Source organism: Paenibacillus cymbidii (genome assembly GCF_004764705.1).
In the GTDB taxonomy this organism is placed as follows: Bacteria; Bacillota; Bacilli; order Paenibacillales; family NBRC-103111; genus Paenibacillus_AN; species Paenibacillus_AN cymbidii.
Genome location: NZ_SHLX01000027.1, coordinates 57,672 through 115,342, shown reverse-complemented (window position 1 = coordinate 115,342; position 57,671 = coordinate 57,672). Strand labels below are relative to the sequence as shown.

General features: G+C 60.9%; 51 protein-coding genes. 29 read left to right on the top strand and 22 right to left on the bottom strand.

Going from position 1 to position 57,671, the window contains the following annotated elements:
* Window positions 1–43: 43 nt before the first annotated feature.
* The 3 genes from EXY20_RS29080 to EXY20_RS29070 are packed head-to-tail and all read right to left on the bottom strand — an operon-like array spanning window position 44 to window position 2,031.
* Window positions 44–544, bottom strand: coding sequence for a methylated-DNA--[protein]-cysteine S-methyltransferase (locus EXY20_RS29080; protein WP_207671351.1), 501 nt, complete (start codon window positions 542–544; stop codon window positions 44–46).
* Window positions 545–572: 28 nt separating this feature from the next.
* Window positions 573–1,466: a DNA-3-methyladenine glycosylase family protein gene (locus EXY20_RS29075; RefSeq protein WP_235886243.1), complete on the bottom strand. Its 894-nt coding sequence runs from the start codon at window positions 1,464–1,466 to the stop codon at window positions 573–575.
* Window positions 1,444–2,031, bottom strand: coding sequence for a bifunctional transcriptional activator/DNA repair enzyme AdaA (locus EXY20_RS29070; protein ID WP_167859604.1), 588 nt, complete (start codon window positions 2,029–2,031; stop codon window positions 1,444–1,446). The genes EXY20_RS29075 and EXY20_RS29070 overlap by 23 nt, the downstream gene beginning before the upstream one ends.
* A 190-nt stretch (window positions 2,032–2,221) precedes the next feature.
* Here EXY20_RS29070 and EXY20_RS29065 point away from each other — a divergent pair, with 190 nt between their 5' ends.
* Entirely contained in the window at window positions 2,222–3,409 is a 1,188-nt protein-coding gene (locus tag EXY20_RS29065; RefSeq protein WP_135555793.1) for an MFS transporter, read from the top strand.
* A gap of 40 nt (window positions 3,410–3,449) precedes the next feature.
* Here EXY20_RS29065 and EXY20_RS29060 read toward each other — a convergent pair whose 3' ends face one another.
* Both EXY20_RS29060 and EXY20_RS29055 read right to left on the bottom strand, forming a co-directional pair.
* Window positions 3,450–4,283 carry a 1,4-dihydroxy-6-naphthoate synthase gene (locus EXY20_RS29060; RefSeq protein WP_135555820.1) on the bottom strand — a complete coding sequence of 278 codons (834 nt, stop codon included), beginning with the start codon at window positions 4,281–4,283 and terminating at the stop codon, window positions 3,450–3,452.
* A 23-nt stretch (window positions 4,284–4,306) separates the two neighbouring features.
* Window positions 4,307–4,966: a futalosine hydrolase gene (locus EXY20_RS29055; protein ID WP_135555791.1), complete on the bottom strand. Its 660-nt coding sequence runs from the start codon at window positions 4,964–4,966 to the stop codon at window positions 4,307–4,309.
* Between the two features lie 269 nt (window positions 4,967–5,235).
* Here EXY20_RS29055 and EXY20_RS40350 point away from each other — a divergent pair, with 269 nt between their 5' ends.
* Window positions 5,236–6,000, top strand: a complete 765-nt coding sequence (locus EXY20_RS40350) for a hypothetical protein (protein ID WP_268966435.1) — start codon at window positions 5,236–5,238, stop codon at window positions 5,998–6,000.
* A 136-nt stretch (window positions 6,001–6,136) separates the two neighbouring features.
* Here EXY20_RS40350 and sleB read toward each other — a convergent pair whose 3' ends face one another.
* Window positions 6,137–6,754, bottom strand: coding sequence for a spore cortex-lytic enzyme (gene sleB / locus EXY20_RS29045; RefSeq protein WP_135555818.1), 618 nt, complete (start codon window positions 6,752–6,754; stop codon window positions 6,137–6,139).
* Window positions 6,755–7,279: 525 nt separating this feature from the next.
* On the opposite strand from sleB, the gene EXY20_RS29040 reads away from it, so the two are divergent.
* Window positions 7,280–8,620, top strand: a complete 1,341-nt coding sequence (locus EXY20_RS29040) for an FGGY family carbohydrate kinase (RefSeq protein WP_167859602.1) — start codon at window positions 7,280–7,282, stop codon at window positions 8,618–8,620.
* A gap of 83 nt (window positions 8,621–8,703) precedes the next feature.
* On the opposite strand, the gene EXY20_RS29035 is transcribed toward EXY20_RS29040, so the two are convergent.
* Window positions 8,704–9,735 carry a LacI family DNA-binding transcriptional regulator gene (locus EXY20_RS29035; RefSeq protein ID WP_135555787.1) on the bottom strand — a complete coding sequence of 344 codons (1,032 nt, stop codon included), beginning with the start codon at window positions 9,733–9,735 and terminating at the stop codon, window positions 8,704–8,706.
* Window positions 9,736–9,871: 136 nt separating this feature from the next.
* Window positions 9,872–11,326 (bottom strand): CoA-acylating methylmalonate-semialdehyde dehydrogenase, encoded by a 1,455-nt coding sequence (locus EXY20_RS29030; protein WP_135555786.1) that lies wholly within the window; start codon window positions 11,324–11,326, stop codon window positions 9,872–9,874.
* Window positions 11,327–11,573: 247 nt separating this feature from the next.
* Here EXY20_RS29030 and EXY20_RS29025 point away from each other — a divergent pair, with 247 nt between their 5' ends.
* Complete coding sequence (locus tag EXY20_RS29025; protein WP_135555784.1) at window positions 11,574–12,254, top strand: MIP/aquaporin family protein; 681 nt, start codon at window positions 11,574–11,576, stop codon at window positions 12,252–12,254.
* Between the two features lie 57 nt (window positions 12,255–12,311).
* Here the strand turns inward: EXY20_RS29025 and EXY20_RS29020 are convergent, their stop codons facing one another.
* A complete protein-coding gene (locus tag EXY20_RS29020) occupies window positions 12,312–13,334 on the bottom strand; it encodes a GDSL-type esterase/lipase family protein (RefSeq protein WP_135555782.1) in 1,023 nt (340 codons plus the stop codon).
* Window positions 13,335–14,235: 901 nt separating this feature from the next.
* Here EXY20_RS29020 and EXY20_RS29015 point away from each other — a divergent pair.
* The 11 genes from EXY20_RS29015 (at window position 14,236) to EXY20_RS28965 (ending at window position 28,853) form a co-directional block, all read left to right on the top strand.
* Window positions 14,236–14,946 carry a response regulator transcription factor gene (locus EXY20_RS29015; RefSeq protein ID WP_135555781.1) on the top strand — a complete coding sequence of 237 codons (711 nt, stop codon included), beginning with the start codon at window positions 14,236–14,238 and terminating at the stop codon, window positions 14,944–14,946.
* A 1-nt stretch (window position 14,947) separates the two neighbouring features.
* Window positions 14,948–15,880 (top strand): sensor histidine kinase, encoded by a 933-nt coding sequence (locus EXY20_RS29010; protein WP_135555779.1) that lies wholly within the window; start codon window positions 14,948–14,950, stop codon window positions 15,878–15,880.
* Window positions 15,881–16,000: 120 nt separating this feature from the next.
* Entirely contained in the window at window positions 16,001–17,002 is a 1,002-nt protein-coding gene (locus EXY20_RS29005) for an ABC transporter ATP-binding protein (RefSeq protein ID WP_135555777.1), read from the top strand.
* Entirely contained in the window at window positions 16,962–17,969 is a 1,008-nt protein-coding gene (locus EXY20_RS29000) for an ABC transporter permease (RefSeq protein WP_135555775.1), read from the top strand. The genes EXY20_RS29005 and EXY20_RS29000 overlap by 41 nt, the downstream gene beginning before the upstream one ends.
* 30 nt (window positions 17,970–17,999) lie before the next feature.
* Window positions 18,000–18,923, top strand: a complete 924-nt coding sequence (locus tag EXY20_RS28995) for an ABC transporter ATP-binding protein (protein ID WP_135555773.1) — start codon at window positions 18,000–18,002, stop codon at window positions 18,921–18,923.
* Window positions 18,916–19,611, top strand: a complete 696-nt coding sequence (locus EXY20_RS28990) for an ABC transporter permease (RefSeq protein WP_135555771.1) — start codon at window positions 18,916–18,918, stop codon at window positions 19,609–19,611. Before EXY20_RS28995 ends, EXY20_RS28990 begins: the two co-directional genes overlap by 8 nt.
* Window positions 19,612–19,666: 55 nt before the next feature.
* On the top strand, window positions 19,667–20,146 hold the full coding sequence (locus EXY20_RS28985) for a nucleoside deaminase (RefSeq protein WP_135555770.1): 480 nt from the start codon (window positions 19,667–19,669) through the stop codon (window positions 20,144–20,146).
* 425 nt (window positions 20,147–20,571) lie between these two features.
* On the top strand, window positions 20,572–23,016 hold the full coding sequence (gene helD / locus EXY20_RS28980; RefSeq protein WP_135555768.1) for an RNA polymerase recycling motor HelD: 2,445 nt from the start codon (window positions 20,572–20,574) through the stop codon (window positions 23,014–23,016).
* A gap of 671 nt (window positions 23,017–23,687) precedes the next feature.
* Window positions 23,688–24,536 (top strand): nucleotidyltransferase domain-containing protein, encoded by an 849-nt coding sequence (locus tag EXY20_RS28975; protein WP_135555766.1) that lies wholly within the window; start codon window positions 23,688–23,690, stop codon window positions 24,534–24,536.
* Between the two features lie 128 nt (window positions 24,537–24,664).
* Complete coding sequence (locus EXY20_RS28970) at window positions 24,665–27,799, top strand: ATP-binding protein (protein ID WP_135555764.1); 3,135 nt, start codon at window positions 24,665–24,667, stop codon at window positions 27,797–27,799.
* The gene (locus EXY20_RS28965; RefSeq protein WP_135555762.1) at window positions 27,777–28,853 is read left to right on the top strand and encodes a response regulator; all 1,077 of its coding nucleotides are present in this window, start codon (window positions 27,777–27,779) and stop codon (window positions 28,851–28,853) included. Before EXY20_RS28970 ends, EXY20_RS28965 begins: the two co-directional genes overlap by 23 nt.
* Before the next feature lie 4 nt (window positions 28,854–28,857).
* Here EXY20_RS28965 and EXY20_RS28960 read toward each other — a convergent pair whose 3' ends face one another.
* Window positions 28,858–30,066 (bottom strand): MFS transporter, encoded by a 1,209-nt coding sequence (locus tag EXY20_RS28960; protein WP_135555760.1) that lies wholly within the window; start codon window positions 30,064–30,066, stop codon window positions 28,858–28,860.
* A 117-nt stretch (window positions 30,067–30,183) separates the two neighbouring features.
* Between EXY20_RS28960 and EXY20_RS28955 the strand changes: the two genes are divergently transcribed.
* From EXY20_RS28955 to EXY20_RS28945, 3 genes are all read left to right on the top strand, one after another.
* Complete coding sequence (locus tag EXY20_RS28955) at window positions 30,184–31,128, top strand: helix-turn-helix transcriptional regulator (protein ID WP_135555759.1); 945 nt, start codon at window positions 30,184–30,186, stop codon at window positions 31,126–31,128.
* A 227-nt stretch (window positions 31,129–31,355) separates the two neighbouring features.
* Complete coding sequence (locus EXY20_RS28950) at window positions 31,356–32,567, top strand: MFS transporter (protein ID WP_135555757.1); 1,212 nt, start codon at window positions 31,356–31,358, stop codon at window positions 32,565–32,567.
* Between the two features lie 52 nt (window positions 32,568–32,619).
* Window positions 32,620–33,501 carry a TolB family protein gene (locus EXY20_RS28945; protein ID WP_135555755.1) on the top strand — a complete coding sequence of 294 codons (882 nt, stop codon included), beginning with the start codon at window positions 32,620–32,622 and terminating at the stop codon, window positions 33,499–33,501.
* Between the two features lie 58 nt (window positions 33,502–33,559).
* On the opposite strand, the gene EXY20_RS28940 is transcribed toward EXY20_RS28945, so the two are convergent.
* From EXY20_RS28940 to EXY20_RS28920, 5 genes are all read right to left on the bottom strand, one after another.
* Complete coding sequence (locus tag EXY20_RS28940) at window positions 33,560–34,060, bottom strand: hypothetical protein (protein WP_135555754.1); 501 nt, start codon at window positions 34,058–34,060, stop codon at window positions 33,560–33,562.
* Between the two features lie 356 nt (window positions 34,061–34,416).
* On the bottom strand, window positions 34,417–35,226 hold the full coding sequence (thiM, locus tag EXY20_RS28935) for a hydroxyethylthiazole kinase (protein ID WP_135555752.1): 810 nt from the start codon (window positions 35,224–35,226) through the stop codon (window positions 34,417–34,419).
* A 261-nt stretch (window positions 35,227–35,487) separates the two neighbouring features.
* Window positions 35,488–36,213, bottom strand: a complete 726-nt coding sequence (locus EXY20_RS28930) for a glycosyltransferase family 2 protein (protein WP_135555751.1) — start codon at window positions 36,211–36,213, stop codon at window positions 35,488–35,490.
* Window positions 36,210–36,917, bottom strand: a complete 708-nt coding sequence (locus EXY20_RS28925) for a glycosyltransferase (RefSeq protein ID WP_235886241.1) — start codon at window positions 36,915–36,917, stop codon at window positions 36,210–36,212. Before EXY20_RS28925 ends, EXY20_RS28930 begins: the two co-directional genes overlap by 4 nt.
* A 78-nt stretch (window positions 36,918–36,995) precedes the next feature.
* Window positions 36,996–37,136, bottom strand: coding sequence for a multicopper oxidase domain-containing protein (locus tag EXY20_RS28920; protein WP_135555749.1), 141 nt, complete (start codon window positions 37,134–37,136; stop codon window positions 36,996–36,998).
* A 223-nt stretch (window positions 37,137–37,359) separates the two neighbouring features.
* Here EXY20_RS28920 and EXY20_RS28915 point away from each other — a divergent pair, with 223 nt between their 5' ends.
* Complete coding sequence (locus tag EXY20_RS28915; RefSeq protein ID WP_135555747.1) at window positions 37,360–38,754, top strand: MDR family MFS transporter; 1,395 nt, start codon at window positions 37,360–37,362, stop codon at window positions 38,752–38,754.
* A gap of 119 nt (window positions 38,755–38,873) precedes the next feature.
* On the opposite strand, the gene EXY20_RS28910 is transcribed toward EXY20_RS28915, so the two are convergent.
* Window positions 38,874–39,947, bottom strand: coding sequence for an amidohydrolase family protein (locus tag EXY20_RS28910; protein ID WP_135555746.1), 1,074 nt, complete (start codon window positions 39,945–39,947; stop codon window positions 38,874–38,876).
* Window positions 39,944–40,324, bottom strand: a complete 381-nt coding sequence (locus tag EXY20_RS28905) for a Rieske (2Fe-2S) protein (protein WP_135555744.1) — start codon at window positions 40,322–40,324, stop codon at window positions 39,944–39,946. The genes EXY20_RS28910 and EXY20_RS28905 overlap by 4 nt, the downstream gene beginning before the upstream one ends.
* Window positions 40,325–40,456: 132 nt before the next feature.
* Between EXY20_RS28905 and EXY20_RS28900 the strand changes: the two genes are divergently transcribed.
* From EXY20_RS28900 to EXY20_RS39245, 7 genes are all read left to right on the top strand, one after another.
* A complete protein-coding gene (locus EXY20_RS28900) occupies window positions 40,457–41,239 on the top strand; it encodes an AraC family transcriptional regulator (protein ID WP_167859601.1) in 783 nt (260 codons plus the stop codon).
* A 39-nt stretch (window positions 41,240–41,278) separates the two neighbouring features.
* Window positions 41,279–43,021, top strand: a complete 1,743-nt coding sequence (locus EXY20_RS28895; RefSeq protein ID WP_135555741.1) for a sensor histidine kinase — start codon at window positions 41,279–41,281, stop codon at window positions 43,019–43,021.
* Window positions 43,018–44,628, top strand: coding sequence for a response regulator (locus EXY20_RS28890; protein WP_135555739.1), 1,611 nt, complete (start codon window positions 43,018–43,020; stop codon window positions 44,626–44,628). The genes EXY20_RS28895 and EXY20_RS28890 overlap by 4 nt, the downstream gene beginning before the upstream one ends.
* 162 nt (window positions 44,629–44,790) lie before the next feature.
* Window positions 44,791–45,741: an ABC transporter permease gene (locus tag EXY20_RS28885; protein WP_135555738.1), complete on the top strand. Its 951-nt coding sequence runs from the start codon at window positions 44,791–44,793 to the stop codon at window positions 45,739–45,741.
* Window positions 45,742–45,778: 37 nt separating this feature from the next.
* Complete coding sequence (locus EXY20_RS28880) at window positions 45,779–46,645, top strand: carbohydrate ABC transporter permease (protein WP_135555736.1); 867 nt, start codon at window positions 45,779–45,781, stop codon at window positions 46,643–46,645.
* A 68-nt stretch (window positions 46,646–46,713) separates the two neighbouring features.
* On the top strand, window positions 46,714–48,249 hold the full coding sequence (locus tag EXY20_RS28875) for an extracellular solute-binding protein (protein ID WP_135555734.1): 1,536 nt from the start codon (window positions 46,714–46,716) through the stop codon (window positions 48,247–48,249).
* A 775-nt stretch (window positions 48,250–49,024) separates the two neighbouring features.
* Entirely contained in the window at window positions 49,025–49,420 is a 396-nt protein-coding gene (locus EXY20_RS39245; RefSeq protein ID WP_167859600.1) for a hypothetical protein, read from the top strand.
* Window positions 49,421–50,136: 716 nt separating this feature from the next.
* On the opposite strand, the gene trpB is transcribed toward EXY20_RS39245, so the two are convergent.
* Window positions 50,137–51,300: a tryptophan synthase subunit beta gene (gene trpB / locus EXY20_RS28865; RefSeq protein ID WP_135555733.1), complete on the bottom strand. Its 1,164-nt coding sequence runs from the start codon at window positions 51,298–51,300 to the stop codon at window positions 50,137–50,139.
* 229 nt (window positions 51,301–51,529) lie between these two features.
* Between trpB and EXY20_RS28860 the strand changes: the two genes are divergently transcribed.
* Both EXY20_RS28860 and EXY20_RS28855 read left to right on the top strand, forming a co-directional pair.
* Entirely contained in the window at window positions 51,530–52,063 is a 534-nt protein-coding gene (locus tag EXY20_RS28860) for a YceI family protein (protein ID WP_135555731.1), read from the top strand.
* 133 nt (window positions 52,064–52,196) lie between these two features.
* Complete coding sequence (locus EXY20_RS28855; protein WP_167859599.1) at window positions 52,197–52,859, top strand: Crp/Fnr family transcriptional regulator; 663 nt, start codon at window positions 52,197–52,199, stop codon at window positions 52,857–52,859.
* Between the two features lie 132 nt (window positions 52,860–52,991).
* Here the strand turns inward: EXY20_RS28855 and EXY20_RS28850 are convergent, their stop codons facing one another.
* Together EXY20_RS28850 and EXY20_RS28845 are read right to left on the bottom strand one after the other, a co-directional pair.
* Complete coding sequence (locus tag EXY20_RS28850) at window positions 52,992–53,147, bottom strand: DUF1540 domain-containing protein (protein ID WP_135555728.1); 156 nt, start codon at window positions 53,145–53,147, stop codon at window positions 52,992–52,994.
* Between the two features lie 93 nt (window positions 53,148–53,240).
* On the bottom strand, window positions 53,241–54,611 hold the full coding sequence (locus EXY20_RS28845; RefSeq protein ID WP_407944942.1) for a TrkH family potassium uptake protein: 1,371 nt from the start codon (window positions 54,609–54,611) through the stop codon (window positions 53,241–53,243).
* 160 nt (window positions 54,612–54,771) lie between these two features.
* Here EXY20_RS28845 and EXY20_RS28840 point away from each other — a divergent pair, with 160 nt between their 5' ends.
* Complete coding sequence (locus EXY20_RS28840) at window positions 54,772–55,362, top strand: hypothetical protein (RefSeq protein WP_135555726.1); 591 nt, start codon at window positions 54,772–54,774, stop codon at window positions 55,360–55,362.
* A gap of 10 nt (window positions 55,363–55,372) precedes the next feature.
* Here EXY20_RS28840 and EXY20_RS28835 read toward each other — a convergent pair whose 3' ends face one another.
* Entirely contained in the window at window positions 55,373–56,260 is an 888-nt protein-coding gene (locus EXY20_RS28835; RefSeq protein WP_135555724.1) for an RNA polymerase sigma-70 factor, read from the bottom strand.
* Between the two features lie 20 nt (window positions 56,261–56,280).
* A complete protein-coding gene (locus EXY20_RS28830) occupies window positions 56,281–57,558 on the bottom strand; it encodes a phytoene desaturase family protein (protein ID WP_135555723.1) in 1,278 nt (425 codons plus the stop codon).
* Window positions 57,559–57,671 lie beyond the last annotated feature (113 nt).

The window sequence follows — 57,671 nt, the reverse complement described above, 5'->3', positions numbered from 1 at the left end:
CAATCAAACATGGCTTATTTCAGGCGTAAGCAGTGAGCCGCGCTCAGGCGTGCTGCCCGCCCGCCGTCACTTGCGCCTCGTGGCGCAGCAGCCACTCCTTGCGCCACAAACCGCCGGCGTAGCCGGTCAGGCTGCCGTCCGCGCCGACGATGCGGTGGCACGGCACAACGATCATCAGCCGGTTGCTCCCGTTGGCCCCTCCGACGGCGCGCACGGCGTGGCTGTTGCCGCAAGCGACGGCGATGTCGCGATAGCTCCGCGTTTCGCCGAACGGCACCTGCCGCACCCGCCGCAGCACGTCGGCCCGGAACGCGGTGCGCGCCTCCGCCAACGGCAGATCGAACTCTCGCCGCTCGCCGGCGAAGTACTCGTCCAACTGCCGCGCCGCCGCGACCAGCACGGGATGCTCCGACGTAGTTTCCGTCGGCGCCGGCTCATAATCGTCTGCCAGCTCGGTCAGTACAATGGCGGTCAGCGCTCCATTCTCCGACGCAAGCTCGATCCAGCCGATAGGTGACTTGTAGTAGTTTTTTTGCAACGTCATTGTCCAGAACTCCCTTCCCCATAATGCCTTATGAGGGCGTCAACGCCCGCCACAAGTAAAATGTCGCATACGCCCGCCAACCGGCCCAGCTTTCCGCCCAGCGTTCGATTTCCGCCAGGCTTGGTTTGCTGTCCAGGCCGAGCACCAGCTTCAGCGCGTTGTGCAGCCCTACATCGGCCAGCGGGAACGCGTCCGGATGCCGCAAGCAGCGCATCACCGCGTAATTCGCCGTCCACTTGCCGACGCCGCGAATCGCCGTCAGCCGCCGCTCCATTGCGGCCAAATCGCCTTCGGCGAGCAAGCTCGACTTCGACAACTCGCCTGCGTCCATCAGCTTCGCCACGCCGAGCAAGTAAGCGGCTTTGCTTCGCGTAAATTTAAGCGCCTGCAGCTCCTCTTCGGCCAATCCGGCGATGCGCGCCGCCTCCGGGAACAGCCAATAATCCCGGCCCTCGAACGCAACGGGATCGCCGTATGCTTCCACAAGTCGCTTCTTCAGCCCGTACGCCACATGCAAACTGATCTGCTGGCCGGCGATCGCCCAGGCCAGCGCCTCGAACAAGTCGCCGACGCCGACGATTCGCATACCCCGATATCGCGGCACCACCTTGCGCAAGATCGGATCGTTCTCCGCCAGCCGGTAGAACGGCGCCAGATCGCGGCCCAAATCCAGCCATTCGGCGATGTAATGCGCCGCGGCAGCGCGTTCCGTTTCATCCGGCTCCGCCAACGGAAAGGCAACGTCCAGTTCGCCATCCGCGGCCATCGCGATCCGAACCAACAACGGCCCCCGCTGCCCGCGGAACGCCTTGGTCACCGTCCGCCGCTCCGCGTCGACGGCATGCAGCGGCTCCTGGGCATTGCGGTTCAAGTACAACAATACCTCGTCATAGCGAAAATCAGCGGGCAGTGAAATCCGCACGGTCATCCGCCTCCTTCCGGCGTGCCGCCCGGTAGGCGACAGGAGAGCAGCCGACCTGCCGCCCGAACGCCACGGAAAAATGCGACGCGCTCTTGAAGCCCACCTCGTGCGCGATTTCCGTCACGGACAACGCGGTGCCGCGCAGCAGTTCCTTCGCGTTGGCGACGCGCAGCTTGGCGATCGACGCCGCAGGCGATTCGCCGGCCTCGCGCTTGTACGTGCGCTGCAGGTGGAAGCGGCTCATGCCAACCTCGCGCGCCAGCCCGTCCAGCGTCAGCCCGGTCGTGTAGCGCCGTGCGATCACCGCCTGCGCATCGCGGACGACGTCGCGGTCGCCGGGCGGTTCGAGCAGGTCGGGGCGGCATCTTTTGCACGGGCGGTAGCCTTCGCCGAGCGCATCCGCCAGCCGCGCGAAGAAGCAAACATTGTCGCGAACCGGCGTGCGCGACCGGCAGGAAGGGCGGCAGCAAATGCCGGTCGTGCGAACCGCATAATAAAACTTCCCGTCATAATCGCCGTCGCAACGGACAACGGCGTCCCACATCGTATGTTCCGGCCATTCCATCCGCATCACCTCATGCTTCTAGTTTACCCCAGACCGCCGCACGTCCGCATTCGAAATGTTGCGGTGTCATTGCCAGACCGCCGGATGCCGGCTTTTTTTGACACGTGGGGAGCGCTCTCCTATAATCAAGGGCATCGGTTCGGATGCCTGCCGAAGAAGACGGGAATTTGTGGCGGGGGGAAAGGCGCGCATGGCGGAGGACAAGCTGTGGAACCGCAACTATGTGGCGGTTTGTTTGAGCAGTTTTTTTCTGTTTCTGGTGTTTTATATGCTGGCGGTTACGCTGCCGGTTTATGTAGAGGAATCGCTTCAGGTCGGCAAGGAGCGGATCGGGCTGGTGATGACGGCGTTCATTCTGGCCAATGTCGTGTTCCGGCCGATTGCCGGCCGATGGCTGGACGAGTGGAACCGCAAGAAGATCGTACTCTTTTCGCTGGTGCTGTTCCTCGTCTGCAGCGTCGCCTACAGCTTCGTGCACGATTATTACGTGCTGCTTCTGCTGCGCGTGGCCCACGGCATCGGCTTCGGCATTGCGGCGACGGCGACGGGGGCGATTGCGGTCGATTTTGTGCCGGAGCATCGCAAGGGCGAAGGGATCGGCTACTTCGGTTTGTTCATGAGTCTGGCGATGGTAATCGGCCCGTTCATCGGGTTGTCGATTGTCGAGCAATACGAGATGAACGCGATGTTCCTGACTTGTTTGCTGTTTGCGCTGCTGGCGCTCGCTTCCGGCGCGGTGCTGCGCATTCCGGCGCGGCCGGCCGGGGCGGCAAAGGCGGGGCAGGCAGTCGGCTGGCGGCGTTACGTGGTCGAGGAAGCGATTCCGATTTCGCTGACGGGAACGCTGCTGGCATTCGCCTACGGCACGATATCGACTTTCCTGTCCGTATATGCCAAAGAAATCGGCTTCGGCGCGATCGCCAGCTACTTCTTTATGGTGTTCGCGGCGACGATCGTCGTATCGCGGCCGTTCACCGGGCGCCGGTATGACCGCTCCGGTCCGAACGGGCTCGTGTACGGCGGCCTGCTGCTGTTCGCCGGCGGCATGATCTGGCTTGGGCTGGCCTATGCGCCGGTTGCGTTCCTTGCCGCGGGGGCGGTGCTTGGCCTTGGTTATGGAGCGCTGCTGCCGAGCTACCAGACGATTGCGATCCAGCAGTCGCCCGCGCACCGGCGCGGCTTGGCGACGGGGACGTTTTTCCTGTTTTTCGACTCCGGTTACGGCATCGGTTCGTCCGTGCTGGGCGTCGTTGCCGCGCATACGAGCTACCGCGACATGTATGTGCTGGCGGCGCTGATCGTTTTTGCATCTTCCGGCGTTTACTACTTGCTGCACCATCGCCGCGCCAACGCCAAAACGCAACCCCAACTCCGTTAAAAACGGAGCCGGCGGTTGCGTTTTTTTACCTCATCCTCGCTCAGCGCAGCAAGATCAGGTCGAAGGCGGGAACGAGCCCATCCTTCGCTGCGCGGCCAAGCAGCGCTTCGACAGCGGCGTAGCCGTCCTCGCCAAGCTCGGCGGTGAAGGAATTGACGTACAGGTCAATGTGCGCCTGCACCACTTCCGGCGCCAGCTCCTGCGAATGCTCGAGCACGTAGCCGCGCGACGCTTCCGGATGCGCCCACGCGTATTCGACCGAGGCGCGGATCCAGCCGGCGAGCTTGTCGCGTTCGGGCAGCAGCGAGCGGCGAATGACGATCGCGCCGAGCGGAATCGGCAGCCCGGTGTCGGTCTCCCACCAGCTGCCGAGGTCGGTCAGCATCGTCAGCCCGTAGTTCGGGTACGTGAAACGCGCTTCGTGGATCACGAGTCCGGCGTCGATCGCGCCGTCGCGCACGGCGGGCATGATTTCGTGGAACGGCATCACGACGATCTCGCCGACGCCGCCGGGAATCGTCTGCGCCGCCCAGAGCCGGAACAGCAAGTACGCCGTCGAGCGATCGCTCGGCACGGCGACGCGTTTGCCGGCAAGATCCGCAGGCGTTGCGGCGCCCGCCGTCAGCACGAGCGGGCCGCAGCCGCGGCCGAGCGCGCCGCCGCACGGCAGCAGCGCATAGTCGCCCAGCACCCAGGGGAGCGCGGCGTAAGAAATCTTCATCACGTCGAGCCCGTCCGGCCCGGCGGCAAGCCGGTTCGTAATGTCGATGTCGGCGTAGGTCACGTCAAGCTGCGGTGCGCCCGGCACGAGCCCATGGACAAGCGCGTGAAACACGAACGTGTCGTTCGGACACGGAGAGAAAGCGATCGGCAGCGCGTCGCTGCCCTTCTTTGTTGTCATCGTAGCACCTCCGGTAAATGAACGCTTGCCGCTTCCAGCGCGGCAAGCGCGTCGCCGATGCGCCAGGCGCTCCGGTCGCGCGGTCCGACCGCGTTCGATATCGCGCGCAGCTCCAGCGCCGGCACGCCGTTATCGGCTGCGGCCGCGGCGACGCCGAAGCCTTCCATCGCTTCGGCGACGGCGCCCGGCACGCGCGCTTGCAGTTCGGCCGCGGTGGCGGCGGTGCCGGTCGCGGTCGACACCGTCAGCACGGGGCCGCAGCAGGCGGCCAGCCCGGCTTCGCGCAGCGCCGCGGTCAGCCGCTCGGCCAGCGCGGCGTCTACGGGCACGCGCGTGCTGCCGAAGCCGAGCGCGTCCACGCCGCGGAAGCCGTCCGGCGTTTCGGCGCCAAGGTCGGCGGCGACAATGGCGCTGGCGACGGCCAGCGTGCCGACGGCTGCGCGCCCGGCGAAGCCGCCGCCGATGCCGGCGCTGATTGCGAGCCGGTACGCCCCGCCGGCCAGCGCCGCGGCGGTGCGCGCGGCTGCCAGCGCCGGGCCGACGCCGGCGAGCCGGACGTCGAAGCCGTCCGCGCCGCGCAGGCCGCGCAGCACGGCGTCGCGCTCCGCGTCGACGGCGGTCATGATCAGGATGCGTCCTGCAGGTATGGCGGTCATCGCGGCAAGTCTCCTTTTTCCCAACTCCACTCCTGCTACCAGCTAATCATATGACGCGGCGCGGCCAATCTCAAGCCGAAGCGGGCGGATTCCCGTTATTGCCGAACAATCGGGACATCGCGGCATTAGCGAGATGAAGATCATACGAGTCAAACATCTATTTTTGTTTTTTTAGATTCTTATCCAAGCTTTTACTAGATATTAGTCCAACCCAATGGATGTTTGTCCCCCATAGGATAAACCATTCCAACCGGGAGGTGCTTATTTTCATGGGAGCTTTGGTTCATCACAAAAAGAAATGCCGTAAGCCGATCGTTTGTTGCCCCAAAAAAAGAAAGATCGTTAACAAGGTGGTAAGGGTAAAATGCCAAGGAGCTGCGGGACCTCAAGGGCCGCAGGGACTGACAGGTCCCCAGGGACAAACGGGCATCCAGGGCCCGGCAGGACCGCAAGGACCGCAGGGACTGACAGGCTCGCAAGGTCCGGTAGGACCGCAAGGGCCGCAAGGGCTTCAAGGTCCGCAAGGGCCGGCAGGCCCGCCGGCTTCGTCCGAATGCGACTGTTGCGTGAATCCGATGCAAAATGTTTTGTCGCAATTAGTGAACGTGCCTGGCGTTACGCTGGGTACGACCAGCAACCCGCCTGGAACTTTTGTTAATTCGACCATCAATAGCGTGAGTAATTTCCTGGTCACGATTACCCAGGGAGCCAACGTATCGGTAGTTCCCATTTGCGAAGTGATTGGCGTTGCCGCTCCGCAAGTGCAGAACGTTACGCTGCTTCAACCGCCTATGACACCCAGAACCGGAGATTGTGCATGTTGCGAGGCGCCATTACGCGAATTCTTGAATCAGAATATTGGGTCAACTACCGATGTAACGACAGCCGGCTTTGGTTTTTTTAACAACATTCAGAATGCAACGATTGTTAGAACGGGAGAAGGCATTGTCATTCTTGACGTCACTCCGGCGGTTGATTTCGCCGCTATTTCGATATGTAAAATCACCTCGCTCACTAATGTAACAGCACCGTAAGAACGCAGGACGGTGCATCGGCGAGAGAAACCCGTGCCATTTTCGGATTGTTCGCCAAGCGGAGCTGTTCCGCAACATGACTCGAAAACGAGCCGCCCGTTGACCGGGCCGCTCGTTATTTGCGGGAACGTAATTCCTATTGGGCAAAAATATGATTGCCGATCTGCACCGTCTGCGGCCGCGACCAGATCCATGCGCTGGTGGCGGTCTTCGGATTGAAGTAATACAGCGCGTCGCCCGTCGGGTCCCAGCCCCGCACGGCGTCTTCGGCAGCCTGATAAGCCGTCTCGTCCGGCGTCAGGTTGTACTGGCCGTCGCTGACCGCGGTGAAGGCGCCGCGTTGAAACACGACATCCTCGATGTCGTCGCCGAAGCTGCCGGACTCGATCCGGTTCATGACGACCGCTCCGACCGCCACCTGTCCTTCGTACGACTCGCCCCGCGCTTCGCTGTAAATGACTTTGGCCAATATATCCAGCTCGCTCCGATTCAGCGAAAAAGTTTGCAGCGCTTGCGTCGTGGCCGGACCGGTAACGCCGTCGGCGCTCAGGCCGTAGTCGCTTTGGAAGTTTTGCACGGCGGTTGCCGTGCCGGGCCCGTACATGCCGTCGAGCTTCAACTCGTAATAGCCGAGCAATTTGAGCCGGAATTGCACGTCCCAAACATCGCCGTTTGCGCTGCCTTGTTTCAATATCGAAGCGGGAGCCGCTTGAGCATATTGAGGTTGTCCGCTGCCGATCCCGAGAAACAACATACTCGCGAGAAGGGCGATAGCAACGTTCCATTTTTTCACAGATGATTCACTCCTTTCGGTTACATGCGATTATGAAGGAGTGAGATAGAAGGATCAACACCTAATATGTGGAAAAAGCCGAAATGCCCAATGAGGAGTAGAGGCCGCGGAGGGGCTGGTAATGTTTTACACGGGGCGAATCGGGGTGGGGTTGGCGAAATAGACCCTGTTTTATGGCCTATTCCGCTTAAAGTGAGCAGGCGCAACAAAATAGCCAGTGATTTCACTGGCTATTCGTGCAAATTTGCCCGGATTGGGGCTGTTTGGCTCAAATAACCCGTGTTTTCACTGGCAATTTTCGATCGGCACCCCAAAATGAGTCCGATAAGCAACTTTTTATGGCTTATTCGCCCGGAGCCATATGGCGCAGCCGCCGCTGGCGGCAAGCACGAGCGGCAGCGTATCCGCGCAAGTTACGACGCGGCGGTCCACTTTTCGAGAGCAAGTGACGCAACTGCGTTTCAAGCGAATGTTGGAGGAATGGCCATGGACAACGGCCTGCTGCTTGCTATCGATCAAGGAACGACCGGAACCAAAGTGCTCCTTCTGGATCGCAGGCAAGCCGTCGTTTCGCAATCGTACCGCAAGCATGCGCAATATTATCCGCAGCCCGGCTGGGTGGAGCACGACCCGCTGGACATTTGGGAGCAAGTGAAGCGCGCGGTTGCAGAAGCTCTTGACGGCGCGGCAATCGATCCCGCATCGATCGCCGCGGAGGGGCTGGCCGGCCAAGGGGAAACGGCGCTGTTCTGGGATCGGCGAACAGGCGAGCCGTTATGCAGGGCCGTCGTATGGTCGTGCAAACGATCCGCAACGCTTGCCGACAGCTGGCGGCACGATGCCGACTTGCCGGAACGCGTGATCGCGAAGACCGGGCTGCCGATCGATTCGTATTATTCCGCGACCAAAATACGTTGGATGGCCAATGAGGTGCCCGCCGTCCGGCGTGGCATCGAGGAGGGCACCGCGGTGTGCGGAACGCTCGATTCGTGGCTCATCTGGCAGATGACGGGCGGCCGCTCGTTCGTCACGGACGTTTCGACCGCCGCGCGCACGCAGCTGTTTCATATCGGCAGCTTGCAGTGGGACGAAGACATATTGGCCTATTGGCGGATCGACCGGCAGTGGCTGCCCGGGGTGCTCGATTCCACCGGCGATTTCGGCATGACCGATGCGCAAGCGTTGTGCGGCATCCGGTCGCCGATCAAGGTCAGCCTCGTCGATCAGCCGGCCGCGTTGTACGGCCAAAACTGCATCCGCCCGGGGACGGCAAGCTGCACTTACGGCACCGGCTGCTTCGTGTACGCCAACATCGGCGGCGAATTGCCGGCAACCCGGGATGCGGCGATATCCACCATGGTGGCGTGGACGGGCAACGGGCGCATCGCGTATGCGATGGACGGCGCGGTGCTCGCCGCCGGCTCCGCTATCGAGTGGGCCTGCCAGGCGGCCGGCCTGTTCGCGGACTTGGCGCAACTGCAGACATGGTCGGAGCGCTGGGTCGACGAATGGACCGAAAGCGCGACGGACAGGGAAACCCCGTGGTTCATCCCGTCCTTGAACGGACTTGGAGCTCCTTATTGGAACGGAGAAACGCGCGGGGTATTTGTCGGCCTGAGCTTCCGGACGGATCGCGAGCAAATGGCGAAAGCCGTGCTCGAAGGCATCGCGCACCGCGTTGCGGATGTGCCCGCTCCGGGTTGGCGGGCATCTCGATATCCCCAACTTCTTCCTGATGCTGGACCGCATGCGGGAAATCGGAGCGGTCGGAACGGGGACCGCCATCTACGCTTCCCACGTCAACACGGCGCATACGTTGCTGCATGAAGAGATGCAGGACGTCTTCGACCAATCCGAGTATGCCGTCTCGGTCGCGTACGACGGAATGACGATCGAATCGTGAGTGAGTTCTATTGATTCGCTCGCGTGCGCAAATGAGTGCCGCAAGTGTTGCGCACGATCATTTCCACCGGGAGAACCGTCTCTTGCCGCTCGGTATCGGCAGACGCAGTCATGCGCTCGAACAGTCGTTCGGCGGCCAGCTTGCCAAGCTCATACCTTGGGATGCGAACCGTTGTCAGTTGAATCTGGCGCGCCGATGCGAAGAACAGATCGTCGAACCCGATCACGGCCAAATCCTCCGGCACGCGCACGTTGGCGTCGGCCGCTGCGTCAAGTACGCTGAGCGCGCCGATATCGCTCAAGTTGATCATCGCCGTAGGGCGCACCTCGCCCGGAAGCCGCAGCAACGCAGCGGCCGCATCGTAGCTCGGCCGGTATTTGGCTTCTCCGGAAACCAGCCATTCGGGGAACACCCGGATGCCCGCTTCGGTCATGGCTCTCCGGTAGCCGGCCATGCGGGAAATATTGACGGATGAGCCGTTCACTCCCGTGACGAAGGCAATCCGTCGATGGCCGAGCTCGATCAGATGCCTGGCGGCCATATAACCGCCCGCCTCGTTATCCGATACGATCGTATCGATCGGGAGGCCGTCCAGACGGCGGTGCACCAGGACGACCGGGAAGCCCATCTTCACCAGGTCGAGCAGCGCCTCGCGGTCAAACTCCAACGCCGTGGACACGATCATGCCATCCACCTTGCCCTCCCGCAGCTGCTTGGCGGCGAGCCCGACCGCGCCGGGTTGATCGTTGGTATTGATCATGTTCAAGGCATATCCCTTGCTTCGCGCCACTTCTTCGCAAGCTCTCGCCAGGTCGGGGTAGAACGGATTCGTAATATCCGACAGCACCAGACTGATCGTTTGACTCCTCCGGACACGCAATCCTCTGGCCACCGCATTCGGGACATAACTCAGCTCGCGAATCGCCCGCAGCACATTTTCCTTCTTGTCAGGGGATACATAACGAGTATCGTTCAGCACGTAAGATACCGTAGCCACAGAAACTCCCGCATGACGGGCAATGTCTTTGATCGTTGCCATGAAAATTCCTCACCTGTCGAATCGTTTGGATTTTCATCAGCATACCACATCTTTTCGCAAAGGAGGTATTCCGCGCACGGGCCGGCGGAGCCTCCGCCTTCGCGAAAGCTCTTCCGACGAATGAATGATGCGCTGCTTAGTAGCGGGCCACGACCATCTTTTTGCGGGTATAAAATTCGACGCCATCGCGGCCGTTCGCATGCAGATCGCCGTAAAAGGACATTTTGTATCCGGAAAACGGGAAAAAGGCCATCGGCGCCGGCACCCCCACATTGACCCCGAGCATCCCGGCGTCGATCGTTTCGCGGAAGCGGCGGATCGTTTTGGCGCTGTCCGTATAAATGCACGCTCCATTGGCAAAATCGGAACGATTGGCGAGCTCCACCGCTTCCTCCAACGTGCTCACCCGGGCAATCGAAAGCACCGGAGCGAAAATTTCATCGCGCCAGACGGCCATGTCGCTGCGCACGTGATCGAATATTGTCGGCCCGATGAAATAACCGTCCGCCTCCGCTTGCGGCGCAAGGCGGCCGTCCAGCACAAGCCGCGCTCCTTCGTCTTCGCCTTTGCGAATGTAAGCGACGGTGCGTTCCTTGTGCGCTTGCCGGATGACCGGGCCAAGAAACACATTCTGCTCCAGCCCGTTGCCGATCACGATGCGCTGCCCCGCTGCGGTCAGTTCGGCGACCAGCGCATCGGCGATATCGCCGACGGCAACGACGACTGACGCCGCCATGCAGCGTTCTCCCGCCGAGCCGAAGGCGGCGCCGATAATCTCTTTGACGGCCAGCTTCAAATCCGCGTCCGGCATGACGATGGAATGGTTCTTCGCGCCGCCGAGCGCCTGCACCCGCTTCCCGTGCGCGGCCGCTGTCTTGTAAACATGCGCGGCTACCGGCTGGGACCCGACGAAGGAGATGGCGCGCACCGTTTCATTTTCCAACAGTTCCGTCACCACTTCCCTGGCGCCGTGGACAACATTGAATACGCCGTCCGGCAACCCGGCTTCGGCAAACAATTCCGCGAGACGGTTCGCAAGAAGCGGCGTGCGCTCGGACGGCTTCAGGACGAAGGTGTTTCCGCATGCGATGGCCAGCGGGAACATCCAGCACGGCACCATCATCGGAAAATTGAAAGGGGCGATGCCGCCGACCACGCCGATCGGGTAGCGATACATGCCCGATTCGATTCCCGTTGCGATGTCGGGCAGCATGTTGCCCATCATCAGCGTAGGCGCGCCTGCCGCGAACTCGACGCATTCGATGCCCCGCTGCACCTCGCCGTACGCCTCCGCGTAACTTTTGCCGTTCTCCATGGTGATCATTCTCGCCAACTCTTCCCAGTGGGCCACGAGAAGCTGCTGGTAGCTGAACAAGATTCTGGCTCGTTTCGGTACCGCAACCTGGCTCCACGTCCGGAACGCTTCGGCCGCCACCTCAACGGCATGCCGCACCTCTTCGGCCGACGACAGCGGCACTTCCGCCAGCGTTTCTCCCGTGGCCGGGTTGAACACCGGCTCCGCGGAACCGCTTCGCGAAGGAACCCGCTTGCCGCCGATATAGTTGGAAAGCCGGTCAATAGTTGTTGTCATGCATACTCCCCCTTGTGTCTGCTGAGCTGCGGCAAACGTATGGAATCCGACAACCGTCGGTAATGCCCGAATGAAGCGAACGCAATGGACCTTTCGCCGCTCGATCTAATCGATTAGATCAAGTGTAACATGGCCTCCTTCGCACTGTCCAGATTTCTTTGCCGCATTAGTGGACGAGAGGGCATTTCTTCCAGAGCAAACGCATACAAATCGTAACGGAAGGATATTAAGGCGAGGAGGAGTCGGCATGAATCCATCGTGGAAAAAGTATACGGCGGAATTGATCGGCACGTTCGTCCTGGTATTGTTCGGATGCGGCAGCGCGGCGACGGGCGGAGGGGAACTCGGAACGCTTGGCGTGGCATTGGCGTTCGGGTTGGCGTTTGTGGCAATGGCCTATGTGATCGGCGCGATTTCCGGCTGCCATATCAATCCCGCGGTATCGCTGGCCATGCTCGTCAGCGGCAGGATGTCGGTGAAGGATTTCATCGGGTATGTGGTCGCGCAAGCGGCCGGAGCGGTCGCCGGCGCCGGACTGTTGTATGCGATCATCGACTCCGCGGGCAAAACGGTGACTACCCTCGGGGAGAACGGCTATGGCTCCGGATTCGCGCTCGGCCTTTCGGAGTGGATGGCGATCGTGGTGGAAGTGGTGCTGACCTTCGTGTTCGTTTACGTCGTAATGGCATCGAGCGGATCGGCCGGCATCGGCTCGCTGTCGGGCGTCGTCATCGGTTTGACGCTGGCGTTGGTGCACATTTTCGGCATCGGCCTGACGGGCACGTCCGTCAACCCGGCCCGCAGCTTCGGCCCGGCGATCATCCAGGGCGGCGACGCACTGTCGCAGCTGTGGGTGTTCATTCTTGCTCCCGCCGTAGGCGCACTGATTGCGGCTTACGGGTACAAACTGCTGAACAACGGCAAGTAGCGCCGGCCAAAAGCGAAACAGCCGCTCCCCCATCCGGGTGGAGCGGCTGTTTTGGAATCAGTTGCGCTTCAGCAGCGCTTTCAGCCGCGGCGCCAAATGTTCGGCGATTTCGATCATCGCATTGTCGCCGGGATGGAGCAAATCCGACGCATGGCCGCGCAGCGACGTCATCAACTCGCGGCCGTCGATGTAGCTGACGTTCGGCAGCGACGGGTCTTCCGCGATGCTTCGCAGCGCCGCCCGGTACTCGTCCGGGGTCGCTTGCGGGTGACGGTCCGGCCAGACGTAGCCGAGGTCGCCGAAAAACGGGAACAGTCCGATGCACGCGACCGGCCGGTTCGTGTTGCCGGCGATGGTGCGGACGAAATACCGCGCCTTGTCGGCGAATTCCGCCGCCGTGACGCCCTGGTTCAGCATGTTGACGGAGATGCAGGCCGTAGCGATGTCCCAGTCGTCCCGCGCCGCGATGTAATCCGCGATCGCCGGCTCGCAGTAGGCGTTGCCGCTGGCGCCGAGGTTGATCGCATCGGCCCCGAGCCGCCAGGCCGTTTGTTTCACATAGCTGAGATTCGGATGAGTGGCTGCCGCGCCTTGCGTGATCGAAGTGCCGTAAGCGAGGTAGCGCAGCTTCGGCAGCTCGTCCGCCGCGGGCGGACGCAAGCTCGCTCCTTCGATGTCGAGCAGGTGAATTTCCCCGCCCTGGAACAGCAGCCGCCAGACGCGGGGATGGTGCGGGTACGCGCTCCCGTCAAAATCCGCCCGGCGCAGGAAATCCGCCGCCGGCGGCGTTAGTTCGATCGTTGTCGGCTCGGGTTTGATCGTAAAGCTTGGCCCTTGGAAATCGCCATAATACAAATAAGCTTTCGTCTCGCCGCTATGGCAGGCCAGCGTCAGCTTGACCGGGTTCCAGTCGCTGACGAAGCGGATTTCGCAGCCTGCGGCACTGCGATACACGGTCGCCGCCCCTTCGCGTATGTGCTGCCGCACCGTCTCCGGCACGCGCTGCAGCAGCTTGCCTTCCCGGCCCGGGACTTCCGCCAATTCCGCTACATTATGCAACTCCACTTGTCGATCGATCATCTTAAGCTCCTTTCGCGATCCGCAGCGATTGGCTGCGCAGTTCGGGCTGTAGCCACTTTTTCCATTGTAAACGATTCCCCGAAGATGAGATATGTCCAGCCGCGAAAATAATTGGCGGACCTGAACGAAATGTCTTCCCCGGACTCCCCTTCTGCCCGTTATCCCCTTGGCTCAGACTGGAACGGAGCAGCCCTCTCCGTAACTTCCATTCTGCTCGTTATCCCTTTGGCTCAATCTCAAGCATCAACAACGCTTATCCCATTTCAAGATAAGTGACCCCTAAGATGCAGGGACATCATTCACAGGTATACCCTTCAAACTCGATCCATCCAAACGCCAACTTGACCCGACGGGATAACCGGCAAACACATCCTTCAACTGACCACCGCCCCCTCATCCCCTCCTCTCCCCATACACGCACTGCCGCACCAGTCTGAGCCAATGGAATAACCAACAGACGCGAACTAGGAGTCGCTGGTACTGCAAAAACTTCAACTCGACGAAAAATGAAACATAGTGCGGGGTCGGAGCGGGCCAGAGCCGGGAGATGCGAAAATAGGCCATGTTTTATTGGTTATTTCGCCCCAAAAGGCCGGTCGCGAAGAAATAACCAGTGTTTTCACTGGCTATTTGGTTGCCAAGGGCAAATTTGAGGTAGGTCGAACCCAATAGCCAGTGTTTTCACTGGTTATTTTCGACGAGGCGCCTAAAATGGGGGGAATAAGCCATTTTTCATGGCCTATTTTCGACGACAAGAGGTAGCCGCGGTTTTTCCGCGTGTGCCTGACAGGGCTGAAATCGTGCCAGCCGCCAACCGTCAAAGCACCAGTTCCATAGCCGCCGACCATCTATGCTATGATAACCGTAAACATCGCATCACAAGAACGAAAGGAGCCTATCCATGCTCACCGAATCGCGCCACATCCTGCTCGTCGAAGATGACGATGCGATCGCCGAGATGGTCGCCGTACACCTGGCGAAAGACGGCTTCGCCGTCACGCGCGCGAAGGACGCCGCAGAAGCGCTGCGACTGTTCGGCGGCGCCCGGCCGATCGACCTCGTGCTGCTCGATCTGATGCTGCCGGGCATGGACGGCACGGAGCTGCTGCAGCGCCTGCGGCGGACGAGCTATGTGCCGGTGCTGATCGTATCCGCGCGCGACAGCGACGTCGACAAGGCGCTCGGCCTCGGCTTCGGCGCCGACGACTACCTGGCCAAGCCGTTTTCGCTTGTCGAGCTGTCGGCGCGGGTGAAGGCGGCGCTGCGCCGCGCGACGACCTACGCGCATCCGCAGCAGTCGGAAGCCGAAGAGGTGCTGCGCGCAGGCGAACTGACGCTTGATCCGGTGCGGCTGTCCGTCAGCAAAAACGGCAGCGAGCTGAAGCTGACCGCCAAGGAGCTGCTTATCCTCAAGCTGCTGATGGCGAACCCGAAGCGGGCGTTTTCGAAGGAGCAAATTTATCGCGCCGTGTGGCAGGACGAGTATTTCGGCGACGAAAACGCGATTCAGGTGCACATGAGCCGGCTGCGGGAGAAAATCGAGGACGATCCGTCGGCGCCGCGCTACATCAAGACGGTGTGGGGAATCGGCTACAAACTGGGGGAACTGTAGGATGGTGCCGATTCTGCTTGCCGCCGTCGCGGCGCTGGCGCTTGCCGTCGTCTGGCTGGCGGCGGCCATGCGCCGGCGCAGCCGCGGCTTCGCCTACATTCGCCGCAAGCTGGACGACATCGTCGCCGGCGATACGGCGGAGCAGGTGCTGCTGCATACGGGCGACCGCGGCTTGCGCGAGCTGCTTGTCGCCGTGAACCGGCTGCTTGCGGCCGGCAGCCGCACGAAAGCCGAATATGCGCGCAAGGAAGCGGCGCAGCGCACGCTGCTGGCGAACCTGGCGCACGATCTGAAGACGCCGCTGACGGTGGTGCTCGGCGTCACGGAGACGCTGACCGGCGACGCGCCGCCGGACGACAGGGCGGAACGCAGCCGGCTCGCGGCCAAGGTGCACGGCAAGGCGGAGGAGATGCGCGGGCTGATGAACCGCTACTTCGAGCTGGCCGCGCTGGAAGCGGGCGATCGCGAGCTGCCGCTGGGGAAGCTCGATGCCGCCGAAGTGTGTCGAAGCGGGATGCTGTTCTTCTACGAAAGCATCCAGGCGCACGGGCTGGAGGTAGCGATCGACATCCCCGACCGGCCGCTGTTCGCGCTGGCGAACGACGACGCGGCCAGCCGCGTGCTGCACAACTTGCTGTCGAACGCGATCCGGTACGGCGGCGCAGGCGGCATCGTTGGGCTTGCGGCGCGCGAGGAAGGCGAGTTTGTCGCCATCGAGGTGTGGGATCGCGGCCAAGGCATCGACGAGCGGCACCGGCAGCTCGTGTTCGAGCGGCTGTATACGCTGGAAGATTCGCGCAACCGCGCGTTCCAGGGCAGCGGGCTCGGGCTCGCGATCGCGCGCAGCCTGGCGGAGCGGATGGGCGGCACGCTGACTCTCGACAGCCGGCCGGGAGAACGGACGTCATTTACGCTGCGGCTGAAACGGATGTAAGCCGGAGGGTAAGCCACCCGCTCCGAAAAGACAGCCTTTCGCAAGATTTGCGAAACGGCGGCGACAAGTTTGTGCGGTACACTGTTCCTCGTCAGCACAAGGAAGAGGAGGTGGCGCACCGTGCAAACGCCGGCGGTGCAATTGATAGGCGTCAGCAAGCGGGTCGGCCGCAAAACGATCGTCGACCGGCTCAGCTTCGACATTCGCCCGGGGGAAGTGTTCGGCTTCCTCGGCCCGAACGGGGCGGGCAAAACGACAACGATCCGCATGATGGTCGGGCTGATCGCGATGAGCGAAGGCGATGTGCTCTTCGGCGGAATCAGCGTCAAGGACGATTTCCGCGCGGCAATCGCCCAGGTCGGCGCAATCGTCGAAAATCCCGAGATGTACAAGTCGCTCACCGGGTACCAAAATTTGCGCCAATACGCCCGCATGGCGGGCGACGTAACGAAAGCGCGCATTGACGAAGTCGTGCGGCAGGTCGATCTTGCCGGCCGCATCCATGACAAGGTGCGCACGTATTCGCTCGGCATGCGGCAGCGGCTCGGGCTTGCCCAGGCGCTGCTGCACAAGCCGAAGGCGCTTATCCTCGACGAGCCTACCAACGGGCTCGATCCGGCCGGCATCCGCGACATCCGGCTGCTGTTACGGCGGCTCGCGGCAGAGGACGGCATCGCGGTCGTCGTCTCCAGCCACCTTCTGGCGGAGATGGAGCTGATGTGCGACCGCTTCGCGATCATCCAGGAAGGCCGCCTGAAGGCGATTCATGCGACGCGCGGCGGCGATGGAGACGGAGACGAAACGGCGTCTGGCGCAGGCCGGCAGCTGCCGCAAGGAACCGCCTTGCTCCTGCGCGTGGAGCCGCTCGAGGCGGCGCAAGCTTGTTTGGCCGCCGAATTCCCGGCGATCGCCGTCCGCGAGCTGGAAGGCGGCGAGCTGCGCGTCGAAGCGGGGCACGACAAGGCGCCTGCCATCGTCAGCGCCCTGGCCGGGCGCGAGCTGCGCATTTTCAAGGTGCAGCCGGTCGCCAAATCGCTCGAAGATACGTTCATCGAGCTGACAGAGGAAGGAGGCGATCGCGATGCGCATCGGTTTGCGTCCGTTCGGCAGGCTGTTCGTTAATGAACAGGTAAAGCTGTACGGCAAGACGGGGACGAAAATCATGATCGCGCTGCTGTTGCTGCTCGTAGCCGGCGCCGGCTGGCTGGCCAAGTCGGCGTTAAACGACGCCGATGCCGGCAAGTGGCGGCAGGTGCTGACCCAGCAGAACGCAGCGCTGCACAAGCAGCTGCAGCCGCCTCCCGGCAGCGACGGATCGCCGGCGCCGGCGTTGTCCGCGAAGCAGCGCGAATCGCTCGAACGGCAGCTGGCGATGAACGAGTACCGCCTCGCGCATGACGTGCCGCCGCTTGATTCCGGCATCGGCGGGATGTGGTCGTTCGTCGAACTGACGTCGTCGGCGGTGCCCGACCTGATCGATGTCGTGACGCTGTTTACGATTATCGTCGCCGCCGGCATCGTGGCGTCGGAATTTTCCGCCGGTACAATCAAGCTGCTGCTCGTACGGCCGTTCGGCCGGGGTACGATCCTGCTGGCCAAGTATGCGACGACGCTCGCTTTTGCCATGGGGCTGCTGGTACTGTTGTTCCTGACGTCGCTGCTGGCGGGCGGCTTGCTGTTCGGCTTCGGCGGCATGAACGAGCCGTATCTCGTCTACGCGCATGGCGAAGTGGTCGCACGGAGCATGTTCGTTCACGCTATGCAGTCCTACGGCGCGGGCGGGCTCGACCTGCTGCTGTTGGCGACGCTGGCGTTTCTGCTGTCGGCGGCGTTCCGCAGCAGCTCCATGGCGATCGGCCTCGGCCTGTTCCTGCTGTTCGCCGGCCCGCAGCTGGCCTACATGCTGCAGAAATACAAGTGGACGGAATACGTATTGTTCGCCAACATGAACGTGAGCCGCTATTTCGACGGGGCGCCGTTCCGCGACGGGATGACGCTGTCTTTTTCGCTGGCGGTGCTTGGGGTGTACTATGTGTGTTTCCTTGCGTTCGCATGGACGGTGTTTCAGAGACGGGACGTTGCCGGCTGACGGGGCCGGCGGCGAAAGGAGGCAAGGGCCGTGAGCGACGTCGTGCGGACGTACCGGCTGACCAAAGCGTTCAAAAACAAAATTGTCGTCTCCGGCGTCGACATGCGCATCCGGCAAGGCGAAATTTACGGCTTTCTCGGCCCGAACGGGGCCGGGAAAACGACCGTTATGCGGATGATAGCCGGCTTGATCCGGCCGACCGACGGCGTCGTCGAGCGGTTTGGCTGCCAGGTGACGCCGTCGTCGCGCGAAACGCTCAAGCGCATGGGGTATGTGATCGAGTACCCGATGTTTTACGAGCACATGTCCGCCCGCGACAATATGGTGCTGCACGCCGAATATATGGGCTTCTACGATCCGCGGGCGATCGATGAGGCGCTCGAGCTGCTGCGGCTCGGCGATGCCGGAGCGAAGCGGGTCGGGTTGTTCTCGCTAGGAATGAAGCAGCGGCTCGGCATTGCGCGGGCGATCTGCACGCGGCCGGAGCTGCTCGTACTGGACGAACCGGTGAACGGGCTCGATCCGATCGGCATCCACGAGCTGCGCGAGCTGTTTCGCCGGCTCAGCCGCGAATACGGGATGACGCTGCTGGTGTCGAGTCATATTCTGCAGGAGATCGAGCAGATTGCGGATACGATCGGGCTCATTCACCGCGGCCGGCTGATCGAAGAGGTGTCGATGGCGCGCATCCGCGGCCGGCACAGCGAATATATCGAAGCGGCGACGACCGACGGGGCGCAGGCGGCTTTTGTGCTGGAGGACAAGTTTGGCGCCGTCCGGTTCAAAATGATCGGCGACCACACGCTGCGCATCTATGAGCCGGAGCTGTCGACGGTGGCGTTGTCGCGGGAATGGGTGTTGGCCGGCGTCGGCGTCGAGTCGTTGACGCGCCGGAACGCATCGCTCGAGGAGTACGTGCTGGCGCGCATCCGGGAGGAGGACGCCGATGATTAGACTGCTTGCGCTCGAATGGCGCAAATGGAAGTTTCGCGGGTTTCTGTGGGCAGGGTTGGCCGCCTGCGCAGCGCTGACGTTCTGGTGCGTGGGCAACCAGGGCGGCAATACCGGCGGATACCGCAACTATGGCGACGCCTTCGCCGAGATCGGGATGTACGCGATGAGCACGTTCGTCGTTTTCGCCGCGGTGCTGCTGGCGCGGGTCGTCATCGACGAGTACCGCAACAAAACGATCGGGGTGTTGTTCGGCTATCCGGTGCGCAGGTACAAGCTGCTGGCGGCCAAACTGGCGCTCGTCGCCTTGCTGACGTTTGGCATGACGCTTGTGGCTAACGCGCTGGTGTCGGCGGTGCTGCTGTGGCGGGAACACGCGTGGCCATCGTTCTCCTCGCCGGAGCCGCTTACCCGCGCCATCCTGGCGGAGGAGGCGGGAAGAATCGCGATTCATGCGGCGACGGCCGCGGGTATGGGACTGCTGCCGCTATATGCCGGCATGCTGCGCAAATCGGTGGCGGCGACGATCGTGCCGTCGTTCTTCTTCGTGATGCTGAGCAGCGGCATCTACAGCCGCGACGAAGCGCTGCCTATGCGCACGGAGGCGTGGCTTGCGCTGGCATGGCTTGCCGCGGGGGCGGTTTTGTCTGCGCTGGCGCTGCGTCGGGCGGAACGCGAGGACGTGGGGTAGGCGGTTTTGAAGGCGGGATTCGCTCATTCTATATACGAAGAAGGAGGGTTTTTTCATGATCCGGGAAACGGACAGGAAGCATCTGCAGCGCTGCGTGGAACTGGCCCGAACGGCGCTGGAGGTTGGCGACGAGCCGTTCGGCTCGATCCTTGTATCGGCCGAAGGCGAGGTGCTGCTGGAAGATCACAACCATGTTGCCGGAGGCGATCATACGCAGCATCCGGAGTTCGCGCTGGCGCGCTGGGCGGCGTCGCACATGAGCGTCGAAGCGCGAAGCAAGGCGACGGTGTACACGTCCGGCGAGCATTGCCCGATGTGCGCCGCAGCGCACGGCTGGGTCGGGCTGGGGCGAATCGTATACGCCAGTTCCTCCGCGCAGCTGGCGGAGTGGCTGGGCGAACTGGGGATCGCCCCGTCCCGCGTCCGCAACCTGCCGATCGGCGAGGTGATCCGCGATGCGGAAGTGGACGGCCCCGTGCCCGAGCTGGCCGAACAAGTGCGGGAGCTGCATCGGCAGTTCCATGCGCGCAAGTAAGGAGCTTGTCAGGTGTGGCGGAAAATAGCCCGCAAAAAGAGACGGTCGATTTATTGTGGACCGGATTGACGGGAACGGATCCGCGCAGAGAATATAGATGATTTTTCGTATACATTTTCGCCTTCCTGCGTTCCGGAGCGGCTGCAGGCGCTTGCCGCGCCTCGCGCCGATCGTGTTCGTCCCGAACCCGGCGGCTAATCCTTACCCTAATATCCGGCATCAAAAAAGAACCGGCAGCGATGCCGGTTCTTGTCATCTCAAATAACAGTTGCATTTCAGCAGGTTGGGTGGTAGAATCGAATAACCATTGCTGTTTTTATTGCGAGTGAACACAAGTGTAACATTGTATCTTCACTATTATCTTATCATGAAGGACGGCGTGTTGTCAAACCCATTTTGAAACGCAAAGGAGCGTGGCCCGAAAGATGATAAGCGCAGAGGATATGCGGCACGAGCGGGAGCGGTTGGAGCAGGTGACGGAGAAGCTGCAGGCGGGCATCGACGAGCTCGAACCGGAAGTGATCGGGCTGCGCGATCAGGTCAGGGACATTCGCAAACGCTTCTGGGAGGAAGTAACGGTCAATACGAGCACGGGGGAAGATTTCGAAGAGACGTTCTACAGCATCAAGCAGCAGGAAGCGCTGCTGTCGGAGCGGGAACGCAGCCACCGGCAGCGGATGCTGCGCTGGAACAACATGAACCGGCTGCTGCCGTCGCCTTATTTTGGCCGGGTCGACTTTCGGGAGGACGGGCAGCGCGGCATCGAGCAAATCTATATCGGCGTTTCGTCTTTCGTCGACGAAGACGGGCTCAGCTTCCTCGTGTACGATTGGCGCACGCCCATCGCGAGTTTGTACTACGACCACTCGCCGGGCGCCGCCGCTTACGAGACGCCGGGCGGAACCGTCGCGGGCGAGATGACGCTCAAGCGCCAGTACCGGATTCGCGACGGCAAGCTGGAGAACGTCTTCGACACCAGCGTCACGATCGGCGACGAGCTGCTGCAGCAGGTGCTCGGGGGCAAAGGCGCCGACACGCAAATGAAGAGCATTGTCGCCACGATCCAGAAGGAGCAGAACGCGATCATTCGCAACGACAAGAGCCGGATGCTCATCGTGCAAGGGGCGGCCGGAAGCGGCAAAACGTCGGCGGCGCTGCAGCGGGCGGCCTACTTGCTGTATAAGCATCGCGACCGGCTGAAGGCGGACCAGATCGTGCTGTTTTCGCCGAACCCGATGTTCAACAGCTATGTGGCGACGGTGCTGCCCGAGCTCGGCGAAGAAAACATGCAGCAAACGACGTTCCAGGAATATTTGGCCTATTGGCTCGGGTCGTCGCTGCAGCTGGAGAGCCCGTTCGATCAGATCGAATACGGCTTGACGGCGCCGCAGTCGCCGGCTTGCGATGCCCGGCAGCAAGGGATGCGCTACAAAGCGTCGGAATCGTTCCTGCATGCGCTGCAAGGGTATGCGGAGCGGCTGACGCAGGAAGGCATGAAATTTCGCGGCATCCGCTTCCGCGATCGCGAGTTGATCGCCGCGGAGCAGATGGCGGCGCCATTTTACAGCCACGATGCTTCCGTCCGCCTGGCGAATCGCGTCGTGCTGCTGAAGGAGTGGCTGCTGCGCCGGCTGACGCAGCTCGAACGCGAGGAGCGGGCGGCGCTGTGGGTGCAGCAGGAGCTCGATTACCTCGACACCGAGCAATACGCCGAAGCGTACCGAACGCTGCGGAGCAAACATGAACGGGAAGCGGCGGTGTTCGATTTTGCCGAGCCGTTCTTCGTGAGGACGGGCGATGAGCCCGGGGAAGAGAACGTCTTCGACTTCGCCGAGCAGGAGGAAGAGCTGCTGCGCCGAATGATTGTAAAAGAGGCGTTCGCGCCGCTGCGCCGGGAAGTGAGGCGGCTCGCGTTCGTCGACACGGCGGAGCTGTACGGCCAGCTGTTCGGCGATGCCGACGCCTACCGGCGCATGACGAACGGAGCCGAAGCTCCCGAGCTGTGGCCGGAGATCAGCCGGCAAACGTTGGAGCAACTGCGTGAAGGGCAGCTATTCTACGAAGACGCGACGCCGTTCCTCTATTTGAAGGAACTGGTGGAGGGCGCCCGGGTGAACACGCAGGTTCGGCATTTGTTCGTCGACGAGGGCCAGGATTATTCGCCGTTCCAGTATGCCTTCCTCAAGCGGCTGTTTCCCCGCGCCCGGATGACGGTGCTCGGCGACTTCAACCAGGCGATCTTCGCCCAGTCGACGCATCTGGACAATGCCGATTCGCCGCTCCTCCGGCTGTACGGGCCGGCGGAAACAAGCGTGATCCGCCTGGTCCGCAGCTACCGGTCGACCCGCGAGATCGTGGCGTTTACGAAGGCGCTGCTGCCGGGAGGCGGGGAGATCGTGCCTTTCGAGCGGAGCGGCCGGAAGCCGCTGCTTGCGCGGACGGGCGGCAGCGCCGAGCGGGCGGCGTTGATCGCGGCGCATGTGGCGGCGCTGCGGGCCGAAGGGTTCGGCACGATAGCCGTCGTGGCGAAAACCGCGGCCGAAAGCCGCGAAGCGTATGCCGCGCTGGCGGAGCAAGGATGCGCGGAGCTGCGGCTCATCTCGAAAGAAACGCTGGTGTTCGAAAAAGGAGTCGCTGTGATCCCCGCCTATCTCGCCAAGGGGATCGAGTTCGATGCCGTGCTCATTTACGATGCTTCGGCGCAGACGTATGGCCGCGAAAGCGAACGCAAGCTGTTTTACACGGCCTGCACGCGCGCAATGCACCGGCTCCACTTGTACACGACGACGGAGTGGACGCCGTATTTGCAGCGCCTCGATCGTACGTTGTACGAAGCGGCGGACAGCTGCGTCGAAATAGCTCCCTCCTGATTGATCGCTTTTGCTCTCAACGGCCTGCCGGTTTCCCGGCGGGCTTTTTGCATCTCTCGGATACGGCCCGCCCGATTACAAATAGCCCATGAAAAATGGCTTATTTGCCCGATTTGGCCTGCCTCGTTGGAAATAGCCAGTGAAAACAGGGCTTATTTGCTCCGCCAGGTCCCGAATCGGGTCTTTTGGCTGAAATAGCCAGTGATTTCACTGGTTATTTTAGGGAGGGCTGCTCGTTTTTGGTGGGATAGGCCATAAAACATGGCCTATTTTTTCAGGACGCTTGACCGGAGCGGCACAAAAAGCGAATTTGTTAGTTGGCGGAGGGGAGAATGCTGCGCTTGGCGAGGGGTTCAAACAGGGTCGAAGGGGCGGGAGCGGAGAGCGGGGGGTGGTGTGGAGAAGCGGCAGCGTTCGCCTTTGTTTTCCGGATACCCCTTGGCTTGTATCGTTCGAAGAATCCGGAAAACAAGAAGCGATCGGAATACCACCCCCCGCGCGCAGCGGGAGCCGGTTTCGCCAGCTATTTTCCGGTTTTTCCACATGTAAAAACGGTTCTTAAGTGTTCCTTAAGGGTCGTTTGGTATGATAAATCCCGATGAATGGCTTTGCCCTGCTTGCCCGGTTCGGTACAATGGGGAGAAAAGCATCTTGACGACAGGAGAATTGAAATGGACGTTTCAGCGACAATTGCCATGACGGTCGACCGTCTCAAAGGTGTTCGCGGCGTCAGCGCATTGGTTCTGGGCGGTTCGAGAGCCGGCGGGACCGCGTCCGCCGCTTCCGATATCGATATCGGCATCTACTACGATCCCGATTCCGGCCTGGATATCGCCGATCTTCGCCTGGCCGCCGCCGAACTTGACGATGGGCATCGGGAGAACCTGATAACGGAAATCGGCGGCTGGGGTCCGTGGATCAATGGCGGCGGCTGGTTGAAGGTGAACCGGCATCCGGTCGACTGGCTGCTGCGGGATCGTCGGAAAGTATCCCGAGTCATGGAACAATGCTTGCGCGGCGACATCACCATCGACTACCAACCCGGCCATCCGCACGGGTTTGTCAACGCGATTTATATGGCCGAGGTCGCTTGGTGCAAGCCGCTGTGGGACCCGTCCGGGATCGTGGCGGAACTTAAGGCGAAGACGATTCCGTATCCGGCCGCCTTCCGGCTGGCTTTGATCCGAACCTTCCGGTGGGAGGCGGCGTTTTCGCTCGAACAGGCGCACAAAGGGGCAGCCAAACACGATCTTGCCTATACGGCGGGCTGCTGCTTCCGCACCGCGGCTTGTTTGAACCAACTGCTGTTCGCGCTGAATGAAACGTATATGATGAACGAAAAAGGGGCCGCGGCCATCGCCGATTCCTTCTCCAGGGCGCCGGTGGATTACGCGCACCGGGTCAACGGCGTTTTTGCCGGCATCGGCGAAGATCGCGACCGGACGAAACAAGCGCTCGCGTTCCTGCACGAAATATTGGAGGAGACCGAGCGGCTGCTGCAGGACAGCGGGCTGCTGTAGCCGGTCCGGTGCCGGGCTCCGGCCGGATCGATCGGCATAATATCGGGACTTTGGGAGGAGCATGGTTGGGCGGTGTCGAAGTGTAGTCCGAGGAAACCACTCCATCTCCGCTTGCATGAGGGCCCACTATGAACGCATCGCTCCAAAAGATCGCCGGTTTGTTTCGCTCGTCGCTTGTCGCGTTGCTCCTGCTCCAGATCGTCATTGTTGCGCTGCTCGTCTCGTTGGGCGGCGGCGGCAAGCCGCCGGAAGCGCAGCTGGGCGTGCTGGATTTGACCGGCTGGGACGAGGAGCGGGACGGATCGGTCAAACTGGAAGGGCAATGGGAGTTTTATTGGCAGCGGCAGCTTATGTTCGCCGATTTCCGGAACGGCCGCGGGCCGCAGCCGGATCGGTACGCCGAGGTGCCGAACGAATGGAACGGATACAAGGTGAACGGAGCCAAGCTTGCCGGCTCGGGTTACGCCACTTATAAGCTCCAGATCAAGCTGCAGGCGCCAGTGAAGGAACTGGCGCTTAAAGTGTTGCCCTTGGCGACGGCTTACCGGGTGTACGCGAACGACCGGCTGCTGGTGTCGAACGGGCAAGCCGGCACAACAAGCGCCGACTTCGAAGCGTACGGCAAGCCGCAAACGATTGTGTTCGAGCCGCCGGGCGATTCGTTTGCGCTGATCGTGCACGTGTCGAATTTCGATTATGCCAAGGGCGGGTTGAACCGCAATTTGCTGCTTGGTTCCCCGGACGCCATGCAAGCGTACAACCAGGGGCTGGCGTACAAAGATTTTTTTCTGGCCGGGTGTTTGTTGATGGCGGTGTTCTACTCGATCGGCTCGTACGCCTTGAACCGCGAGGAGAAGATCAGCTTTTATTTCGGCCTCGTCTGTCTGGTGTTTCTGTGCCGCATTCCGCTGACGAGCAGCTATTTCATTTACGAATGGATGCCGACGGCCACGCTTCAATTGACGGAATGGATCAATTACGTCACCTATCACCTCGATATTTTGTTCTACGCGCTGATGATTCGCGAATTTTTCCCCTCGCTGTTTGCCGGACGGGTAAGCCGCACGCTTGTAGTCGGCACGGCGGTTCTTATGGCGCTGCTGGCGGTTCTCCCGCTGCGGATTTACAGCGAATTTTATTTGGTTTCCGATGTGCTCGGGTTTGCGGCGCTGGCTTATCCGTATTACGTGATCGTCAAGGCGGCGGTGAAAAAGCTGCGCTACTCGTGGCTCGTTTTTTTCGGCAACGGCCTGCTGCTGACGCTGGTCGTGCTTGATGTGGCGAATACGGAGCTGAATCGCTACGAAATGGGCTACTTTTCCAACTACGGCATCATCGTGTTTACGTTCATCTACACCTTCATCCTGGCCCGAAGATTCGCCCGGTCGTTCAAGGAAACGAAGACGCTGTCGCTGCAGCTGCTGGAGCTCGACAAGCTGAAGGACGAATTCCTCGCGAACACGTCGCATGAATTGCGCACGCCGCTGCAGGGCATCGTCAGCATTTCGGAATCGCTGATCGACGGCGTCGAAGGGCCGCTTACCGAACGGCAAGCCCGCAATCTGGATCTTGTCGTGGCGAGCGGCAAACGGCTGACCCAACTGATTCACGACATTCTGGACTTGTCCCGGCTGAAGCATGGGGATATCCATCTGACAAAGCGGCATGTCCGGATCGAGCCGCTGGTCGACTTCGTCATGGCCGTCTGCCAACAGACGCATGCGTCCAAACCGATCGTCTGGAAGCGGGACATTCCGCCGGAGCTACCTGCCGTGTGGGCCGACGAGAACCGGCTGGTGCAGATTCTTTTCAATCTGGTAGGCAATGCGGTGAAATTTACCGAGCGGGGCGAAGTGAAGGTATCGGCCTCGGCGAAGCCGGAGACGGGCACGGTGGAAATCGGCGTGACGGATACCGGGATCGGCATTGCGCCCGATCGGATGGACACGATCTTTTATCCGTTCACGCAGGCGGATGCTTCCATCGTCCGGTCGTACGGCGGGGCAGGCCTGGGCTTGTCGATAACGAAGCACCTGATCGACCTGCATGACGGCCGGATCGATGCGGTCAGCACGCCCGGGGTCGGCTCCCGGTTCACCGTTTCGCTTCCGGTCGCAAGCGGGGAAGAAGAGGAGAACTGGCAGCGGCCCCTGTACGAGGCGCCGCCCGCGTATCGCCCCGAGCCGATAGGCGCGGAGGCCGCGGCGTACGAAGTGGCACAAGCAGGCGAACGCATTCTGGTCGTGGACGACGATCCGGCCAACATCCGGTCGGCGATCAACTTGCTGAAGCTGGAAGGCTATTCCGTGACGGCCGTGACGAATGGCAGGGACGCGCTGGAGGCGGTTCGCCGCCGGCCGGATATTCGCCTCGTCATTCTCGACGTGATGATGCCGGAGCTGTCCGGCTACGAAGTGTGCCGCATCATTCGGGAGACAAAGTCGCCGCTGGAGCTGCCCGTCCTTATGGTGACGGCCAAACATCAGCCGGAGGATTTGGCGCTCGGTTTCGAAGCCGGGGCGAACGACTATCTCGTCAAGCCGTACGACAGGATGGAATTCCGGGCCCGCGTGAAAACCTTGATCGAACTGAACCGGACGATGCAGCTCGCCGTAAAGGCCGAGCTTGCTTTCCTGCAGGCGCAGATCAAGCCGCATTTTGTATTCAATACGCTTGGCGCCATCATGTCGCTCTGTTATTCCGACGGCCGCAAGGCCGGCCGCCTGATCGCCGTGTTCAGCCGCTACTTGCGGCTGGTGTTCGACATCGACCATCACGACACGACCGTGCCGCTCGGCAGGGAGCTGGAACTGATCCGGGTGTATACCGAAATCGAGCAGGAACGCTTCGGGGAGCAGCTGACGTTCCGCGCCGACATCGATCCGACGCTGCTGCAATGCCGCATTCCGCCGCTGACGATCCAGCCCCTGGTGGAAAATGCGATCGGCCACGGCGTGATGAAAAAGGTGGGCGGAGGACTCGTCGCGTTGACCGTCAAGCGGGAAGCGGACGGGATGAAAATTGTCGTGCAGGACGACGGCGTCGGCATGCCCGCTCCCATGCTGGAGCGCATTCGCCGGGGCGACCCCCGTGTGGGCGGAATCGGCATGGCCAATATCAACAAACGGGTGCTAGGCATGAACGGCATCCCGATGCAGATCGAAAGTGAGGAAGGGCGGGGCACCGCGGTGACGCTGCTGCTGCCGATCGCGGCCGGGAGCGGCGAGGAGGAGGAAACGAATGATTCGGGCCTACTTGCTTGACGATGAACAACACATGTTGAACTTGCTCGAGATGCAGCTTCGCGAGTTGGAAGTCGAAGTCGTGGGGAGGGCGAATAACCCGCATCGCGCCCTGGAGCAACTCGCGGCACTGCAGCCGGACGTCGTGTTTCTCGATATCGAAATGCCCGGCTTGAACGGTCTGGAGGTGGCGGAAGCGATCCAGTCGCGCGAAGGAAACGTGCAGATCGTCTACGTGACGGCGTTCAGCGCGCATGCGGTGAAGGCGTTCGAGCAGCAGGCGCTCGATTATTTGCTGAAACCCGTGGAAGAAGACCGGCTGCGCAAAACGGTGCAGCGGATTCAGCGGGAACTCGCCATGGCGCAGACAGAGGACGGGCCGCCTCCGCAGGCGTCTTCGGAGCAACTGAGCATCTCGGTATTCGGCAGCTTCGACGTGCGCAGCGGCAGCGGCGAAACGATCAAATGGTACACGGCCAAAGTCAAGGAATTGTTCGCGCTCCTGATCGTCCGCGCGGAGAAGGGCGTCCATCGGGACGAACTGATCGACATTCTGTGGGGCGAAGAAGCTTATGAAAAATCGAAGGTATATTTGCACGCCTGCGTCAGCTATGTCAGAAAAGCGTTGAAACGGTACGGATATTCCGGTTTGCTGAATTTCCTGAACGGCAAATATTATTTGGACCTCGCCGCCGTCCGTTGCGATTACCGGCCGACGACCCGCGCGTTGTCCCAGGTGTTCGCGTGGATGAAGGAGGACAACGCGCGGGAATTGGAGCAGCTGCTCGAATGGTATCGCGGGCCGCTGTTCGCCGATTGCGATTATCCGTGGGCAAGGGAGGAAGCCGAAAGTGCGCAGCGCCTCATCCGCGAGGTGCGGTTTTATTTGGCGAAACGGTATTTGCAAAGCGGCAACGAGCGCCGGGCGCTGGAAGCCGCAACGCCGCTGCTCGCCGAATGCCCGTACGAGGATGAGGTGTATCGCCTGCTGATCCAATCGTATCGGGCGCTCGACATGCCCCGGGAGGCGAAACGGATGGAGCAACTGCAGCGGGAAAATGTGCCGTTGCCCTGAGCCCTTATTCGGCAGCCCCTGCGCTTCGGAGGGGCTGCTTCTGCTCGTCGGCGCGGAGCATGCCGCTCCGCAGGAACGCGGCAAGTGAAAGCGCGAGACAAGCGGCGGCGAACAGCCCGATCGGCGAGTACCCGCCGAATTGGACGTACAGGAGGCCGGCTGCCCAGGCGCCCAGCGTGTTCGCGCCGTTCATCGTCGCATTGGCCAGGCTGGAAATCGTGCCGCGGATGGAAGCGTTGAGCGCTGTCAACAGGCCCATGACAAGCGGGAAAACCGCGCCGAGCGTCACGCAAATGAGGAAATAAACGGCCGTTGCGGCGGCAATGTGATGCAGATGAGGCATGGCGGCGTACAGGCCGGCGGCGGCGAGCAGCCCGGCGACGATAACGCGAGGTTGGCTGCCCAGCAGCCGTACCGCGTATGAGCCGGCCGCGCTGCCGAACAAATTGCCGAGCCCGAGGAAAATCATCACATTGCCGATCTGCCCGACCGGCAGCGCGAAGCCGTCCGCCAGCCAGCGGCCGGCAAAAGCGAACGCCGCCCCGACGCCCAAATGCAGCAGCAGGTAGGCGAAGAAGCCGCCGCGGGCCTGGCCGCTGGCGATCAGGGGAACGTAGCGGCGGAACAGGGCGGCCCGCTTCGCCTTGCCGTTTTCCGGCTTCATGTCCGGCTTCATGTCCGGCAAAATCGCGTAAGCCAGCACGGCGAGCAGCAGCGAGGCGGCGCCGATCGCCCAGAACGGCACTTGCCAGCTGGCGGTCGCCAGCCAACTGCCGATCGGCACGCCGAATGCCTGCGAGGCGGCTAGCCCGGCGAAGGCGATGCCCATCGTTCTGGCGATGCGCGGTCCCGGCACGACGGAAGGGATGGACGCCCACACCTGCGGGGCGGTGAACGCCGCGCCGACGCCGGCGAGGAAACGGAACAGGCACATCGTCCAGAAGCTGTTCGCCAGGCCGCACAGCGCCGTCGCGACGGCGAAGGCGAGCAGCCCGCCGAGCAGCACCGTCCGGCGGTTCAAGCCGTCCGACAGCGGCCCGGCGACCAGAGCGAACAGCGCCGAACCGAGCGCGTAAGCGCCGAGCATCCAGCCGGCGATGCCCGTAGGCACGCCGAATTGCTCCTGCAGCGTCGGCAGCAGCGGGGAGATCAGGAACGTATCGGTCCCGATCATAAACATAATCAGAAAGAACAGAACGGTATACTTGCTCATGCGTGTCGCTCCTGTCGATTCGAATTGGTTTGCAACGCCAGTGTAAGCTATAATGGTGACAAAATCTGTCGTCAATTAAAAACTTGCGGCGTTACAAGGGCAAAAGGAGCGATGCGGGTGTCCAAATCGAAGCGATTGATGGAGCTGATGATGACCGTCAACCGGATGAGGCGGTTTAAGGTGCAGGAGCTTGCCGACGAATTCGGGGTGTCGAAACGGACGATCCTGCGGGATTTGCAGGAACTGAGCGAGCTTGGGGTGCCGCTGTACTCCGAAGTCGGTCCGCACGGGGGCTATCAGGTCGTGAGGGAGCGGGTGCTGCCGCCGATCGCGTTTACGGAAGGGGAGGCGGCGGCGATGTTTTTTGCCGTGCATGCGCTGCGGCATTACGCTTCGCTGCCGTTCGAGGCGGAGTCCGCGTCGGCGCTGAAGAAGTTTTATTTGCATATGTCCGGCGACATCCGCGATCGCATCGACCGGATGAAGGACCGCGTCGATTTTGTGGCGCCGGCCCGCCGCGGCGAATCGCCGGGCCTCTCCTTGCTGTTGGATGCGGCCATCCAACACCGGGTGCTCGTCATCCGCTACGAGGCGAAGGACGAAGAAGCCGGTTGCCGCCGCATCCAGCCGGTTCGTTTGTACGCGCATAACGGCTACTGGTATTGCACGGCGTATTGTTTTTTGCGCCAGGGCCTTCGCGTTTTCCGGTGCGACCGGATTCGGGAGGCGGCCTGGGACGAGTCCGGCACGGAGCCGCTCGAGCCGGGCGACGCGCGGCTCGGCCGGCAGCCGGACGTGGCCCCGGCCGATTCGATCCGCCTGCGGGCGAAGCTGGGCCGGATCGGCGTGCAGCGCTGCGAAGCGGAGCTGTGGCTGGCGCCGATGCTGCAGGTGAAGGAGGACGGGAGCGGCGCGATCGACCGGGAGGTGAGCCGGACGGACATCGCGTTCTACGCCGACTTCTTTATCGGGCTGGGGGACGAAGCCGAGCTGGAGGAGCCGGAAGAGCTGCGGCTCGCCATCCGCAAGCGGCTGGCTGAGCTGGCGGCGCGCTATTCGTGATGCCGCCTGGAACAAGGCGCGGCGTTTGGCTGAAGTGTTTTGGAGCGAGGGGGAACGGGGTGCGTTTGCGTTTCGGTTGTGCGAGGCGGTGCGCATGTTGAAGTCGAATTGACAGAATCGGCCGCAAGCGCAAGAATGGGAAAGAAGAAGCACCCGGCCACAGCCGCGCGGTGCGGCATCCATCGCGGCATCGGCGGCACTCGCTCGCAGAAAGGACGCTCCCGGCCATGCAGATTTCCCCCGACTCCGTGCTCGGACAGCCTTATTACAAACATTATTGGGTATCGCGCGTACTTTCCTCGACTTCCTTCCAGATGCTCGCCGTGGCGATCGGCTGGCAAATGTACGACCTGACCCGCGACGCGTTCAGCCTCGGCCTGGTCGGCCTCGCGCAGTTTCTGCCGATGGTGCTGCTGACGTTCGTCGTCGGCCACGTCGCCGACCGGTTCGACCGCCGTCTGATCGTCGCCTGGTGCATGATCATCGAAAGCGGCATCGCTGCGCTGCTGCTGTTCGGCAGCCTTGGCGGCTGGCTCGGCCGCGAGTCGATTCTGGCGGCCGCCGCCATCCTCGGAGCCTGCCGCGCCTTCGAAGGGCCTTCCTCCTCGGCGCTGCTGCCCCAGCTCATGCCGAAGGCGCTGCTGCAGCAAGCAATCTCGTGGAGCACCTCCGCCGGCCAAACGGCGCAAATTCTCGGCCCGGCGCTCGGCGGCCTGCTGATTTCGGCCGGGCCGGCCTATGCCTACTCGGCGGCCGTCCTGGCGCTGCTGACGGCAGGCGTGCTTACGTTTGCCATCCGCATGGCGCCCATCGTGCGCAAGGTGGTGCCGACCACGCTGCGCTCCGTCTTTTCGGGGCTGGAATTCGTCTGGCGCCAGCCCGTCATTCTCGGCACGATCTCGCTCGATCTGTTCGCCGTGCTGCTCGGCGGGGCGACGGCGCTGCTGCCGATTTTTGCGGAGGACATTTTGCATACGGGGGCGTGGGGGCTCGGGCTGATGCGCACGGCGCCGGCCGTAGGCGCGCTGCTGATGTCGATCGCGATCGCCCGTTATCCGTTCCGCCGCGCGGTCGGGTACGTGCTGTTCGCGGCCCTCGGCGTGTTCGGTCTGGCGACGATGCTGTTCGCCGTTTCAAAAAGCCTGCCGGTTTCGCTGCTGGCGCTGCTGCTGATCGGAGCGTCCGACGTAGTCAGCGTCGTGATCCGTTCCTCGCTCGTGCAGCTGCGAACGCCGGACGAGATGCGCGGCCGGGTTAATGCGGTCAACTCGCTGTTCATCGGCACGTCGAACCAACTCGGCGAGTTCGAATCGGGCACGTTGGCCGGCTTGATCGGCGCCTCGCCGGCCGCATTCGTCGGCGGCATCGGCACGCTTGCCGTTGCGGCGCTCTGGATGGCGCTGTTTCCGTCGCTCCGGCGCATGCGATCGTTATCGTAAGCCGGATGCATCGGCCGGCGGCGGGCATTATTTTACCGGGAGGGTCCAAGACATGAATACGCGGAAAGAAAAACGCGCGCTGCACGACCGCGGCGTGCGCAGCTTGCTGGAAACCGTGGACGCGCGGACGGGCGAACGCACGGTGCTGGCCCGGTTCGACACGCTCATCGAAGCGCCGAACTGGACGCAAGACGGCAAGCGGCTCGTGTACAACAGTATGGGCCGCATTTATGCCTTCGATCTGGCGACGCGAGAGAGCCGCGCCATCGATACGGGCTACGCCGACCGCTGCAACAACGACCACGTGCTGTCTCCCGACAATACCCGGCTCGCCGTCAGCCACAATACCGCCGAAGACGGGTTGTCCCGCATTTACACCTTGCCGCTGACGGGCGGCCATCCGACGCTGATTACCGCCATGGCGCCGAGCTACCTGCACGGCTGGTCGCCCGACGGCGGCACGCTGGCGTATTGCGCCGAACGGAACGGCCAGTACGACATTTATACGATTCCGGCGGCGGGCGGCGAGGAAACGCAATTGACGGACACGCCGGGACTGGACGACGGGCCGGAGTATTCGCCGGATGGCCGGCACATCTGGTTCAATTCCGTGCGCTCGGGGCTGATGCAGGTGTGGCGGATGAACGCCGACGGCAGCGAACCGACGCAGATGACGGCGGACGAAAGCAGCAACAGCTGGTTTCCGCACGTATCGCCGGACGGCGAACAGGTGGCGTATTTGGCGTACCGCAAGGGGGATGTCGCTCCGGGCGACCATCCGCCGAACAAAGAGGTGGAGCTCCGGATCATGTCCAGCGCCGGCGGCGCCTGGCGCACGCTGGCGAAGCTGTTCGGCGGACAAGGGACGATCAATGTGAATTCGTGGTCGCCGGGAAGCGAGCAGTTGGCATTTGTCAGCTATGAGCGGAAGTGAGCAGAACTTCATCGAAGCAACCAAACCAAACCCAACCCGGTCCGGCTGCGGTTGAACGCTATGAGGACTTCAACGACTTGAGGTACCACTCGGGCGAACCGGGGGAATCGCGGGCGAGAAACCAGATGTCGGTGAACGCTTCCGAAGGCGCTTTGATCGCATCCCAGGCGCTGTCGAAGTCGTTCCAGCCGAAGTTGAGCGACAGGTTGCGGATGAGCAGCGCCAGCGGGTACTCGTGGTTGTAGCCCCGGCTTTTTGCTTCCTTGCGGGCGAGCAGTTGGTTCAGCTCCTCCACCAGGTGCGCAAACGATTCGATGCAAACGAAGGAGCGGTGCTGGTGCAGAAACTGCTGCCGCGCCTCCTCCTGGTCGTAAAACAAATGGGTAATTTCCAGCCCGAGCTTGCATCCGCGGCTGTCCATCAGCACGGCATCCGGCTTATCCTGCTGGTAAAGCAGCCGCAGCGGGTTGCCGCTGGTCCGGTTGTGAATGGAGACAAACAAACGCACCGCTTCCCGCTCCAGCTGCAGCTTCGTTTGCTTCGACGTCGGACGATGCATGGCGATCCCGCCCTTTCCCGGTTGTAAAGAACTGATTCCGCTTTTGCGGAGCCCCCGCAAGGTTCGACGGCGGCGGCGAATAAGCCATGTTTTATTGCCTATTGGGTCAAAAAGAGGGGCGCGCCGCAAAATAGCCAGCGATTTCACTGGTTATTTTGGGGGGATGGCCTGAATTGGGGACGGTATGATGCAAATAGCCAGTGAATTCACTGGCTATTTGTGCTGCAAGGCGGAAAATCGGGCCAATAGGCCATTTTTGATTGCCTATTCGGATGGGCTGGCTCTCCGCCACCGATCGGTTACCCCGTTATCGTCAGTATACCAGCGCGGAGTGCGATTGTGCACCGGAACCAGGCTTACAGCTGCTCCACTTTCCCCAGACGCAGCACGTCTGCCGGCGAGACGAGCGCCAGTTGATTCAGGAATTCGATCTGGAAGCTGCCCGGCCCTTGCTCCTTCGTCCGCGCGGCGGCGATTTCCGCGGCAACGCTGTAAACGACGAGGGCGGCCACGGCGGCGAACGTGCGGTCCGGCTCGACGGCGGCGAAGGCGCCGATGACCGACGTGAGCAAACAGCCGGTGCCCGTCACGCGGGTCAGAATCGCGTCGCCGCCCCGCACGACGAACGTGCGCGCGCCGTCGGACACGATGTCGTCCTTGCCGGTCACGACCGCCACCGTATTCAGGCGGCGGGCCGCTTCCTGCGCCAGCTCGACGACGCTGCCGCCCGCGCTTTCGCCGGCGTCGACGCCTTTGATTTGCCACGCTTGCCCGACCACGTTGGCCACTTCGGCTGCGTTGCCGCGCAGAATGGACACCGCCAGCTCGCTCATCAGCGCGCGGGACACGTCCGTCCGGTATGCGGTAGCGCCCGCGCCTACCGGGTCGAGCACGACCGGCACGCCATGCGCGTTCGCCGCGGCGCCCGCCAGCTTCATCGCCGCCACTTCCGTTTCGTTCAGCGTGCCGATGTTGAGCACGACCGCGCCGGAAATGCGCGCGATGTCGGCCACTTCTTCTTTGGCGTACGCCATGATCGGCGACGCGCCCAGGGCGAGCAGGCCATTGGCGGTAAAATTGGTCACGACCACATTGGTCATGCTGTGCACGAGCGGATTGGTCCGGCGCACATTGTCCAGCACATTCGCGATTGTTTGCAGATTCACGGGATCAGTCCCTCCTATTCTACCAATAGAAAAGCGCCGGGCCTGCGGATGCAAGCCTGGCGCTTGATATATGCGTTCGTATATAAGCGGGTTCCCTGCGCTGGCATTATCCAACAGGTTCTCACGGTCTACGACGGGGTAGTCGTACTCTCAGCCTGCATCCGCAAGCTCCCGGGCTATTCGGTTGCGATAAGTATATTACAGCCGGGGCGAAAATTCAACGAGAGCGACCGGGCGGGGGCAGATGCGCTCTCCCCTTTGCTAATCCTTCCCCCGGCTGACGAAACGCCTGAAGTTCCTTACCTTCCACACTTTCACTTTGTTTTGCGAAAGAAGCTTTTGGTCGCTGACAATCCAGGTATGGCCGCGGGACTGTTTTCTGCGAACGGCGGCGAAGTGATAGCGATTGGCCGAATAAATCGTAAAGCCCCGCGCAGCGGCGTTCCTGCAGAAGGCAACGCATTCGCCGCGGGTTTTGTCGGGGAAAGCGACCTTGCGGAGCACGTGGCGCTTGGCCAGCAGCGTGGCTCCCTGGACAAGGCCTCCATAACGATTCTCCCGATCGGAATAGCGCAGGAGAAGCAGCTTGCTGCCCTCGAGATACATAAAATGAGCGCGTTTGCCGACAATATCGGCCTTCGTCCGCCGCATCGTGCGCATGCAATCGGCCAAGTAGCGGGGCGCATAATAATCGTCGTCGTCAAACTTGGCGACGCAGCCGTAGCGCGACAGCCGGACGCCCAGGTTCAGACAGCGGCCGAGCGTCGCCTTCGGCAGGCGGACGATGCGCACGTTTCGATAGCGCTTGGCCGCTCGCTCGTAGGTGCGCAGTTCCATGTCCGGATCGTTCAAAATGACGATCAGCTCTTTGTGCCGGTATGTTTGGCGAGCGTAATTGCGGAAAAGATTGTTCATGCAGTTCGTCCGTTTCGTACAAGTCACGATCGAAATGCCGTGTCCGGATCCGGTTGCGCGCACGCTCGTCATGGCCCGGTTCGCCCAGGTTTCCGCTGCACGTAACGATTGACATTCCGTATGCGGCCAATCGTCTTGTGATGGGCGATCAACGTTTTGTCGCTGATGATCCAGGTATGGTTGCGCGAGTTTTTCCTGCGCATGGCGACGAAATTGTGGCGGCCGGCCGAGTAGATGCGAAATCCTTTCGCCTTGCTCCGCTTGCAGAACAGATCGTCTTCGCCCACGCTCCGGTTCGGGAACTTCACGAGCCGGAATACGTGCCGCTTGACGACGAGCGTCGCGCCGGGAAGCACGTCGACGTAGCGGTGTTCGTAATGCGGGAAACGAAGCAGCAGCTTTCGGGAGCCTTGCAAATACATAAAGTGCGTCCGTTTGCCGACAATATCGGCGCCGGTCCGTTTGAATGCCGATAGACAGTCGGTCAAGTAATAAGGAGCATAATAGTCGTCGTCGTCAAACTTGGCGATGTAAGGGTATCTCGATCTCGCGACGGCGAAATTCAAGCAGGCGCCCAGCGAAAATTTCGCCGGCACGCGGTAGACGCGCGCCTGCTTGTGTGTGGCTGCCAGCCTCCGGTAAGGCTGCAAGGAAGCACTGTCATTGTTGACAATGACGATCAGTTCTTTGGCGGCATAGCGCTGTCTGCTATAGTTCGCAAAGAGGTTGCGGATAAATCCGGGCCGGTTCGTGCATGCAATGATGGAAACCCCCAATGGAATCAACTCCTACCGGGAATAGGGAAGCGTCTCATCATAGAATATGCAGCTAGAATAAGAGGGAAACGGCGTTTCTCACTCCGGGTGGTTGCCGGTGGCCCGACCGACCGAAAATGGCGACGTGACGCCTTCGTAACCCAGATGCATCATCATCCCGACGGAAGCGTGGTACAGGTTGTGGCAATGGTCCATCCAAACGCCTCCGTCATGACGCATCCCCTGTCTTTCCGCACGGCGTACGGCCGTCAGCTTTTACACCCTCATTATAGGGAGCGGATCCTGCCGCATAATCGGGCCGCGGGATGAAACCGCGCTCGACTTTGGTCCAGAAAGGCGGTTGTATAAATCGATTGACAAACGTCCGTTCCCTTCGGATAATAGAAAATAAACATTGTTGTATAGGAAGTATATTATCCAGTGGAAAGAAGGCTCCCGCTTCATGGCAAAGACTACGAAACGCGGCATCGTCTCCGCCGGGCTTATGGCGGCGATGTTCATCGGCGCGCTTGACGTGACGGTCGTCAGCACCGCCCTGCCGCATATTACGAAGGAACTCGGCGGTCTCAGCCTGATCAGTTGGGTGTTCTCGATCTATACGCTGACGACTTGCGTGGCGACGCCGGTCTTCGGCAAGCTGACCGACTTGTTCGGCCGGCGCATCGTTTTCGCCATCGGGCTTGCGCTGTTCGTCCTCGGCTCCGTGCTGTGCGGCGCCGCAACGTCGATGGTGGCGCTGATCGTATTCCGCGCGGTGCAGGGCATCGGCGCCGGCGCGCTCAACCCCGTCGTGTTCACGATCGTCGGCGACATGTACCCGGGCGAGCAGCGGGCGCGCATGCAAGGCGTGTTCGCGTCCGTCTGGTCGATCGCCGGTTTGCTCGGCCCGCTTGTCGGCGGCTATTTCGTCGACTATGTGACGTGGCGCTGGATTTTCTACATGAACATCCCGATCGGCATCGTTTCGTTCCTGCTGGTGTTCCTGTTCCTGCACGAACGGTTCGAGAAGAAGCGGAAGCGCATCGACTACGCGGGCGCCGCCGCGTTCTCCGTCGCGATTACGGCGCTGCTGTTCGCGCTGGTGAACGGCGGCGAGAAGTACGCCTGGGGCTCGGCGACCATTGTCGGCTTGTTCGCGGCGACCGCGGTGTTCCTGATCGCTTTCTACTGGATCGAGAAACGCGCGCAGGAGCCGATGATCCCGTTATCGCTCTTCCGGCTGCGGATCATGAACGTCTCCAATATCGGCGGTTTTCTGTCGTTTGCCGTGACAGCGGGGATGACGATTTATCCGCCGATCTGGATCCAGTCGCTGCTTGGCCATTCGGCGACAAGCTCGGGGCTGACGACGATGCCGATGACGCTCGCTTGGCCGCTCGCGGCCAACATTGCCGGCCGGTGGATGTACCGGATGGGCACCAAGGCGACCGTCGTCATCGGCTCGTGTGTCGTCGTCGCCGGTTGCGCCTGGCTGATGGCGGTAGAGCTGTCGTCGCCGTACTGGTATCTGGTCGGCATTCTGATCGTCGTCGGCTTCGGCATGGGCTTCATCACGACGCCGGCAACCGTGCTGATCCAGTCGGCCGTCGGCTGGCAAATGCGCGGCGTGGCCACGTCGACCAACTCGCTGATGCGTTCGCTCGGTCAGACGGTCGGCATCGCGGTGTTCGGCACGGTGTTCAACCATTACGCGGTGACGGGTGAAAACGCGGGGCTGGCGGCGGGCATGCATGCGATTTTTGTGATCATGTTTGCGGTGGCGATCGTCAATTTGTTCGTCATGGCGTGGCTGCCATCGCACCGCCAGGTCATGGAGCAGCAGAAGGCGGCTTCGTAAGCCGGCCGGCAAAGCTGATAAGGGAGCGCGAACGCTGCGGCTGCAGCGTTGACGCTCCCTTTTTTGGACTTATCAGAACCGGGTAATGAAAATGCCGCGTTTTGCCCCCATTCCCCTCGTCACTTCAACCCAAACAACCGACGCGCGTTTTCGCTGAAGATGTTGCGTTTCTTCTCCAGCGGCAGCCGCTGGAGAATTTTCGTCGGGTCGTCGAAATCCCAGTGCGGGTAATCGCTGGAGAACAGCAGCATGTGTTCCGCGTCGAACATCTCGAACATCATGTCGAGGTGCTTCGGATTGTCCGGCTCCTCGATCGGCTGGGTCGTCAGGTAGACGTGGTCGCGAGCGTATTCGCTCGGCATCCGCGTCAGCCAGGGCGTCGAGATGCGCAGCGCCTTGAAGTTTTTGTCCAGCCGCCAGAGCAGCGGCGGGAGCCAACTGACGCCGCCTTCGCACAACACGACTTTGAACGCGGGGTATTTCGCGAACACGCCTTCGCAGATGAAGCTGACCAGATGGGCCATGAACGTTTGCGGCAGGCAGGTGTGCCACTGCAAATAGTTCGAGACATAGCCGACCGCCGTCGGGGCGTTGAAAATGCCGCTGCCTTCGGCGCCGGGGTGAATCATCAGCGGCAGCCCGTTGCGCTCGCACGCCTCGTAGATCGGGTGGAAGAAGCGCTGCCCGTACGGCAGGCGGGAGCCGCCCGTAATCGTCACGGCGACAATGTCCGGATGCGGGCCGATCCGGTCGATTTCGCGCGCGGCCTGCTCGGGATCCTGCATGGCGATGCACATGTAGCCTTTGAAGCGCGGGCTTTGCGGCAGCCACTCGGCGATCAGGTAGTCGTTGTAGGCGCGGCAGACCGCCGCCGCATAGTCGGCGTCGGCATAACCGGAGACGCCGATGACGCTGTCCGAGCAGAGCAGCGCGTATTCGACGTTGTACGGCTCGATGTAATGCGACAGCATATAGGCCGGGTCCGAGCCGACCGGCAGGCCGTTCGGCGGATTGGCATCCTTGCGTTTGTTGCCGATTGGAGACGAATACGGCAGTCCTGCGCCCGGCATGCCGAACTTGTCGGCATAGCTCCGCCACGGCTCCTCCAGATACGGGAGCAAATCGCGCCCGCTGCGGAACCCGTTGTGCACGTCGCAGTCGATGACGGGCAATCGTTCGATTGCAGTAGTCATTCTTTTTCCCCCTTTGCATTCGCAGAGCCCAGCATTACGCCGATCGTGCCGTCCTGAACGACGACCGGGTAGCTGCGCACCCTCACTTTGTCGCTGAACAGCGATTTTCCCGTCTTCAGATCGAACTCCCAGCCGTGCCACGGGCAGCGCACGATTTCGTCCTCGCGGCCGTAAATGTATTCGAATACCGCCGAATCGAGCGTCGTGCCGCATACCGGACCTTTGCACAATTCCGCTCCCTGGTGAGGGCAATAATTATGCACGGCGTAATACGTCCCTTTGACGTTGTATACGCCGATCGAGCGCCCCTCGACTTGCACAATTTTAAACGTATTCTCAGGTATTTCCGCTGTTTCCGCCACCGGATGTATGGCCATTCGCTCAGCTCCTTCTGCGTCCTTGTTTCCCATTGTACTGCCGAAGCCAGCCGGATTCGATTGAAAAAACAACTTTTCTTTGTACGATTCTAATGTATACTGGAGGGGAATACACGGAAGGGACGGATGCGTATGCTGGAGCTGGTTTCGGTTTATTTTGACGACATGACCCCCGATTGGCGCAAAGAGGAGGCGGCGACGCTGACCGATATGCTCATCCTGATGGTGTCCGGAAAAGTTGCGTATCGGCTGAACGGGGAAACGATCGTGCTGGAGAAAGGCGACCTGCTGTATATTCCGCAAGGCGTCATGCGCGCCGGCCGCGATACGCCGGAAGGGCCGCACCAGAAATATTCGATGCATTTCCGGCTGCGGCAGGCGGAAGCGTTTCCGCTGGAGGAGCCTTATCCGTACCGCAAGGTGCGGACGCGCAAGTTCGATTACATGAAACAGCGCTTCGCGGCGCTGTCCCACCACTGGATCGCCAGCAAGCCGCACGATCTGCTCATCGGCAGCGGCATGGCGACGGAAATGCTCGGCTGCTTCCTGCAGGAGGCGACGGAAGACGGCTTTGCTTCGGTGAAGCTGCGGCTGATGAAGGAAGTGCAGCAATATATCGTGGCGCACTACAGGGAGCCGGTTCGCATTCAGGAGCTGGCGGAGCTGGTGGACCGGGCGCCGAATTACGTGACCCAGACGTTCAAGGAAGTGACCGGCATGACGCCGATCACGTATTTGCATCAAATCCGCGTGCACGCGGCGCGCGACCTCATTCTCAACACCCGGATGACGATCGGCGAGGTGGCGGACTACCTCGGGTACAGCGACCAGGCCCATTTCAACCGCACGTTCAAAAAGACGGTCGGCTTCCCGCCCTCCGCCGTGCAGCGCGAGCTGGAGCGCAAGCGGGGATAGCGGCAAAACAGAGCCATTTTCCAGGAAGGAGGAGGCGCCATGAAGGTGCTGGACCGGCTGCACTCGATCCAATACAAGCTGACGATCACGTTCCTGCTCATCCTGACTCCGCTCGTTTGCGTCAGCATATTCGCCAGCGGCTATTCGCAGTCGATCGTGAGCGGGCAGGTGAGCGATCGCACGCAGGGCGCGCTGCTGACGACGCTCGAATACGTCAACCAGCTGACCCAAAGCATGGACCAGCAGACGCTGCTGATCGGCTCCAATCCGAACATTGTGGACGTGTGGAACACGGTCGACAATCCGCTCAGCCCGGATCATCTGTATGAGCTTCATACGGTGCAGCAACAGCTGTCCGCGCTGACGAACGTCAACGGCGCAATCAAGGAAGCGTTCATTCTGCACGGCGACAGCGAGAACGGGGTGTCGACGCTTGTCGGCGGCATCCGCTGGCCGGGCGTGAAGCAGGAGCTCTGGTTCAAGCGGGTCGTGGATGCGCGAGGCGGGCTGGTCGTCCATGTGCCGTCCGCCGGGAAGGCGGATCAATCGGCTTATCTGAACAAGGACATGATCTATTACGCCCGGCTGCTCGACGTGCTCAGCAACAACAAGGAGCCGAACGTGCTCGTGCTCGCCGTCGACAAGACGTCGTTCCGTAAGATCATCCAGCATCTCCAGACGTCGAAGGACACGAACATCGCCCTTTACTACAACAACGATTTCGTGCTGGAAACGAACCAGGCGGCGGCGCTGCCGGAGCAGGCCGGAGACAGCCCGAAGCTGTTCTCCAGCAAGGCTGACAACGGGTTCTGGTCGATCCAGCTGAAGCAGCCGAAGCAGGAGCTGTTCAAAGCGTCGCACAAGCTGCAGCTGCTCACCTATCTAATCGTGCTGATCAGCGTCGTGCTGGCCGTCTGGATCGCCTGGCTCGTCTACGCCGCCATCGCCAAACCGCTGCAGCAGCTGTCCGCGGCATTCAAGCAGTTCGCCGCCGGCAACCTGACGGCCCGAGTCGTTCATCGCCGGCGGGACGAGTTCGGTTATGTGATGAACGGCTTCAACCGGATGGCGGAAGCGCAGCGCCTGCTGATCGAAGACGATTACGAAAAAGAGCTGCGTCTCGCCAAATCGGAATTCAGCCTGCTGCAGTCGCAGATCAACCCGCACTTTTTGTACAATACGCTCGATTCGATCTATTCCGTCGCCTTAAAAAACAACATTCGCGAAATCAGCGAAATGGTGCTGAATTTGGCCCGCTTCTTCCGGGTCAGCCTGGGCAAGGGCAGGGAGACGTTTACGCTTGAAGAGACGCTGCAGCATCTGATGTATTACATTCGCGTGCAGCAGTTTCGTTCGGACCGGTTTGCGGTCGACATGGACATCGCCGAGGAGACGAAGCGGATTCCGGTGCTGAAACTGATCCTGCAGCCGATTGTGGAGAACGCGATCGTGCACGGCCTGGAATCGACGATGCAGGAAGGGACGCTGCATATTCGCTCCCGGCTGGAGAACGGCTGCCTGCGGCTGGAGATCGAAGATACCGGCACGGGCATCCCGCCGGACAAGCTGGCGCACATGCGGGAGGAGCTGGAGGCGATCACGAGCCGCTCGTACCGCAGCCGGCAAGGCAGCGCGGCCGCTGTTTATTACGGGCTCAAAAACGTCAAGTCGCGGATCAAAATGTACTACGGCGAACAAGCGGAGCTGCAGATCGAAAGCGAAGCGGGGACGGGCACGAAGGTAAGCCTGCTGATTCCGCTGCAGAAGGAGGAGCCGTCATGAAATTGCTGATTGTCGAAGACGAGCATCATGTCAGGGAGCGGATCGCGGAAGGAATCGATTGGCCGTCGTTCGGGATCGAGGTGGCGCATGCGGTCGGCAGCGGTCGGGAGGCGTGGACGATTGTGCAGAAGGAGCGCATCGACATCGTGCTGACCGATATCCGGATGCCGGAGATGGGCGGGCTGGAGCTGGCGAAGCATGTCAAGCGCGATTTTCCCCATGTGAAAATCATTTTGCTCACCGGACACGACGATTTCGAATACGCGCGTGAAGGGATCGAGCACGGGGTGCTCAAGTATTTGGTCAAACCGGCCGACAACGACGAAATCGTGGCGGCGGTGCTGGAAGCGAAGGAGCTGCGGGAGCGGGAGGCGGCGGAGCGGCACAGCATCGCCCTGCTCGAACGGCAGTGGAAGGAGCACCTGCCGCATCTGAAGGGGCTGTTCTACAAAAGCTGGCTGCAAGGCCGTTACGCCGGATGGGAAATCGAACGGCGGGCGCACGATTTGCAAGTGGCGTGCCTGGGGCGGAAGCTGCTTCCCGTCGCGCTCGACATGGACCCGATTCCGGAAGGCAACGAGCGGTTTCGTGTGTCCGACCGTGCGCTGGTGCTGTTCGCGCTCTACACGATGGCGCGGGATGTGCTGGAATCGGAAGCCTGCGCGGTCGTGCAGGACGATGACGGGGTGACGGCGGCGGTGTTTATGGCGGCGCCCGAGGAAAGCGACGAAACGCTGCACGCGCGCATGAATCACGCGATCGACGAGCTGCTCGCCACGGTGCGGATGGTGCTGCGCCTGACGGCCAGCGCGGGCATCGGGCCCGTCGCCGCGGACGCGCAGCAGCTGCCGCGCGCGTACCGCATGAGCCGCATGGCGCTGCAGGAGCGGATCGTGCTCGGCAACGACATGGCCATCCCGTACCGCGACACCAACCCGGAGGAGGCCGGCTGGGTGCTGCTGGCCGATCTGGAGAAGGAGCTGGAGCTGGCCATCGAGACGGGCGGTCCGGCCGGGCGCCGGGAGCTGGTGCAACGCATCATGGAAGCCGGCTTCGCCACGGACAAGCCGCTTGCCGATGCGAAGGAGCTGCTGCTGCGGATGGTGTGCCAACTGGCGCGCATCGTGCATGCGAAAGGCTGGACGCTGCGCGAGACGCTGAAGGGCGACTACGAAGCGTTTGCCGGCTTCGGCAGCCTGCTTGCGAAGGAGCAGATTGCGGCCTGGCTGCAGCGCATGGCGGACCGGATCGGCGACACGATCGCCGAGCGGCGCAAGTCGGGCACCCAGCTGACGATCGGCGAAGTGGAGCGGTTCATTCAGGAGCGGCTGCACGAAGAGGAGCTGAGCCTGTACCTTGCCGCGGAAAGCATGTACGTCAACTATTCCTACCTGAGCCGCACCTTCAAGGAAGTGACCGGCCAGTCGTTCTCCGACTACGTGCTGCGGCTGCGGATGGAGAAGGCGAAGGAATTGCTGGGCCAGGGGATGAAGGTGTACGACGCGGCGGAGCGGGTCGGGTACCGGCATGTCAATTACTTTTCGAAGAGCTTCCAGAAATATTGGGGCATCAAGCCGAGCGGTATGTTCAGGCAGCCGGCTCCATAAGGAATGCAGCCGGGGCGATCGTCTCCGGCTGCTTGCTTTTGCGCCGAAATAGTAAAAGAAGTTGCGATTGAAGTAAAAGAAGACGGATACGAACGATCGCCGGAAGGCGCTATGATAACGGTACGGCACCATCAAGCGGCAACGGAAGAGAGGAGTGGGACGATGAAAGCTGCAACTGCCGCAGCGGCGCCGGCCGTCCGAACGGGCCGAAGAAGGAACAGGCACTGGCTCGTGCGCTATTGGGACTTATACCTGATGATGGTTCCCGCGCTGCTGTTTCTGGTCGTGTTCAAATATGCGCCGATGTATGGCGTTGTCATTGCGTTCAAGGATTACAACCTGATTCAGGGCGTGTTCGGCAGCAGGTGGGTGGGGCTGCAATATTTTCGCGAGCTGTTCGCGTTCGACGAATTTCCGCAGGTGATCCGCAACACGCTGGCCATCAGCCTGATGAAGCTGATCGTCGGGTTCCCGGCTCCGATTGTGCTGGCGCTGCTGCTGAACGAATTGCGGCTGAACAAGTTCAAACGCAGCGTGCAAACGGTTACCTATTTGCCGCATTTCATTTCGTGGGTCGTCATCGGCGGCATTGCCGTCGACGTGCTGTCGCCGAGCAGCGGGATCGTCAACAAGGCGATCCAGGCGTTCGGATTTGAGCCCATCTTCTTCTTGTCGAGCGAGAAGCTGTTTCGCTGGATTCTCGTCTTTTCGGACACGTGGAAGGAAGTCGGTTGGGGAGCGATTATCTACCTGGCGGCGCTGCTTGGCATCAATGACGAGCTGTTCCAGGCGGCGACAGTCGATGGAGCCGGCCGGATGCGGCAAATTTGGCACATCTCGCTGCCGAGCATCCGCTCGACAATTATCGTGCTGCTGCTGCTGCGCATCGGCCACTTGCTGGACGCCGGCTTCGAGCAGGTGCTCGTCATGTACAACACGACCGTGTACGATGTGGCCGATATTATCGACACGTATGTTTTCCGCGTCGGGCTCGGGACGATGCAGTTCGGCTTGACCACCGCTGCCGGCCTGTTCAAATCGGTCATTGGCTGCGTTCTGCTCGTGCTGGCCAACACGCTGGCCCGGCGGATGGGCGAAGACGGCGTTTACTGATACTGCTTACATCATTTGCGACAAGGAGGCGGGCGGCTTGATCCGGACGAAGGGCGAAATCGCCTTTTCCTATGCCAACGTGCTGCTGCTGACGCTGCTTTCGCTGTCGATGATCCTGCCGTTCGTGCATATTGCGGCCAAATCGCTCAGCAGCGAAGCGCACGTGCTGGCCAAGGACATCGTGCTCTGGCCCAAAGGGCTGACCACCATTTCGTATGAATATGTGCTGTCGAACAAGCAGTTTTTTACTTCCTTCGGCAATTCGGTCGTGATTACCGTTGTCGGCACGTTAATCAGCATGGCGCTGACCGTGCTGGCGGCTTATCCGCTGTCGAGAAGGGGATTGCCGGGCAACCGGTTGCTGATGCTGCTGTTCGTCATTACGATGTTTTTTAGCGGCGGGATCATTCCGACCTATTTGGTCGTCAAAGGGGTGGGGCTGCTCAACTCGCTGTGGGCGCTGATGCTGCCCGGGGCGCTGGCGCCGTTCAACCTGATTCTGATTCGCAACTTTTTCCTGAACGTGCCGGACGCGCTGGAGGAGTCGGCGCGCATGGACGGCGCATCGAACGCGCGTATTCTCGCCTCGATTTATTTGCCGCTGTCGGTGCCGGCGCTTGCTACGGTGGGGATGTTTTATGCGGTCGGGTACTGGAACGCCTTCTTTCAGGCGATGATGTACATTACCGAACGCCGCTGGATGCCGCTGCAGATGTTCCTGCTCCAGCTCGTCACCGACGAGAAGTCGTCGGATCTGATCGTCAGCGACGTCTTTCGCGAAGTGACGCCGGAGACGATCCGGGCGGCCGCAATTTTGTGCGCGGTGGTGCCGATTCTGCTCGTGTATCCGTTCATCCAGCGGTATTTTGTCAAAGGGGTTATGCTTGGCGCGGTGAAAGGGTAGGCGCAGCCTAAGGCCGCCATGTTGCCCGCCATTCAAACATAAACAACAGATTAGGGAGGTTCACGACCATGTTGCAAAAGAAAACAGCCATGCTCGGCTTGACCGCCGTGCTGCTGGCCGGCTTGGCGGCCGGTTGCGGCAGCAAGAACGAAGGGAGCAGCGGCGGCGCGTCTTCGTCGCCTGCGGCAACAAGCGCCGGCGGCAGTGCGGCGCCGAAGGCGAGCGACATCAAGAACAAGGACGTCAAGGTGCTGCGCAGCTATCATCCGTCCATGGAGCAGTTCAAAGGCAGCGATACGCTCAACGACAACAAGCTGGTCAATGTGCTGAAAGAGAAGTCAGGCTTCAACGTCAAGTACGAGTCGCTGCCGAAAGACAATGCCAACCAGAAAGTATCGATCGTGCTCGCGTCCGGCGACGTGCCTGACGTGTTGATGATCGCCGGCAAATCGGATTATTTCAAGCTGGCGCAGCAAGGCGCATTCGAGCCGCTCGACGAATTGATGAAGACGTACTTGCCGAATGCGGCGACATTCCTGCCGAAGGAGATCCTGGAAGCTGCCAAGTACGACGGCAAAACGTACGGCATTCCGATCCGTGTCGCCCAGAAGGTGGGCAACGGCATGCTGGAGCGGTCGGACATCATGAAGGAGCTTGGGCTGAAGGAGCCGACGACGATCGACGAGATGTACGCCGCGATGAAGACGATCAAGGAGAAGAAAACTATCGCCCCGCTCACGGCGGCAGGCGGCAACCCCGGTTCGTTCATGGGAGCGTTCCAGCCTTATGCGGCCGCTTACGGCGTCGGCAACTCGACGGTCGTCAAAAACGGCAAGCTCGAATTTTCCTGGGTGCAGCCGGAGTATAAAGAATTTTTGACCACGATGAAAAAATGGTACGGCGAAGGGCTGATCGACCAGGAGTTTGCGATCAACAAGGACATCAAGGACAAAATGATCAACGGCACGGCGGCGTTCGGCACCGTATATTGGGGAGACGCGCTGGCCATCGACACGTCGATGAAGGACAAGAAGAATGGCGGCACGCTGCAATATTTTGCCCCGATTGCGGGGAAGGACGGCAAGTCGGGTTTCACGGAGGAGGGCATTCCGAGCGCCTACGTCGTCATTCCGAAGCAGGCCAAAAACAAGGAGGGCGCGGCGGCTTACATCAATTTCATCATGAGCGCCGAAACCGACAAGTTTCTGACCTACGGCATCGAGGGTCAGGATTATAAGGTCGAGAACGGCCAAATCGTGCAAACGCTCGAGCAAAGCAACAACATTCCGTGGCGCACGAACTACTTCTTCGGCGATTCCGATCCGAGCTTCAGCGCACGTTTGAAGGTGAAGGGCTTCCTGCCTTACTACGAGCCGCTGGTCCCGTTCAAGCAGAACCGCGAGGAAACGGCGTATGCGCCGTCGATCGAGGCATATGACACGAAGTATACGGAACTGCGCAACTTCACCGAGGAGAATGCGATGAAGTTCATCATGGGCAAACGCGACCTCGCGGAGTTTGACAAGTTCGTGCAGGAGCTGAACGCCAAAGGCGGCAAAGCCGCCATCGACGCGATGAACGAGTGGTACACGAAGAAGAAGTAAGAAATAGCCCCGAATGAGAGGGACAGTTGGGGCTGATCTGGGAGCGTAACAGCGAGCAAGCAGCCCCGGTTGATGCGTGAAGACGCCTACGGAACCACTGGAATAGTGGGGCTGGGGGCGTCTTTTTCGATAGGAAAGTGTTTATTAGTTGTCGGGTTGGGTGACAGGAGGGGGACGGGCAATGTTGTCAGGTAAAGCGATGGGAGCTGCCCCGGTCTACTGCAAGGCTGTTCGTCTGCCGCACGCCGCGGCGCGTTTAGCGCATGTTTCATGCGCTGCAGCTGCTAGTCTAAATTCAGGCCACCCGCTGTAAGGCTGAAATCAGCCTTATTTCGTCCGCCGCTTGCGGAAACGCCGCTGTAAGGCTGAAATCAGCCTTATTCGTCCGCCGCTCGCGGAAACGCCGCTGTAAGGCTGAAATCAGCCTTATTCGTCCGCCGCTCGCGGAAACGCCGCTGTAAGGCTGAAATCAGCCTTATTTCGCCCGCCGCTCGCGGAAACGCCGCTGTAAGGCTGAAATCAGCCTTATTTCGTCCGCCGCTCGCGGAAACGCCGCTGTAAGGCTGAAATCAGCCTTATTTCGTCCGCCGCTCGCGGAAACGCTGCTGTAAGGTTGAAATCAGCCTTATTTCGTCTGCCGCTCGAAGAAACGCCGCTGTAAGGCTGAAATCAGCCTTATTTCGTCCGCCGCTCGCGGAAACGCCACTGTAAGGCTGAATTTACTTTAACCTGACAACTTGTGGCGACGGGAGGGGGGACGTGGGCAGAAGCAAGAGTGGGAGCGGGGAGGAATAGGGGACAGAAGCAGAACCCAGAAGCAGAAGTAGAAGCAGAAGTAGAAGCAGAAGTAGAAGCAGAAGTAGAAGCAGAATTAGAAGTAGAACTACAAGCAGAAGCAGAAGCAGAACCCAGAAGCAGAACCCAGAACCAGAAGCAGAACCCAGAACCAGAAGCAGAACCCAGAACCAGAAGCAGAACCCAGAACCAGAAGCAGAACCAGAATCAGAATCAGAACCAGAATCAGAACCAGAATCAGAACCAGAAGCAGGACCAGAAGCAGAAGCAGAAGCAGAAGCAGGACCAGAAGCAGAAGCAGAAGCAGAAGCAGAAGCAGAACCAGAACCAGAACCAGAACCAGAACCAGAACCAGAACCCTAACCGCAACCTTTAAGTGTATTATTACACTTAAATTCTCGCCAAACAGCCAACTGTGACAGCTTAACTGCAAATATGCACGTAACTCCTGCCGATTCCCCAATATTTGGTACAATTCAGAAAATTTAAGCTCACTTTTGAACTTAAATGGATCAACGAGTTTTGGATAGCGGTATTTAAACGTATTTTTACATTTATGCTACGATCAGCCCACGTCGTGGCTCCTGATTTCGAGCCAAAATGATGCTGCCACAGCACGAAGACGAAAGGCGTGGGCGGTTAACGGTTTCAACAGCCCTTATTGGGCTGATTTCGGCGGATTGTCCGTTCTAACGGTTTCCAGCGCCGCTATTGCGAGAAAAGCAGCCGAAATCAGAGTAAAACCGGCAAATAAGCGCAATGGAAACCGTTAGAGCTAAAAAACTGCTCAAAATGCCCCAATAGGCTGGCTGCAAACCGTTAGCGCGCCGAAGGTGGAGGAGAGCGGCTTCCGCGCGATCCATTATAATGAATCGGAACGATGCAGGAGAACCAACGCGGCGGCGGAGCCGGAGAAGGTCGGCTTCCAGGTGCAAATATGCGCCTGCTGCCAGCGGAAACAGGCGCATATTCGCATCCGCCGTCCACAATCAACCGGCAGCCTCACGATAACCGGCTACCGCGCCATAACAAACATCCCCGCTCCGGAGGGAATGCCCGAAGCGGGGATGTTGGCTGCACGTACCGAGCAAATTACTTCTTCAGCATGTGGAACACTTGCTCCACGTCTTTGTCGCCGCGGCCGGACAAGTTGATGATGATGAGCTTGTCCTTGCCCATGCCCGGGGCGATCTTCTTCGCATAAGCGACGGCGTGCGCGCTCTCAAGCGCGGGGATGATGCCTTCGACCCGCGACAGCTCCTGGAACGCGGCCAGCACTTCCTCGTTCGAGACGGCAACGTATTCGGCGCGGCCGGTCACCTTGAGATGGCTGTGCTCCGGCCCGATGCCCGGATAGTCGAGGCCGGCCGCAATCGAGTACGTCTTCCGCGGGTTGCCTTCCTCGTCAAGCAACACGAGACAGCGGAAGCCGTGGATTTCCCCCGGCACGCCTTGCGTCAGCGTCGCCGCCTGGTCGGGCTCGACGCCGATTAGCCGCACCGACGGCTCGTCGATGTAATGCGCAAACGCGCCGATCGCGTTGCTGCCGCCGCCTACGCAGGCAAGCACCGCGTCGGGCAGCCGGCCTTCTTTCTCCATGATTTGCCGCTTCGACTCTTCGCTCACGACCGACTGGAAATGCTTGACCATCGTCGGGAACGGGTGCGGGCCAACCGCGGAGCCGAGCAGATAGAAGGTCGTCTTGTAGTTCTGGACCAGGTCGCCGAGCGCTTCGTCGACGGCGTCCTTCAGCCGGGCCTGGCCCTTGGTCACCGGCACGACCTTGGCGCCAAGCAGCTCCATCCGGAACACGTTCAGCGCTTGGCGGCGCGTATCTTCGGCGCCCATGTAGATGATGCATTCCATATTGAACATCGCGCAAGCCGTCGCCGTGGCCACGCCGTGCTGGCCGGCGCCCGTTTCGGCGATGACGCGCTTCGCGCCCATCCGCTTGGCGAGCAGGATTTGGCCAATGACATTGTTGATTTTGTGCGCGCCCGTATGGTTCAGGTCCTCGCGTTTCAAATAAATTTTCGCCCCGCCCCAATGTTCGGTCAGCCGCTCGGCATACGTCAACGGATTTTCGCGGCCCACATATTCCCGTAAATAGTAGCGGAATTCTTCGTTGAAGTCGGGATCGTCCTTGAATTTGTAGAACTGCTCGCTCAGATAATCCAGTACCTCCTGCAATTCGGGCGGAACAAAGCTGCCGCCGAACTCGCCGAAATACCCTGGTTTGGCCGTTTCGTTACTCATGTGGCGCCTCCGTTACAAAGGATTGGTTTCATAAACGACTCCATTTTATCATTTTGGCGCACAATACAGAAGCCGAATGTTAGGCAGGCGGACCGACCGAGGGAAGCAACAATTTTCCAAAATGGGTGCTTGACAATGGTTCAAACTCAAGATAATATTAAATCACGAGATAACAACAAGTTAGCAAATTATTAAAAGTAAGTTAATATTCCAGAGGAGGAATTTTATCATGGCAAATACGGTTTGGGCAGTAGACGCGGCGCACAGCAGTCTCGATTTTTCGATCAAGCACATGATGATCGCGAAGGTGAAAGGCACGTTCCACAAGTTCGAAGCGCAGATCGCTGCGGATTTGGCCGACCTGACGACCGCCGACATCAAGGTGAGCGTCGATCTCGACAGCATCGACACGCGCAACAGCGACCGCGATAATCACTTGCGCTCCGGCGACTTCTTCGGCACCGAAGAGCATCCGAAGATGACGTTCGAATCGAAGCACATCACGAAGACGGGCGACGGCGAATACGATGTGACCGGCAGTCTGACGATCCGCGGCGTTACGCGCTCGGAAACGTTCGCCGTCTCATTCGAGGGCTCGGGCCAGGATCCCTGGGGCAACACCAAGGTCGGCTTCAGCGGCTCCGGCAGCATCAAGCGCAGCGACTTCGGCCTGACTTACAATGCCGTGCTGGAAACCGGCGGCGTGCTGATCGGCGACGAAGTGAAAATTTCGTTCGAAATCGAAGCCGCTGCACAGGCGTAAGACGACTGACGAAAAGCACCCGGTATCCGGTTTTTACGGATGCCGGTTTTTTTGTTTCGCTGCGCCGCAGGAAAATTACTCCTGTTGTCGAATATATTCGCTCATCAGATTTGGCATGTATGCGGAGGACCTTATGATTGAGTTGTTGCGCGAAGCGCCGATGTTTTCCCACTTGACCGATTACCAGCTGCAGAATATCGCGGCGGAATGCACGATGAGCACTTTCCCGGCGGGTACGATCCTGTTCCGCGAGAACGAGATGGGCACTGTGTTCTACATCGTCGCATCCGGCGCCATTAAAGTATTTACCTCCAACCTGGACGGGGAAAACAAAATTTTGTCCATCTTCACCCGAGGCGACAGCTTCGGCGAACTGGCGCTGCTGGACGGGCAGCCGCGATCGGCGACGGCGCAGGTGATCGAAGAGACGACGCTGCTGTCGCTCAACGGCAAAAATTTCAACCGCCTGCTGCGGGAGAATATCGACATCGCCTTTACGATCATCAAGCAGCTGAGCACCCGGCTCCGAACGATGAATCAGCACGTGCACGATCTGACTTATCTCGGCGCCAAGAAACGCGTCATGAAGGCGCTGATCCAACTGGCGTCCCGCCACGGCAGCCGCAGCTACAAAACGATCCGCATCGGCGTCAGCCTGAACTACGACGAGCTCGCGCAGCTGGCCGGGGTAACGAAGCCGCTGTTGTTCCAGGTGTTTCAGGAGCTGCAGGGCAAACAGATTTTGATTTTTTCGGAAAATGAGTTTTCGATCGACCTGGCGAAATTAAAAAACTAATCGACTAACGAAAGGGGGCGAATAAATTTCCACCTTGCCTGTGATAATAATTCTCACTATCGGCAACAATACGATATAGGAAGCCGCGATGACAAAAAAGCAGCCCGCTCGCAACGGGCCGCCGCTTTCTGGCTACACTTTGGATTCGAACGTTTTGCAATCCGTTTCCTCCGTGTTCGTCGCCCGTTTGCCGCGGTTGTTGACGACATAAATCGAGGAAGCGCTGCATTTGTTGCCGTTCGCCCAATATTTGCAGGAATTGACTTCGCACAGCACATCTTGCGCCATTGCCTATCACCTCCTTTGTTCCATAGGGTTGACGGAAAGCAGCCGCTTTTATACGTCGATCCCGGGAACGGGGAGGTTTTTTTGTTTGCGCGGTCAGCCGATCGAGATATGCCCTTCCGGGTGGCGGTACAGCTCTTTCTCCGGTTTGCGGGTCAGCGCGATGGCCAGCGTCACCGGTCCGAGACGGCCGATGAACATGAGCAGGATGAGAACGATTTTGCCGGCGGAGGTCAAATGGGACGTAAGCCCGAGCGACATGCCGGTCGTGCCGAATGCCGAGGTCGCCTCGAACAGGATGTTCAGGAACGGGGCGCTTTCCGTAACGGACAACGCCATCGACGCGAGCAGCACAACAAAACACGAGATGAGCGTAAACGTGATGGCGTGGTAAACGCGCTCGCGGGCGATCCGGTAGCGGAACAGCACGATGTCCTCTTTGCCGCGGATCATCGTCACCATCGCGCCGAGCAGAATCGCGAATGTCGTTACCTTGATGCCGCCGCCGGTCGAGCCGGGCGCAGCGCCGATGAACATCAGCAAGGCGATAAAAAATTGCGTCGCCTGCCGCATCGACCCGGGGTCGATCGTGTTCATCCCGGCCGAACGGGCGGAGACGGACTGGAACAGGGAGGCGAACAGTTTGCCGGGCCAGGACAGCGGCTGCAGCGTCAGCGCATTCGTAAATTCGAAGGCAAAAATGACAAGCGCGCCTAACACGATCAACACGGCGGAGAAGGCCAGCACCACTTTGGCATGCAGGCTGACCCGCTTGGACTTGCGGTAGGTCGCCAGCTCCGCGATGACGATGAAGCCGATGCCGCCGAGAATGATCAGCGCCATGGATACGATGTTGATGAACGGGTCGGTTACATAAGGAATGAAGCTGCCCGCCCGGTTCGGGAACGTGCCGAACAGATCGAAGCCCGCGTTGTTGAAGATGGAAATGCTGTGAAACACGCCAAAATAGACAGCTTGCCCGAACGGCAGCTCGAACGCCAAATAGGCGGTCAGCAAAATCGCTCCGGCCAATTCGATGGCGAGCGCGTACAACAGAGCGCTGCGGATGAGCCGGATGACGCCGGCGGTCGAGTCGTGGTTCATCGCTTCCTGCAAAATAAGCCGTTCGCGGAACGAGATCCGCCGCTTCATCACGAGCGCGACGAGCGTCGCCATCGTCATGAAGCCGAGGCCGCCGATCTGGACGAGAATGATGAGCACCGTCTGACCAAAAATGGAGTAGTGGGCGCCCGGATTGACGACCGACAGGCCGGTCACGCAAACGGCCGACGTCGCCATGAACAGCGCGTCGAGATAAGGCAGCCCCTTGCGGTCGACGAACGACACCGACTGCGCCAGCAGGACGGAGCCGATGAAAATGATGGCGACGAAGCCGAACGCCAGCACTTGCGGCGGGCTCGGGCGAAATTTCAGGATGCTGCGGATGAAGCCGCGTATACGGGACAAGGGTTTCACTCCGAATCGAAGGTAGTCGGTGCAAGACGGCTTTTTGAACAACCACTATTATACACGTTTTGTCCAAGGAATGCGGAAGTTGCGGAGAGCGGGTCCGCAACCCGGAGCGGGTTTGCTTCGTCTGGGAAAGAAACGGAAGGGGGAGGCGGGGATGAAAATGGTGGCGCTGCTGCTTGCGTTGTTGATTGCGGCGAGCGGGTTCGTTGCGGATGGAGTGGAGCGGTATGGGGCGGGGTCGGCGAAAGTGACGCCGTCCGCTGCCGAGTCGATACTGACCAAGCCGCCTGCCGATTCGGGGTTGTCAAGCTGGATGGGCTTCAAACTGGAGGTATTCTCCGATAAAACGGTCTATCGCGCGGACGAACCGATTCGGCTGAAAGCCGAGCTGGTTTACGAGGGGGCGGCGGATGAAATTACGATTTGGCATGGCCTTCCTTATGTGACGATCAGCATCGTTCAGCAGGATGGAGATTTCAAGGCCGAGGGGACAATTGCGACGCTGCTTACGTCGACCAAGCTGAAGAAAGACGCCGTCGTCGAAATTCCTTATGTCAAAAGCGGAGGTTACAGCAACAACGACCGCAATGCGCAGGAGATGCGACGGTTTTTCGCCGATCCCGATGTCAAGCTGCAGCCCGGTGTGTACAAGGTGACGGCGGAGACGCAGTTTTCGCTCGACAGCAAGGTGATAGGCAGCGAAGTGAAGATGGCGCCGTTCCTGATCATAAAAGTAGTGCGCTAGCTGCGGCGGTTCAGGTGACGCGCCGCAGCTTATCCGGATTGACGATGATGTAGATGTTGGCGATCCGGTCCTGAACGAGCCGGAACGTGAATACCGCCGTGACGTTGCCCTCCTCGTATGTGACGATGCCGGGCTGGCCGCCGACCGTCGCCAGCCGGAAGGAGAAGCTTTCGCCGGCTTTGGCCAACAGGCCGAAGGAGAAGCGGGCGATTCGGTCCGGCCCGAGGATCGGCTGTACCGCGGCCTTCACTTTGCCGCCGCCGTCGCTGTAGAGCACGGCGTCGTCGGCCAGCGCGGCGAGCAGCGTGCCGATGTTGCCGCTGGCCAGCGCCTGCACGAATCGCTCGGCGGCGCTGGTCGCCTGCCCGCCGACCGGAGCCCGGGCGCCGGCCTGCTCCGGCGGCAGCGCGCCGATCGCCCGCTTCGCCCGGTGAAAAATTTGCCGGCAATTCGTTTCGCTCTTGCCTACCATCGCCGCGATGTCGCCGTAGTCGAACTGCATCGCCTCGCGCAGCAGGAACACGGCGCGCTCCACCCACGACAGCTGCTGCAGCAGAAGCAGGTAGGCGGTCGTTACCGATTCCTGCTGCAAATAGCGCTCGGAAGGATCGAAGCCGCCGGCTCCGGCAACGATCGGCTCCGGCAGCCACGGGCCGACGTATACCTCGCGCCTGTGCCGCGACGAACGAAGCAGATCGATGCAGCGGTTCGTGACGATTTTGCACAAGTACGCCTTGCTGTTGCCGACTTCGGCGGACGCCGCTCCGTTCCAGGCGACGAACGCTTCCTGCACGATATCTTCCGCATCCATCACATGGCCGAGCATCCGGTAAGCGAGCGAGAACAGCAGCGGTTTGTAAGTCGTATACAGCTGCTCGGCGGTGGCCGCATGTTCCATGGACGTCCCCTTCTTTCCGCTTATTGAACGAGCCGGGCTGCTGCCCGCTGCGCGCTGGCCGCGGCGGCGTCCGCCAACATTTCGCGATGGCCGGCCCAGTCGCCGGCGACATACAGCCCGGCCAGCTCCGGCACCTCGGGGCCGGGCGGCGGTCCGGAGCGGCCGATATGCGGCTGATCGTGCACGACCGTCAAATGGGGCAAGAACTGCCGGGCTGCCGTTTCCTGCCGCCATCCCGGCTGCACCAGATCCATCGTGAGCTCGAGCTGCCGCAGATCGGCATCGGGATCGGTTGAGCCGCTGCCGGTGTACTTCATCGCATGCACCACGATTGTACCATTGTCGCTCAATTTGGCATAACGGGAGTGGTTCGACACATACACCGGTTGGTCGAGGCCGAGCGCAAAATGGCGGTTGCCCGCCGGCAGCCGCTTCAGCGCCAGATCGAGGCACGCTGCGGTGGAGGGCAGCGCTTCATCGCGCCAGCGGCGCAGCGACGGGATCGCTGCATCCTGCAGCAGACGCAGCGTCTCCGCCGGCGGAACGGCCGCGATGACGCCGGGCGCGTCGAGCCGGCTGCCGTCCGCGAGCCGTACGCCGGCAATTCGCCCGCTCTCGTGCAGGATCGCGGCTGCCGGCGATTCGGTGCGGATGTCGGCACCGGCACGGACGGCTCGCTCCCGCAGCCGGTCGACGATCGACTGCCAGCCACCGTCGACGTACAACACGTTGCTGGTCAGCGCTTGCCGCAGCTGCCGCAGCGCCGCTCCGGCCAACTGGCTGTCGATGTCGGCGCTGTACGTGGCCGTTCGATTGAGCGCGTACAACAGGTGGCGCACCATCGGCTCGCGAATGGTCGATTCGGCCCATTCGCGCAGGCTGACGCGCGGGATCGCGTCGCCGTCTATGCGGCGAAGCCGCGTCATGAAGCGGGCGAGCTCGATTTTGCCCGGCCAGGAGAGCAGCCGCGAGGCCGCGAGCTTGAGCGGGTCGCCGGGCAGGGCGGCGAGCGCGCCGCGCCAGATGGCGAAGCCGCTGGCGGCAGGGCTGCTGCCGGACGGGCGAATGCCGTAGCGCTTCAGCGCCCGGTCGAGGGCGCCGTCGCGATACAGCGCATGGCCGCCGAAATTGAGCGTGGCGCCGTTCTTCACGGCGGACTGGGCGCGGCCGCCTGCGCGGCTTGCCTTCTCCAGCAGGATCACCGGCCGGCCCGCGTCAGCCAGCTCGTTCGCCGCCACAAGTCCTGCCAATCCGCCGCCGATAATGACGGTGCTTCCATTTGCGTGATTCGATTTCATGATGAATCGTCCTCCTCGCGATCGTCTTGCCCTCAAGACGAGGAAGGGGCGTGTTGTGTGACAAAATCGAAAAAGGATTTTCGGATTGTTCTGAAGAAGGATGATTGTTTAAT

Coding starts and splice junctions, on each gene's coding strand:
- EXY20_RS28970 (WP_135555764.1), top strand. CDS start 24,665: ATGAACGCATCGCTCCAAAAGATCGCCGGTTTGTTTCGCTCGTCGCTT.
- EXY20_RS28965 (WP_135555762.1), top strand. CDS start 27,777: ATGATTCGGGCCTACTTGCTTGACGATGAACAACACATGTTGAACTTG.
- EXY20_RS29000 (WP_135555775.1), top strand. CDS start 16,962: ATGCGCATCGGTTTGCGTCCGTTCGGCAGGCTGTTCGTTAATGAACAG.
- EXY20_RS29010 (WP_135555779.1), top strand. CDS start 14,948: ATGGTGCCGATTCTGCTTGCCGCCGTCGCGGCGCTGGCGCTTGCCGTC.
- EXY20_RS28940 (WP_135555754.1), bottom strand. CDS start 34,060: ATGCATCGTCCGACGTCGAAGCAAACGAAGCTGCAGCTGGAGCGGGAA.
- EXY20_RS28900 (WP_167859601.1), top strand. CDS start 40,457: ATGCTGGAGCTGGTTTCGGTTTATTTTGACGACATGACCCCCGATTGG.
- EXY20_RS28850 (WP_135555728.1), bottom strand. CDS start 53,147: ATGGCGCAAGATGTGCTGTGCGAAGTCAATTCCTGCAAATATTGGGCG.
- EXY20_RS28835 (WP_135555724.1), bottom strand. CDS start 56,260: ATGGAACATGCGGCCACCGCCGAGCAGCTGTATACGACTTACAAACCG.
- EXY20_RS29065 (WP_135555793.1), top strand. CDS start 2,222: ATGGCGGAGGACAAGCTGTGGAACCGCAACTATGTGGCGGTTTGTTTG.
- EXY20_RS28830 (WP_135555723.1), bottom strand. CDS start 57,558: ATGAAATCGAATCACGCAAATGGAAGCACCGTCATTATCGGCGGCGGA.
- EXY20_RS28895 (WP_135555741.1), top strand. CDS start 41,279: ATGAAGGTGCTGGACCGGCTGCACTCGATCCAATACAAGCTGACGATC.
- EXY20_RS28945 (WP_135555755.1), top strand. CDS start 32,620: ATGAATACGCGGAAAGAAAAACGCGCGCTGCACGACCGCGGCGTGCGC.
- EXY20_RS28960 (WP_135555760.1), bottom strand. CDS start 30,066: ATGAGCAAGTATACCGTTCTGTTCTTTCTGATTATGTTTATGATCGGG.
- EXY20_RS28890 (WP_135555739.1), top strand. CDS start 43,018: ATGAAATTGCTGATTGTCGAAGACGAGCATCATGTCAGGGAGCGGATC.
- EXY20_RS28990 (WP_135555771.1), top strand. CDS start 18,916: ATGATTAGACTGCTTGCGCTCGAATGGCGCAAATGGAAGTTTCGCGGG.
- EXY20_RS29035 (WP_135555787.1), bottom strand. CDS start 9,735: ATGGCAACGATCAAAGACATTGCCCGTCATGCGGGAGTTTCTGTGGCT.
- EXY20_RS40350 (WP_268966435.1), top strand. CDS start 5,236: ATGGGAGCTTTGGTTCATCACAAAAAGAAATGCCGTAAGCCGATCGTT.
- EXY20_RS28910 (WP_135555746.1), bottom strand. CDS start 39,947: ATGACTACTGCAATCGAACGATTGCCCGTCATCGACTGCGACGTGCAC.
- EXY20_RS29070 (WP_167859604.1), bottom strand. CDS start 2,031: ATGGAATGGCCGGAACATACGATGTGGGACGCCGTTGTCCGTTGCGAC.
- EXY20_RS28840 (WP_135555726.1), top strand. CDS start 54,772: ATGAAAATGGTGGCGCTGCTGCTTGCGTTGTTGATTGCGGCGAGCGGG.
- EXY20_RS29040 (WP_167859602.1), top strand. CDS start 7,280: ATGGACAACGGCCTGCTGCTTGCTATCGATCAAGGAACGACCGGAACC.
- EXY20_RS28950 (WP_135555757.1), top strand. CDS start 31,356: ATGCAGATTTCCCCCGACTCCGTGCTCGGACAGCCTTATTACAAACAT.
- helD (WP_135555768.1), top strand. CDS start 20,572: ATGATAAGCGCAGAGGATATGCGGCACGAGCGGGAGCGGTTGGAGCAG.
- sleB (WP_135555818.1), bottom strand. CDS start 6,754: ATGTTGTTTCTCGGGATCGGCAGCGGACAACCTCAATATGCTCAAGCG.
- EXY20_RS28985 (WP_135555770.1), top strand. CDS start 19,667: ATGATCCGGGAAACGGACAGGAAGCATCTGCAGCGCTGCGTGGAACTG.
- trpB (WP_135555733.1), bottom strand. CDS start 51,300: ATGAGTAACGAAACGGCCAAACCAGGGTATTTCGGCGAGTTCGGCGGC.
- EXY20_RS28905 (WP_135555744.1), bottom strand. CDS start 40,324: ATGGCCATACATCCGGTGGCGGAAACAGCGGAAATACCTGAGAATACG.
- EXY20_RS28915 (WP_135555747.1), top strand. CDS start 37,360: ATGGCAAAGACTACGAAACGCGGCATCGTCTCCGCCGGGCTTATGGCG.
- EXY20_RS29015 (WP_135555781.1), top strand. CDS start 14,236: ATGCTCACCGAATCGCGCCACATCCTGCTCGTCGAAGATGACGATGCG.
- EXY20_RS28930 (WP_135555751.1), bottom strand. CDS start 36,213: ATGACGAGCGTGCGCGCAACCGGATCCGGACACGGCATTTCGATCGTG.
- EXY20_RS28885 (WP_135555738.1), top strand. CDS start 44,791: ATGAAAGCTGCAACTGCCGCAGCGGCGCCGGCCGTCCGAACGGGCCGA.
- EXY20_RS28860 (WP_135555731.1), top strand. CDS start 51,530: ATGGCAAATACGGTTTGGGCAGTAGACGCGGCGCACAGCAGTCTCGAT.
- EXY20_RS29080 (WP_207671351.1), bottom strand. CDS start 544: ATGACGTTGCAAAAAAACTACTACAAGTCACCTATCGGCTGGATCGAG.
- EXY20_RS28875 (WP_135555734.1), top strand. CDS start 46,714: ATGTTGCAAAAGAAAACAGCCATGCTCGGCTTGACCGCCGTGCTGCTG.
- EXY20_RS29025 (WP_135555784.1), top strand. CDS start 11,574: ATGAATCCATCGTGGAAAAAGTATACGGCGGAATTGATCGGCACGTTC.
- EXY20_RS28975 (WP_135555766.1), top strand. CDS start 23,688: ATGGACGTTTCAGCGACAATTGCCATGACGGTCGACCGTCTCAAAGGT.
- EXY20_RS28920 (WP_135555749.1), bottom strand. CDS start 37,136: ATGCGTCATGACGGAGGCGTTTGGATGGACCATTGCCACAACCTGTAC.
- EXY20_RS29030 (WP_135555786.1), bottom strand. CDS start 11,326: ATGACAACAACTATTGACCGGCTTTCCAACTATATCGGCGGCAAGCGG.
- EXY20_RS28855 (WP_167859599.1), top strand. CDS start 52,197: ATGATTGAGTTGTTGCGCGAAGCGCCGATGTTTTCCCACTTGACCGAT.
- EXY20_RS29055 (WP_135555791.1), bottom strand. CDS start 4,966: ATGACCGCCATACCTGCAGGACGCATCCTGATCATGACCGCCGTCGAC.
- EXY20_RS29020 (WP_135555782.1), bottom strand. CDS start 13,334: ATGATCGATCGACAAGTGGAGTTGCATAATGTAGCGGAATTGGCGGAA.